At 41.4% G+C, this 54,921-nt stretch carries 61 protein-coding genes, 1 tRNA gene and 1 pseudogene (1 of these 63 running past the window's edge); 22 read left to right on the top strand and 41 right to left on the bottom strand.

The window, feature by feature from the left end; genetic code table 11:
* Nucleotides 1-140: 140 nt before the first annotated feature.
* From iscX to BKK48_RS02995, 20 genes are all read right to left on the bottom strand, one after another.
* Complete coding sequence (gene iscX, locus BKK48_RS03090) at nucleotides 141-335, bottom strand: Fe-S cluster assembly protein IscX (RefSeq protein WP_077426729.1); 195 nt, start codon at nucleotides 333-335, stop codon at nucleotides 141-143.
* Entirely contained in the window at nucleotides 335-676 is a 342-nt protein-coding gene (fdx, locus tag BKK48_RS03085; protein ID WP_077426728.1) for an ISC system 2Fe-2S type ferredoxin, read from the bottom strand. Before fdx ends, iscX begins: the two co-directional genes overlap by 1 nt.
* A gap of 85 nt (nucleotides 677-761) precedes the next feature.
* The gene (hscA, locus tag BKK48_RS03080; RefSeq protein WP_077426727.1) at nucleotides 762-2,621 is read right to left on the bottom strand and encodes a Fe-S protein assembly chaperone HscA; all 1,860 of its coding nucleotides are present in this window, start codon (nucleotides 2,619-2,621) and stop codon (nucleotides 762-764) included.
* Nucleotides 2,622-2,646: 25 nt separating this feature from the next.
* Complete coding sequence (locus BKK48_RS03075; protein ID WP_077426726.1) at nucleotides 2,647-3,333, bottom strand: DUF2625 domain-containing protein; 687 nt, start codon at nucleotides 3,331-3,333, stop codon at nucleotides 2,647-2,649.
* A gap of 47 nt (nucleotides 3,334-3,380) precedes the next feature.
* A complete protein-coding gene (hscB, locus tag BKK48_RS03070; protein ID WP_077426725.1) occupies nucleotides 3,381-3,899 on the bottom strand; it encodes a Fe-S protein assembly co-chaperone HscB in 519 nt (172 codons plus the stop codon).
* Nucleotides 3,900-3,914: 15 nt separating this feature from the next.
* Nucleotides 3,915-4,238, bottom strand: coding sequence for an iron-sulfur cluster assembly protein IscA (gene iscA, locus BKK48_RS03065; protein WP_077426724.1), 324 nt, complete (start codon nucleotides 4,236-4,238; stop codon nucleotides 3,915-3,917).
* A gap of 53 nt (nucleotides 4,239-4,291) precedes the next feature.
* Nucleotides 4,292-4,675 carry a Fe-S cluster assembly scaffold IscU gene (gene iscU, locus BKK48_RS03060; protein ID WP_077415449.1) on the bottom strand — a complete coding sequence of 128 codons (384 nt, stop codon included), beginning with the start codon at nucleotides 4,673-4,675 and terminating at the stop codon, nucleotides 4,292-4,294.
* Nucleotides 4,676-4,739: 64 nt separating this feature from the next.
* Nucleotides 4,740-5,954, bottom strand: coding sequence for an IscS subfamily cysteine desulfurase (locus BKK48_RS03055; protein ID WP_077426723.1), 1,215 nt, complete (start codon nucleotides 5,952-5,954; stop codon nucleotides 4,740-4,742).
* Between the two features lie 60 nt (nucleotides 5,955-6,014).
* The gene (gene iscR, locus BKK48_RS03050; RefSeq protein WP_077426722.1) at nucleotides 6,015-6,470 is read right to left on the bottom strand and encodes a Fe-S cluster assembly transcriptional regulator IscR; all 456 of its coding nucleotides are present in this window, start codon (nucleotides 6,468-6,470) and stop codon (nucleotides 6,015-6,017) included.
* A gap of 48 nt (nucleotides 6,471-6,518) precedes the next feature.
* On the bottom strand, nucleotides 6,519-7,241 hold the full coding sequence (gene trmJ / locus BKK48_RS03045) for a tRNA (cytosine(32)/uridine(32)-2'-O)-methyltransferase TrmJ (RefSeq protein WP_077426721.1): 723 nt from the start codon (nucleotides 7,239-7,241) through the stop codon (nucleotides 6,519-6,521).
* A gap of 169 nt (nucleotides 7,242-7,410) precedes the next feature.
* Nucleotides 7,411-7,486 (bottom strand) — tRNA-Lys (locus tag BKK48_RS03040).
* Nucleotides 7,487-7,657: 171 nt separating this feature from the next.
* Nucleotides 7,658-8,125: a peptidoglycan-associated lipoprotein Pal gene (gene pal / locus BKK48_RS03035; RefSeq protein WP_077421477.1), complete on the bottom strand. Its 468-nt coding sequence runs from the start codon at nucleotides 8,123-8,125 to the stop codon at nucleotides 7,658-7,660.
* Nucleotides 8,126-8,147: 22 nt separating this feature from the next.
* Nucleotides 8,148-9,431: a Tol-Pal system beta propeller repeat protein TolB gene (gene tolB, locus BKK48_RS03030; RefSeq protein WP_077426720.1), complete on the bottom strand. Its 1,284-nt coding sequence runs from the start codon at nucleotides 9,429-9,431 to the stop codon at nucleotides 8,148-8,150.
* 42 nt (nucleotides 9,432-9,473) lie between these two features.
* Nucleotides 9,474-10,598 carry a cell envelope integrity protein TolA gene (tolA, locus tag BKK48_RS03025; protein ID WP_077426719.1) on the bottom strand — a complete coding sequence of 375 codons (1,125 nt, stop codon included), beginning with the start codon at nucleotides 10,596-10,598 and terminating at the stop codon, nucleotides 9,474-9,476.
* A 15-nt stretch (nucleotides 10,599-10,613) separates the two neighbouring features.
* Nucleotides 10,614-11,033, bottom strand: a complete 420-nt coding sequence (tolR, locus tag BKK48_RS03020; RefSeq protein ID WP_077415961.1) for a colicin uptake protein TolR — start codon at nucleotides 11,031-11,033, stop codon at nucleotides 10,614-10,616.
* A gap of 71 nt (nucleotides 11,034-11,104) precedes the next feature.
* Nucleotides 11,105-11,797, bottom strand: a complete 693-nt coding sequence (gene tolQ / locus BKK48_RS03015; protein WP_077426718.1) for a protein TolQ — start codon at nucleotides 11,795-11,797, stop codon at nucleotides 11,105-11,107.
* 3 nt (nucleotides 11,798-11,800) lie between these two features.
* Nucleotides 11,801-12,223, bottom strand: a complete 423-nt coding sequence (gene ybgC / locus BKK48_RS03010; RefSeq protein WP_077426717.1) for a tol-pal system-associated acyl-CoA thioesterase — start codon at nucleotides 12,221-12,223, stop codon at nucleotides 11,801-11,803.
* Between the two features lie 91 nt (nucleotides 12,224-12,314).
* Nucleotides 12,315-12,599, bottom strand: a complete 285-nt coding sequence (gene ybgE, locus BKK48_RS03005; RefSeq protein ID WP_077426716.1) for a cyd operon protein YbgE — start codon at nucleotides 12,597-12,599, stop codon at nucleotides 12,315-12,317.
* A gap of 110 nt (nucleotides 12,600-12,709) precedes the next feature.
* Nucleotides 12,710-13,846, bottom strand: coding sequence for a cytochrome d ubiquinol oxidase subunit II (gene cydB / locus BKK48_RS03000; RefSeq protein WP_077426715.1), 1,137 nt, complete (start codon nucleotides 13,844-13,846; stop codon nucleotides 12,710-12,712).
* A 14-nt stretch (nucleotides 13,847-13,860) separates the two neighbouring features.
* Complete coding sequence (locus BKK48_RS02995) at nucleotides 13,861-15,426, bottom strand: cytochrome ubiquinol oxidase subunit I (RefSeq protein WP_077426714.1); 1,566 nt, start codon at nucleotides 15,424-15,426, stop codon at nucleotides 13,861-13,863.
* Nucleotides 15,427-15,951: 525 nt separating this feature from the next.
* Here BKK48_RS02995 and BKK48_RS02990 point away from each other — a divergent pair.
* On the top strand, nucleotides 15,952-17,283 hold the full coding sequence (locus tag BKK48_RS02990; RefSeq protein ID WP_077426732.1) for an anaerobic C4-dicarboxylate transporter: 1,332 nt from the start codon (nucleotides 15,952-15,954) through the stop codon (nucleotides 17,281-17,283).
* 532 nt (nucleotides 17,284-17,815) lie between these two features.
* Here BKK48_RS02990 and crp read toward each other — a convergent pair.
* From crp to coaBC, 5 genes are read right to left on the bottom strand one after another with little or no spacing between them, the layout of a single operon-like run.
* The gene (gene crp / locus BKK48_RS02985; protein WP_077426713.1) at nucleotides 17,816-18,487 is read right to left on the bottom strand and encodes a cAMP-activated global transcriptional regulator CRP; all 672 of its coding nucleotides are present in this window, start codon (nucleotides 18,485-18,487) and stop codon (nucleotides 17,816-17,818) included.
* Between the two features lie 18 nt (nucleotides 18,488-18,505).
* Entirely contained in the window at nucleotides 18,506-18,724 is a 219-nt protein-coding gene (locus tag BKK48_RS02980) for a YheU family protein (protein WP_077426712.1), read from the bottom strand.
* Between the two features lie 21 nt (nucleotides 18,725-18,745).
* Nucleotides 18,746-19,402 carry a nucleoid occlusion factor SlmA gene (gene slmA, locus BKK48_RS02975; RefSeq protein ID WP_077426711.1) on the bottom strand — a complete coding sequence of 219 codons (657 nt, stop codon included), beginning with the start codon at nucleotides 19,400-19,402 and terminating at the stop codon, nucleotides 18,746-18,748.
* A 3-nt stretch (nucleotides 19,403-19,405) separates the two neighbouring features.
* Entirely contained in the window at nucleotides 19,406-19,861 is a 456-nt protein-coding gene (dut, locus tag BKK48_RS02970; RefSeq protein ID WP_077426710.1) for a dUTP diphosphatase, read from the bottom strand.
* A 43-nt stretch (nucleotides 19,862-19,904) separates the two neighbouring features.
* A complete protein-coding gene (coaBC, locus tag BKK48_RS02965) occupies nucleotides 19,905-21,125 on the bottom strand; it encodes a bifunctional phosphopantothenoylcysteine decarboxylase/phosphopantothenate--cysteine ligase CoaBC (RefSeq protein WP_077426709.1) in 1,221 nt (406 codons plus the stop codon).
* A 210-nt stretch (nucleotides 21,126-21,335) separates the two neighbouring features.
* Between coaBC and radC the strand changes: the two genes are divergently transcribed.
* The 13 genes from radC to BKK48_RS02900 all read left to right on the top strand — a co-directional run bounded on the left by radC (nucleotide 21,336) and on the right by BKK48_RS02900 (nucleotide 34,235).
* A complete protein-coding gene (gene radC / locus BKK48_RS02960) occupies nucleotides 21,336-21,986 on the top strand; it encodes a RadC family protein (RefSeq protein ID WP_167366157.1) in 651 nt (216 codons plus the stop codon).
* A 208-nt stretch (nucleotides 21,987-22,194) separates the two neighbouring features.
* Nucleotides 22,195-22,431: a 50S ribosomal protein L28 gene (rpmB, locus tag BKK48_RS02955; protein WP_077426707.1), complete on the top strand. Its 237-nt coding sequence runs from the start codon at nucleotides 22,195-22,197 to the stop codon at nucleotides 22,429-22,431.
* Between the two features lie 11 nt (nucleotides 22,432-22,442).
* Nucleotides 22,443-22,613, top strand: a complete 171-nt coding sequence (gene rpmG, locus BKK48_RS02950; RefSeq protein ID WP_005613503.1) for a 50S ribosomal protein L33 — start codon at nucleotides 22,443-22,445, stop codon at nucleotides 22,611-22,613.
* Between the two features lie 71 nt (nucleotides 22,614-22,684).
* A complete protein-coding gene (gene mutM, locus BKK48_RS02945; protein WP_077426706.1) occupies nucleotides 22,685-23,500 on the top strand; it encodes a DNA-formamidopyrimidine glycosylase in 816 nt (271 codons plus the stop codon).
* A 266-nt stretch (nucleotides 23,501-23,766) separates the two neighbouring features.
* A complete protein-coding gene (locus tag BKK48_RS02940) occupies nucleotides 23,767-25,308 on the top strand; it encodes a glycosyltransferase family protein (protein ID WP_077426705.1) in 1,542 nt (513 codons plus the stop codon).
* Nucleotides 25,309-25,562: 254 nt separating this feature from the next.
* Nucleotides 25,563-27,086 carry an ammonia-forming nitrite reductase cytochrome c552 subunit gene (nrfA, locus tag BKK48_RS02935; RefSeq protein ID WP_208604177.1) on the top strand — a complete coding sequence of 508 codons (1,524 nt, stop codon included), beginning with the start codon at nucleotides 25,563-25,565 and terminating at the stop codon, nucleotides 27,084-27,086.
* Between the two features lie 65 nt (nucleotides 27,087-27,151).
* Nucleotides 27,152-27,808, top strand: a complete 657-nt coding sequence (gene nrfB, locus BKK48_RS02930; protein ID WP_077426703.1) for a cytochrome c nitrite reductase pentaheme subunit — start codon at nucleotides 27,152-27,154, stop codon at nucleotides 27,806-27,808.
* Nucleotides 27,805-28,482 (top strand): cytochrome c nitrite reductase Fe-S protein, encoded by a 678-nt coding sequence (gene nrfC / locus BKK48_RS02925; protein ID WP_077426702.1) that lies wholly within the window; start codon nucleotides 27,805-27,807, stop codon nucleotides 28,480-28,482. Before nrfB ends, nrfC begins: the two co-directional genes overlap by 4 nt.
* Nucleotides 28,479-29,444, top strand: coding sequence for a cytochrome c nitrite reductase subunit NrfD (gene nrfD, locus BKK48_RS02920; RefSeq protein ID WP_077426701.1), 966 nt, complete (start codon nucleotides 28,479-28,481; stop codon nucleotides 29,442-29,444). The genes nrfC and nrfD overlap by 4 nt, the downstream gene beginning before the upstream one ends.
* A gap of 84 nt (nucleotides 29,445-29,528) precedes the next feature.
* Nucleotides 29,529-31,439: a heme lyase NrfEFG subunit NrfE gene (nrfE, locus tag BKK48_RS02915; RefSeq protein ID WP_077426700.1), complete on the top strand. Its 1,911-nt coding sequence runs from the start codon at nucleotides 29,529-29,531 to the stop codon at nucleotides 31,437-31,439.
* Nucleotides 31,436-31,966 carry a DsbE family thiol:disulfide interchange protein gene (locus BKK48_RS02910; protein WP_077426699.1) on the top strand — a complete coding sequence of 177 codons (531 nt, stop codon included), beginning with the start codon at nucleotides 31,436-31,438 and terminating at the stop codon, nucleotides 31,964-31,966. The genes nrfE and BKK48_RS02910 overlap by 4 nt, the downstream gene beginning before the upstream one ends.
* Entirely contained in the window at nucleotides 31,963-33,030 is a 1,068-nt protein-coding gene (gene nrfF / locus BKK48_RS02905) for a heme lyase NrfEFG subunit NrfF (protein WP_077426698.1), read from the top strand. Before BKK48_RS02910 ends, nrfF begins: the two co-directional genes overlap by 4 nt.
* A complete protein-coding gene (locus BKK48_RS02900; protein WP_077426697.1) occupies nucleotides 33,027-34,235 on the top strand; it encodes a BaiN/RdsA family NAD(P)/FAD-dependent oxidoreductase in 1,209 nt (402 codons plus the stop codon). The genes nrfF and BKK48_RS02900 overlap by 4 nt, the downstream gene beginning before the upstream one ends.
* 163 nt (nucleotides 34,236-34,398) lie before the next feature.
* Here BKK48_RS02900 and era read toward each other — a convergent pair whose 3' ends face one another.
* From era to grcA, 5 genes are all read right to left on the bottom strand, one after another.
* On the bottom strand, nucleotides 34,399-35,307 hold the full coding sequence (gene era / locus BKK48_RS02895; protein ID WP_077426696.1) for a GTPase Era: 909 nt from the start codon (nucleotides 35,305-35,307) through the stop codon (nucleotides 34,399-34,401).
* The gene (rnc, locus tag BKK48_RS02890; protein ID WP_077420423.1) at nucleotides 35,304-35,987 is read right to left on the bottom strand and encodes a ribonuclease III; all 684 of its coding nucleotides are present in this window, start codon (nucleotides 35,985-35,987) and stop codon (nucleotides 35,304-35,306) included. The genes era and rnc overlap by 4 nt, the downstream gene beginning before the upstream one ends.
* Before the next feature lies 1 nt (nucleotide 35,988).
* Nucleotides 35,989-37,038, bottom strand: a complete 1,050-nt coding sequence (gene lepB / locus BKK48_RS02885; RefSeq protein WP_077426695.1) for a signal peptidase I — start codon at nucleotides 37,036-37,038, stop codon at nucleotides 35,989-35,991.
* A gap of 8 nt (nucleotides 37,039-37,046) precedes the next feature.
* On the bottom strand, nucleotides 37,047-38,843 hold the full coding sequence (gene lepA / locus BKK48_RS02880) for a translation elongation factor 4 (protein WP_077426694.1): 1,797 nt from the start codon (nucleotides 38,841-38,843) through the stop codon (nucleotides 37,047-37,049).
* Nucleotides 38,844-39,005: 162 nt separating this feature from the next.
* Nucleotides 39,006-39,389, bottom strand: a complete 384-nt coding sequence (grcA, locus tag BKK48_RS02875) for an autonomous glycyl radical cofactor GrcA (protein WP_018357171.1) — start codon at nucleotides 39,387-39,389, stop codon at nucleotides 39,006-39,008.
* A 268-nt stretch (nucleotides 39,390-39,657) separates the two neighbouring features.
* On the opposite strand from grcA, the gene ung reads away from it, so the two are divergent.
* A complete protein-coding gene (ung, locus tag BKK48_RS02870) occupies nucleotides 39,658-40,317 on the top strand; it encodes a uracil-DNA glycosylase (protein WP_077426693.1) in 660 nt (219 codons plus the stop codon).
* Between the two features lie 24 nt (nucleotides 40,318-40,341).
* On the opposite strand, the gene BKK48_RS02865 is transcribed toward ung, so the two are convergent.
* The 9 genes and pseudogenes from BKK48_RS02865 to ampD all read right to left on the bottom strand — a co-directional run bounded on the left by BKK48_RS02865 (nucleotide 40,342) and on the right by ampD (nucleotide 46,824).
* Nucleotides 40,342-40,719, bottom strand: coding sequence for a hypothetical protein (locus BKK48_RS02865; RefSeq protein WP_077426692.1), 378 nt, complete (start codon nucleotides 40,717-40,719; stop codon nucleotides 40,342-40,344).
* Nucleotides 40,720-40,769: 50 nt separating this feature from the next.
* On the bottom strand, nucleotides 40,770-41,144 hold the full coding sequence (locus BKK48_RS02860) for a nuclear transport factor 2 family protein (RefSeq protein WP_077426691.1): 375 nt from the start codon (nucleotides 41,142-41,144) through the stop codon (nucleotides 40,770-40,772).
* A 96-nt stretch (nucleotides 41,145-41,240) separates the two neighbouring features.
* Nucleotides 41,241-42,059 (bottom strand): 4,5-DOPA-extradiol-dioxygenase, encoded by an 819-nt coding sequence (ygiD, locus tag BKK48_RS02855; protein ID WP_077426690.1) that lies wholly within the window; start codon nucleotides 42,057-42,059, stop codon nucleotides 41,241-41,243.
* A gap of 134 nt (nucleotides 42,060-42,193) precedes the next feature.
* On the bottom strand, nucleotides 42,194-42,688 hold the full coding sequence (gene tadA / locus BKK48_RS02850) for a tRNA adenosine(34) deaminase TadA (RefSeq protein ID WP_341860647.1): 495 nt from the start codon (nucleotides 42,686-42,688) through the stop codon (nucleotides 42,194-42,196).
* A 9-nt stretch (nucleotides 42,689-42,697) separates the two neighbouring features.
* Nucleotides 42,698-43,549 (bottom strand): thymidylate synthase, encoded by an 852-nt coding sequence (locus BKK48_RS02845; protein WP_077426688.1) that lies wholly within the window; start codon nucleotides 43,547-43,549, stop codon nucleotides 42,698-42,700.
* A gap of 9 nt (nucleotides 43,550-43,558) precedes the next feature.
* Nucleotides 43,559-44,362 carry a prolipoprotein diacylglyceryl transferase gene (lgt, locus tag BKK48_RS02840; RefSeq protein WP_077426687.1) on the bottom strand — a complete coding sequence of 268 codons (804 nt, stop codon included), beginning with the start codon at nucleotides 44,360-44,362 and terminating at the stop codon, nucleotides 43,559-43,561.
* Between the two features lie 8 nt (nucleotides 44,363-44,370).
* Nucleotides 44,371-45,168 carry a sulfite exporter TauE/SafE family protein gene (locus BKK48_RS02835; protein ID WP_077426686.1) on the bottom strand — a complete coding sequence of 266 codons (798 nt, stop codon included), beginning with the start codon at nucleotides 45,166-45,168 and terminating at the stop codon, nucleotides 44,371-44,373.
* Nucleotides 45,169-45,278: 110 nt separating this feature from the next.
* Nucleotides 45,279-45,747: pseudogene (gene rppH, locus BKK48_RS02830) on the bottom strand (RNA pyrophosphohydrolase); the annotation flags it as partial.
* Nucleotides 45,748-46,254: 507 nt separating this feature from the next.
* Complete coding sequence (ampD, locus tag BKK48_RS02820) at nucleotides 46,255-46,824, bottom strand: 1,6-anhydro-N-acetylmuramyl-L-alanine amidase AmpD (RefSeq protein ID WP_077426683.1); 570 nt, start codon at nucleotides 46,822-46,824, stop codon at nucleotides 46,255-46,257.
* Nucleotides 46,825-46,946: 122 nt separating this feature from the next.
* Between ampD and BKK48_RS02815 the strand changes: the two genes are divergently transcribed.
* From BKK48_RS02815 to BKK48_RS02785, 7 genes are read left to right on the top strand one after another with little or no spacing between them, the layout of a single operon-like run.
* Nucleotides 46,947-47,384, top strand: a complete 438-nt coding sequence (locus BKK48_RS02815; protein WP_077426682.1) for a prepilin-type N-terminal cleavage/methylation domain-containing protein — start codon at nucleotides 46,947-46,949, stop codon at nucleotides 47,382-47,384.
* Entirely contained in the window at nucleotides 47,381-48,775 is a 1,395-nt protein-coding gene (locus BKK48_RS02810) for a GspE/PulE family protein (protein ID WP_077426681.1), read from the top strand. Before BKK48_RS02815 ends, BKK48_RS02810 begins: the two co-directional genes overlap by 4 nt.
* 1 nt (nucleotide 48,776) lies before the next feature.
* Nucleotides 48,777-49,994 carry a type II secretion system F family protein gene (locus tag BKK48_RS02805; RefSeq protein WP_077426680.1) on the top strand — a complete coding sequence of 406 codons (1,218 nt, stop codon included), beginning with the start codon at nucleotides 48,777-48,779 and terminating at the stop codon, nucleotides 49,992-49,994.
* The gene (locus tag BKK48_RS02800; RefSeq protein ID WP_077426679.1) at nucleotides 49,991-50,680 is read left to right on the top strand and encodes a prepilin peptidase; all 690 of its coding nucleotides are present in this window, start codon (nucleotides 49,991-49,993) and stop codon (nucleotides 50,678-50,680) included. Before BKK48_RS02805 ends, BKK48_RS02800 begins: the two co-directional genes overlap by 4 nt.
* 9 nt (nucleotides 50,681-50,689) lie before the next feature.
* On the top strand, nucleotides 50,690-51,334 hold the full coding sequence (coaE, locus tag BKK48_RS02795; RefSeq protein ID WP_077426678.1) for a dephospho-CoA kinase: 645 nt from the start codon (nucleotides 50,690-50,692) through the stop codon (nucleotides 51,332-51,334).
* Nucleotides 51,315-51,521 carry a DNA gyrase inhibitor YacG gene (gene yacG, locus BKK48_RS02790; protein ID WP_077426677.1) on the top strand — a complete coding sequence of 69 codons (207 nt, stop codon included), beginning with the start codon at nucleotides 51,315-51,317 and terminating at the stop codon, nucleotides 51,519-51,521. Before coaE ends, yacG begins: the two co-directional genes overlap by 20 nt.
* On the top strand, nucleotides 51,518-51,778 hold the full coding sequence (locus tag BKK48_RS02785) for a GNAT family N-acetyltransferase (protein WP_077426676.1): 261 nt from the start codon (nucleotides 51,518-51,520) through the stop codon (nucleotides 51,776-51,778). Before yacG ends, BKK48_RS02785 begins: the two co-directional genes overlap by 4 nt.
* 43 nt (nucleotides 51,779-51,821) lie before the next feature.
* Here the strand turns inward: BKK48_RS02785 and pyrG are convergent, their stop codons facing one another.
* Entirely contained in the window at nucleotides 51,822-53,456 is a 1,635-nt protein-coding gene (gene pyrG / locus BKK48_RS02780; protein WP_077426675.1) for a glutamine hydrolyzing CTP synthase, read from the bottom strand.
* 224 nt (nucleotides 53,457-53,680) lie between these two features.
* Nucleotides 53,681-54,921: the 3' portion of an L-fucose:H+ symporter permease gene (gene fucP / locus BKK48_RS02775; RefSeq protein ID WP_077426674.1), read on the bottom strand. Its footprint extends 49 nt past the window's final position; only the last 1,241 of its 1,290 coding nucleotides appear in the window; the start codon falls outside the window, past its right edge — the gene reads right to left on this strand; the stop codon is at nucleotides 53,681-53,683.

The following is a 54,921-nucleotide window of genomic DNA, read 5'->3' as shown; positions in this document are numbered from 1 at the left end:
ATCAAAAAAGTGGGTTAAATCCTTGTACTATAAGACATCAACCCATTTTTTCCCCACACTTTTGTCCATTAAGCCTAAAAAGAGAGCAAGGATACTGAAAGAAAAGAGGTGATAAAAAACGCACATTAACGTGCGTTTTTTTATTCGTATTCCTCTAGCCATTTTAACAAAATGGCTTCAAGAATTGCCTCATTGGATTTTTGTGGATCATCATCAAAGCCTTCGAGTTCACAAATCCATTGATGGAGATCGGTAAAACGTACGGTTTTAGGATCAAGATCAGGATTGCGATCATATAATTCTTCTGCAATCTGTTGTGAGTCTGTCCATTTCATTAGTGTGCCGCCTCATTCGCATGATTAAGGTTATATTTTGGAATTTCCACCACTAAATCTTCTTCTCCCACAATACATTGGCAAGAAAGGCGGCTGTCTATTTCCAAACCCCAAGCTTTATCGAGCATATCCTCTTCTTGATCGCTGGTTTCATTTAAAGAATCAAACCCTTCACGAATAATCACATGGCAAGTTGTGCAAGCACAAGAACAATCACAAGCATGGTGAATTTCGACCCCGGCATTGTGCGCCACTTCTAATAAGTTATCGCCGGCAGCTGCATCAACGACCATACCTTCCGGGCAAAACTCTTCATTTGGTAAAAAAATTACTTTTGGCATAATACTTTCCTTAAATCACAATGATTAAATGAGTTAGGTTAAATCATATCGCTGAAAACTCAGCTCAATTTAACCGCACTTTTCTTTACAATTTTTCCATATCCGATACATTCTTACCGGTTAAGGCTTGGTGAATACTCGCATTCATTCGTCTTGCCGCAAATGCTTGCGTAGCCGCATCTAAGGTTTTAATACCTTGAGCAATAGCCTGACGATCGCTTCCCTCTTTCAGGGCAATCAATTGTTTCAACACCGCCTCAATATGATGAAATTCTTCCGTGCTGAGCAATGTTGAACCATCCGCTTGTAAGGCGACAATCACACTCTCTATCACACGATCGGCTTCCACCCGTTGCTCTGCCAACTCTCGGGCCTGTAAATCTTCTTCAGCATGGTCAAAAGAGGATTTAATCATAGCGGTGACTTCTTCATCGGTTAAACCATAAGAAGGTTTAATTTGAATGGAGGCCTGCACTTTAGTGGATTTTTCCATCGCAGTGACACTTAATAGACCATCGGCATCCACTTGATAAGTCACTCGAATATGGGCAGCACCGGCGGCCATTGGCGGAATACCACGCAGAGTAAAACGCCCAAGTGAACGGCAATCTTCCACTAATTCACGTTCACCTTGTACAACATGTACGGTCATTGCGGTTTGACCGTCTTTAAACGTGGTAAATTCTTGTGCTCGGGCGACAGGAATGGTGGTGTTGCGTGGAATGATTTTTTCCACCAATCCGCCCATGGTTTCAATACCCAGTGAGAGTGGTACAACATCAAGTAGCAACATATTCGCATCGGTTTTATTACCCACTAAAATATCTGCTTGAATTGCCGCCCCCAGTGCCACCACTTTATCCGGATCTATGGAAGTTAATGGTGTTTTACCAAAAAACTCGCCAACTTGCTCACGCACATAAGGCACCCGTGTTGAGCCACCCACCATCACCACTTGTTGAACCTCATCAGCATCGACATTGGCATCTTTTAAGGCTCGGCGACAAGCAAGTAATGAACGTTTTACAAGAGGATGAATTAATTCATTAAATTGCTCACGGGTGATGCTAATAGAAAAATCTTGCCAAGAAATGACCGCACTTTCCGAGTTGCTCAACGCAACTTTTGCTTGCCCTGCAAGGGTGAGCAGTTCACGTTGTTGATGAACATTCTGTGGTTGGAATTGTGTTTGTTTTACCACCCAATCAGCAATGCAATGGTCGAAATCATCACCGCCTAAAGCCGTATCACCACCGGTTGCGAGCACTTCAAATACGCCTTTAGATAAACGCAGGATAGAAATATCAAAGGTTCCACCGCCTAAATCATAAACCGCAATAATACCTTCTTGACCGCTATCTAAACCGTACGCCACAGCAGCGGCTGTCGGCTCATTTAATAAGCGTAATACATTCAATCCCGCTAAACGGGCCGCATCTTTTGTGCTTTGGCGTTGAGCATCATCAAAATAGGCGGGAACGGTAATCACAACCCCGGATAATTCTGCCCCTAGTCGCTGTTCTGCGATATGGTTCAAATGCGCCAAAATATCGGCAGATACTTCCACAGGGCTTTTTTTCCCTTGGTTTGTGAGGATAAGCGGCAAGCCATTTTCACTCGCTACAAAATCATAAGGCATAGCTGGATAACGAGCCTGAACATCCGCTAGACTTCGACCAATTAAGCGCTTGGCAGAAATGATCGTATTTTTAGGATCACTTGAGGCTTGCGCAAAGGCTTCTCGCCCCACTTGTTTTCCATTTTTTCCATAATACACCACGGAAGGAACAAGGCTGCGATCTTGCTCATCATTTAAAATCACCGCCTGACCGCTTCTCACAGCCGCAATTAAGGAATTGGTTGTCCCTAAATCAATCCCTACCGCTAAACGATGTTGATGAGGGGCTGCTGTTTGTCCGGGTTCTGAAATTTGTAATAATGCCATAATCTTTCTTTTCTATTTCAATCAGTTATGCCACAGAATAAGCCATTTCAAATTTATCTTTTTCTGCGAAACAGGTGTGATAGTGGGTTTCAATATTCACTTCACGTTTTTGGCGTTGATCTATTGCCATCACTTTATCTTCATTTAAGTCCGGGGTGAAGACAAAGACTTGGTTACCATCAAGTTGTTTCACGGCTTCTTGCCAATTTTGCCAAAATAAACCTTGGTAGAAAGCCTCCAAATCACCATTTAATGCCCAAGCTAAGAATTCGGTGTAAGTAAAATTCAAATCATGCCAAGCCAAATCTTTGGGTGAAAAATAATAGATTTTCCCGAGATTTTTTCCTAAAGACCCGCCATTTAACGCAAAATAGCCACCGATCACATCATCTGCGACCAACAAATATTGCGGTTTTTCCCCAGATTCTTTGAAAGACTTACTAAAATTCCAATCCATTAATCCTCGTGGCAATTGAAAACTCCCCGAGCCTAAAATCCGCAACCAACCATGATGAATGAGCATGCCGCCTGTTTCATAAATCACCGCCCCCATTGGAGAGGAAGTGGGCATTTGCATCGTAAAAAGTTCACGTTCGGCACTGGAGTGGTCTTTTTGAATAATTTGACAATGATTACGAGCCTGTTCAATCCATTTTGAAAGGGTGGGCCAAGCAGATGTTTCTGGGGAGATTAATTGTTCAAGCGTTTGCATAATCGGATTACATCATTAAAAGTGCGGTCAATTCTCACCGAACTTTATCATTCAAAAAAGCGTTCTTCGACACGCTCAATTTCTTCTGTGAGTTTGCGTGTAAAGCGTAATTTATCACAAAGTTGTATGGTTTGCTCCCATTGTTGGGCTTCGATACTCTGAGAAAGTGCAGTCAATAACTGATGGGTTTCTTGCCGGATTTCGCCGGCTAAGGCCTCCAAGGCCTGTTCGTCTTTTTGATTTTCTACGCTTTCTAATTGTTCACGCCACTGTAACTGCTGCATTAAAAACGCCACATCTTGCGTGCTCTTTTGCTCAATATCTTTCTGTTCACACAAGTTGAGTGCAACAATAGCTTCTGCCCGAAGAATCGGATCTTTTAACGTTTTTAAGGCATCATTCACTTCTGTTGATTTCTGCATCGCCATTCTCTGATCTAGCGCACTGGCGGACACAAAATTATCCGGATGCAGCGCTTTTTGTAATTCCAGATAACGGGCATTTAATGCTTGGCTATCCAACTGAAAATCAACAGGTAAACCAAAAATTTCGAAGGGATTTAACATGCTTTCAACTCAACATTAAACGTGGAAACTTTCACCACAGCCACAGGATTCTTTCATATTTGGATTGTTATATTTAAAGCCTTCGTTCAGCCCTTCTTTGACATAGTCCAATTCAATGCCGTTGAGATAGACCAAACTTTTCGGATCGACAATCACCTTCACGCCGTGTTGTTCAAAGACCTGATCTTCCTCATTTAACACATCGACAAATTCTAGAACATAAGCCAATCCGGAACAGCCCGATGTTTTTACACCTAAACGCAATCCAATGCCTTTCCCACGGTTATCTAAAAAAGCTTTAACACGTTGAGCCGCTTTTTCTGTTAATGTAATGCTCATTCTTCCCCCAAGAAATCAGTAAAAGTGCGGTCGAAAACAACCGCACTTTTTATTTATTCACCTTGTTTTGCTTTATAATCGGCAATCGCTGCTTTTATCGCATCCTCGGCTAAAATCGAGCAGTGAACCTTCACCGGTGGCAATTCTAATTCTTCCGCAATTTGGCTGTTTTTAATCGCCCCTGCTTCTTCTAAAGATTTGCCTTTAACCCATTCGGTAATCAATGAGCTTGATGCAATCGCAGAACCACAACCGTAGGTTTTGAATTTTGCATCTTCAATAATGCCGTTGTCATTAACTTTAATTTGTAACTGCATGACATCACCACAAGCCGGCGCCCCGACCATTCCGGTACCTACGGAACTGTCTTTTTTATCCATTGAGCCCACATTGCGTGGATTTTCATAATGATCGATTACTTTTTCACTATAAGCCATTTTAACTTTCCTTTTTTAAATTCTGATAAAGACTGTTTCATCAATTCGAGAAGTTGATGAAAGATTAATGGGCAGACCACTCAATCGTATTAAGATCGATACCCTCTTTAAACATATCCCATAATGGGGATAGCTCACGTAATTTTTCAACCGCATTTTTGACTAAATTAACGGTGTAATCAATTTCCTCTTCAGTAGTATAACGACCTAAAGTAAAACGAATTGAACTGTGTGCTAATTCATCATTTAAACCTAATGCTCTCAATACATAAGAAGGCTCAAGACTGGCAGAAGTACAAGCGGAACCCGATGATACGGCAATGTCACGCAATGCCATCATCAATGATTCCCCTTCAACATAGTTAAAACTGATGTTTAAGTTATTATCAAGACGATGTGCCATCGAACCATTAACATAGGTTTCTTCAATATCTTTCAAACCGTTATATAAACGATCGCGGAGTGCTTTCAAACGTGGCATTTCTGTTGCCATTTCTTCTTTTGCGATACGATAAGCTTCACCCATACCCACAATTTGGTGAACCGGTAATGTGCCGGAACGCATACCACGTTCATGACCGCCACCATGAATAATCGCTTCTAAACGTACACGAGGTTTACGGCGAACATATAACGCCCCGATACCTTTTGGTCCATAAAGTTTATGGCTGGACATTGACATTAAATCCACCGGTAATTCGGCAAGATTGATCGGAAGCTTGCCGACACTTTGTGTTGCATCAACATGGAAAAGGGTTTTATTTTCACGGCAAAGCTCACCAATCGCTTTAATATCTTGGATCACACCAATTTCATTATTGGCATGCATAATGGAAACTAAAATCGTATCCGGACGAAGGGCGGCTTTGAATTTCGCTAAATCAATCAAACCATCCGCTTCCGGTGATAAATAAGTCACCTCAAAACCTTCACGTTCCAATTGACGACAAGTATCTAATACGGCCTTATGCTCGGTTTTGCAAGTAATAATATGTTTCCCTTTGGTTTGATAAAAGTGGGCTACACCTTTAATTGCCAAGTTATCCGCTTCTGTTGCGCCAGAGGTAAACACAATTTCACGAGAATCCGCACCAATTAAATCAGCAATTTGATTACGCGCAATATCCACCGCTTCTTCGGCTTGCCAACCAAATTTATGTGAGCGAGAAGCCGGATTTCCGAAAGTGCCCTCGATGGTTAGAAATTCCATCATTTTCTTAGCCACTCTTTCATCAACCGGACAGGTCGCTGCATAATCCAAATAAATAGGTAATTTCATTTTCACTCCTAAAAAATCACGCTAAAATTGACCGCACTTTAAGGGGCGGCGACTTTCCCTTTATGAATTCATTAATATTAAATTTTCAACATGATGGTGAGATTGAGCTTCAGCATTATGCTTATTCATCAACTCAGCCAAAGTGATCTCATTTAAAAAACTTTCAATGCGATAACTTAATTCTTCCCAAAGGGTATGAGTTAAACATTTACTACCATTTTGGCAATTTCCACCACCTAAACATTTTGTTACATGTATGTTTTCATTGACTGCAGAAATAATCATACCGACAGAAATTTGCTCACTTGGTAATCCTAATTGATACCCCCCACCCGGTCCTCGGACACTTTTTACTAATCCCCCACGGCGTAATTTCGCAAAAAGTTGTTCGAGATAAGATAACGAAATATTCTGACGTTCAGAAATATCAGCAAGACTTATTGGACCGGACTCCGCATTCAATGCAATATCCAGCACGGCTGTCACGGCATAACGCCCTTTTGAGGTCAGTTTCATAAGGTTTCCTTAAAATTGCACCAATACTTACATATCCCACTAAAACAATCAACTATCTTTTTGGGTTAAATTCAGTCGTTTCTCTACACAACTGATCATACCTCGTAAAATATTGAGTTCATTTCGCTCTACATGAAGACGATTGTATAAGCGTCTTAACTTTGGCATCACACCCTGATTTTGAATAAATCCGAGAGATTGATACAACTGTTCAGTGTGTTTAAAAAAATACTCCATTTCCTGTGAAGTCGCATACTGCTCTTCAGAGCTAGCGGAAATCATTGACGAATTTGTTATTAAACCGGCCATTCGCAATTCATAACTGACAAGCTGAACCGCCATGGCTAAATTTAATGAAGAATAATCCGGGTTGGCTGGGATCGTTAAATGATAGTGACATTTTAGTAGTTCATCATTATGTAACCCTACCCGCTCTCGTCCAAAAACAATCGCCACTTTCCCTTGATGCGATATCGCTTTTTCCGCACATTCTCTTGGTTCGATCAATGTGCTCTGTAAATGGCGTAAACGTGCACTAGTTCCTATCACTAAAGAACAATCAGCGATTGCTTCATCAAAAGTCCCCACAATATTGGCATTTTTGACAATATCATCTGCCCCAGCTGCGAGTGCAATAGACTGTTCATCAACAGATTTTGGCGAAACAAGATAGAGTTGGGAAAGCCCCATGGTTTTCATCGCCCTTGCAGAGGAACCGATATTGCCACTATGTGAAGTTTCAACAAGAACAATTCGAATATGATCCAGCATCACAGGCTATTCTCTGATTAAGATTTGTGAATATTCTAACATAATAACCTTTAATTTAAGTCAGGAATTTTCTTATCCTAATAATAAAGATAACTTATCAATGCTAGAAACAAAAGGAAGGGAAGCGTTAAATGAGAGTATAAAGAAAAAATAGGGAGTTACGATAAAATGGTGGGTCGTGAAGGATTCGAACCTTCGACCAACGGATTAAAAGTCCGCTGCTCTACCGACTGAGCTAACGACCCATATCGCTCAAAAAACTTCGCATATAGTACTGATTTTATTTATCAACGCAAGGAAATTCTTTGATTTCTTTTGTTAGTTGAATGAATAATCAACAATTTTTAAATTGGCTAATAGAAAAGTTAAAAGGCAGAGAATTATTCTCTGCCTTTTCTAAATCATATCTCTAAAAATTAGTAGGCTAATACTGCACGACGGTTTTTAGAGTATGCTGCTTCATCATGACCTAAAACAGCTGGTTTTTCTTCACCATAAGAAACAGTTGAAACTTTGCTACCTTCTACGCCTTTACCTGCTAAGAAAGATTTAACCGCATCTGCACGGCGTTGACCTAAAGCGATGTTATACTCTGGTGTACCACGTTCGTCAGTGTTACCTTCAACAACTACTTTTGATGATGGCATTGCATTTAAGTATGCTGCGTGCGCATCTAAGATTTGAACGTATTCACCTTCGATGTTGTATTTGTCAAAACCGAAATAAACGGTGTTGTAACGTTGTTGAAGATCTTCAACAGAATAACCACCAAAAGTTTGACCGTTGTTTGCACCGTTACCTGCAGCATCATTGCTGGAAGAGCTACAAGCTGCTAATGCCGCAACAGATGCTGCAACTAATAATGATTTAACAAATTTGCTCATTAGATTTCTCCTAATTACATTTTTATTTAGTTAAGTATGGCGACCAAGCAGGAAATTTCACTTGGCCATTACTTCCTGGAAGACTCGCTTTAAAGCGACCATCTGCAGAAACCAATTGTAGCACCTTTCCTAACCCTTGTGTAGAACTATAAATAATCATAATACCGTTCGGGGAAATACTTGGGCTTTCTCCGAGGAAAGAGGTACTTAACACTTCAGAAGCGCCAGTCGTGAGATCTTGTTTAACAACATTGTTGTTACCATTGATCATCACGAGGGTTTTACCATCACCACTGATTTGTGCACTTCCTCTTCCCCCAACAGGTGTCGCACCACCACCATTTGCACTCATACGATACACCTGAGGTGAGCCACTTCTGTCTGAAGTAAATAAAATAGAGCTGCCATCCGGCGACCATGAAGGCTCAGTATTATTCCCTGCACCACGAGTTAATTGCGTTGGCGCCCCACCATTTGAACTCATTACATAAATATTTAATGTACCATCTTGTGATGAGGCAAAGGCTAAACGAGAACCATCCGGTGAAAAGGCTGGCGCACCATTATGACCCGGAAATGAAGCCACCACTTTACGAGCACCGGATCCGAGATCTTGCACCACTAATTGTGATTTTTTATTTTCAAAAGAAACATAAGCCAAACGTTTACCGTCCGGTGACCAGGCCGGCGACATAATAGGTTGCGAACTCCGATTCACAACAAATTGATTATAGCCATCATAGTCTGCCACACGCACCTCATAAGGCTGTGAACCTCCATTTTTTTGCACCACATAAGCGATACGGGTTCTGAATGCCCCTCTAATTCCGGTTAATTTTTCAAACACTTCATCACTCACTGTGTGTGCACCATAGCGTAACCATTTATTGGTGACCGTATAGCTATTTTGCGCAAGCACTGCACCCGGTGTACCCGAAGCGCCCACCGTATCAACTAATTGATAAGAAATGTTATATCCACTTCCTGTTGCCGTTACCTGACCTACCACAACCGCATCAATCCCTAATGCAGTCCAGGCTTCAGGGTTCACTTCTGAGGCTGAGGTTGGTTTTTGTGGCATTTGTGCCACGGCAATAGGGTTAAATTTTCCACTATTGCGTAAATCATCGGCAACAATCTTACCAATATCTTCCGGTGCTGAACCGGCAAATGGCACAACCGCAATAGGGCGAGCGCCGTCAACACCTTCATCAATAACAATGCGTACTTCATCTTCTGCTACCGCATGACCTGCAATAACAAAAACCATGGCAAATACGCTTATGAGTTTTTTCATTAATTTCATTTTGTTACCTTTAAGTAAACTAAATTAACATGCTAAAACCAATTATTTAATATCAAAATCAATAATCGGTGCTTTATATTTATTGTACACCGCATCAGATGGGGCAGCAGGCACTTTCTTCGTTCTTGCTACTGCACTTAATGCTGCTGTACAAATATCTTCCGGCCCTGATACTTTCTGATAACCTAAGATCGTACCATCTCGACCAAGTTGAATTTTTATGCGACAAACCTTACCGGCAAAGCTTGGATCTTTTAAGAAACGACGCTGAATTTCCCGTTTAATGACACCGGCATATTGATCACCCACTTTGCCACCGTCACCGGCGCCTAATCCAGCACCGCTTCCTTGAGAACCGCCTTTATTGGCATTTCCCCCTTTCTGAGCGCTACCACCGCCGATATTGCCACCATTCATAAAATCATCCAAAGCGGCTTGATCTGCTTTACGTCTTGCAGCCGCTTTTGCTTCTGCCTCTGCTTTCGCCTTCGCAGCCGCCGCTTTTGCCTCCGCCTCGGCTTTCGCCTTCGCAGCCGCCTTCGCTTTGGCCTCAGCTTCTGCTTTCGCTTTTTCCTTCGCCTTTTCTTCGGCCTGTTTTTTCGCTTTTTCCGCGGCCTCAGCGGCTTTCGCCTTCGCCTCTTCTTCTGCTTGTTTTGCTGCTGCCGCTAAACGTTTTGCTTCAGCCTCTGCTTTTAATTTTGCCGCTTCAGCAGCTTGCTTGGCTTTTGCCTCTTCTGCTTTTTGTTTCTCTAAAGCTTGCTGGCGGGCCATTTCCTGCTGTTTTTGTTTTTCGATCTCTTGTTGCTGACGCTCAAGCGCCTTTTGACGTTGGATTTCTTGCTGGCGTTTGAGTTCTTGCTGCTTGGCTATCTCTTGTTGATTAACTTCTTCAGCCTCAACGGGTGGTTTTTCTTCCACAACAGGTTCAGGCTTTTTCTGCTTATCCGCTTGTCCTTTTTTCTGTTGCTGAATTCGTCCCCACTCTTGTGCTGCATTGCCGGTATCCACCATCACAGCACCTATCGCATTGCCTTCTCCTTCGCCACCGCCCATAATTTCAACCGTTTGAAATAAAGAGCTCCAAATTAACAGCCCAAACAAGGCAAGGTGCATAAGAATCGAAATGACAAACGCACTCGCTCCTTTTTTTTGTCGATTATTCTGCACGTTTTACCTACTCTACTAAATTGGGTTTGTCATTAAACCAACGGATTTAATACCGGCTAAATGAAGCAAATTTAATGCTTTAATGACTTCTTCATAAGGCACTTCTTTTGCTCCTCCCACCAAAAACATCGTGTTGTTATCTTTATCAAATTCTTGCTTTGATAACTGGGTCACCATTTCTTCCGTTAAGCCTTCCTGACGCTCCCCGCCAATAGAAAGCGTATACTGCCCCACACCGGAAACTTCCAAAATAACGGGGGTTTTATCTTCATTTGACACATTTTGGCTTTGCACGGAATCCGGCAATTCAACCTGTACGCTCTGGCTAATAATTGGTGCCGTTGCCATAAAAATCAGCACGAGAACCAGTAATACATCCAAAAACGGAACAATATTAATTTCAGATTTAATTTCTTTGCGTGAACGACGAGTCATATTTTCCTCTAAAACTTCACTAAAAATGACCGCACTTTTCTTAAAGTGCGGTTGATTTCCTCGTTATTTTCTTAATGGGAATGAGGCGCTTTACCAAAGGCTTGACGATGTAGAATCGTCGTGAACTCATCAATAAAGTTACCATAATTTTGTTCAATCGCATTAACTCGTAGGCTTAAGCGGTTATACGCCATCACCGCAGGAATAGCGGCAAACAAGCCGATTGCTGTGGCAATCAATGCTTCTGCAATACCCGGTGCAACCATTTGTAATGTTGCTTGTTTTGCGCCACTCAATGCCATGAAAGCATGCATAATTCCCCATACTGTACCGAATAAACCAATATAAGGACTTACCGAAGCAACGGTTGCCAAAAACGGAACTCGGCTTTCAAGGGTTTCAATCTCACGGTTCATGGCAAGATTCATCGCTCGAGTGGTACCCTTAATAATGGCTTCAGGCGCATCAGCATTCACTTGTTTTAAACGTGAAAACTCTTTAAAACCCACAAAGAAAATCTGTTCGCTTCCTGTTAGGACATCACGGCGATTTGATAACCCTTCATATAATTTATTCAAATCCTCACCGGACCAGAAACGATCTTCAAAGGTATTGGCTTCTTTTAATGCATTCGTCAATACACGGCTACGTTGAATGATAATTGCCCAAGAAATGATTGAAAATAAAATTAAAATGACAATAACAAGTTGTACGACAATACTTGCTTTTAGAAAAAGATCTAAAAAATTGAGTTCTGCAGTCATTACCTACTCCGAGAAGGTTATATCGTTTGAAAAGGCGGATTTTATTTCCCTTGGAATTGCCGCCGGTTTCATTTTACCAAGATCAACATAGGCTACCTTCACGGTAGCCTTTGAGAGTATTATTGTTTCCCGCATCAGCCGTTGCTCAAAAAGGAGAGTCGCCCCTTTAATTGCGGTCAGTTCCGTTTCAACAATAAGATAATCATCGAGTTTTGCCGGAACACAATAATCAATCGCCATCGATTTGACAACAAAGGCGTGCTGTTGTTCCTGCATTAATACTTGTTGAGAAAAATTTTGTTTTCTTAAATATTCCGTTCTTGCCCGTTCAAAAAAATGCAGATAACGTGCATGGTAAACCACCCCACCCGCATCTGTATCTTCATAATAAACTCGCACAGGGAAACGAAAGATTTTTGAATTCACCTTTATTTTCCTTAATTCAACAATTTAGGGCTGTGTATTTTAGAGTCAGTTTTTACTCTTCGCAAGTACTTTCAAATCAGCAAAATCTAATTTACGAATAATGTAAAACTATTGATACGAGAAATGCCAAATAGCCAAAATAAGGAAAAAATACGACTTTCCAAAAAGTGCGGTTAATTTCAAAGCCCATTCCATGGATCCATGCGCAAACCACACCCCAGAGAATAAAAAGCACTAACAGTGGATTTGTTGTTCTTAATTGAGTGGAAAAAAAATTGAAATTAAACAACAGGGCAAGGGTTAATACCGCCGCCAAGATAAATGAAAGGGTTCTTAACGAACCCTTATTAACATATTGATAGAGAAACTGAATCATTATTCGTCAAATTGCCCTAAATTTTCTTTGTTTTTGGTAACTTTTACGCTTGCAAAAATTGCCGCTAAAATACCCACTACCCAAATTACATATAACATCTCATATCTCCTTTAGTATAATGAGTTTGTGTTTTCTTCCACAAAGCGTTCATCCAAACGACCAAACATTTTGAAGTATGACCAAATGGTGTAAGCCAAGGAAATCACCACAAAGACTAGTGCCAAGAAAAGCATCCAAGTGAGCGTTAATTCGCTAGATGTAGCATCCCACATTAACAAGCTTTGCTCCGGATGTGAGCTTGAAGGCATCACAAATGGGAACATGGATACCGCAGCTGTGATAATCACACCCGCCATTGTTAATGAGGAGAATAAAAATGCGAAGCCACAACGGTTTGCTTTAGAGAACGCCACATTTAATAAGGCACTCACCACAGCTAAGGCCGGGAAGATCCATAAAATCGGCATTTCATTGAAGTTTCTAAACCACGCACCGGTTTCAACCGCCACTTCTTTACCCATCGGAGAGGAAGGTGCAAAGTGATCAATCGTGCTGGTCACGACATAACCATCTTTGAAGTATAACCATACACCGGCGAGGATAAAGGCGATTAAGGTGACAAAAGCACCGATTTGACTAATCGAACGCACACGATCTCTGAGTTCAGCAGTGGTTTTCATCTGCAACCAGTTTGCACCGTGAGTCATGAGCATTGCAAGGCTAATCACACCGCATAATAAGGCAAATGGATTTAACAAAGCAAAGAATGACCCTGTATAAGTGACTTGTGCAATTTCATTAAATTCAAATGGTACACCTTGTAGTAAGTTACCAAATGCGACACCGAACACTAATGCAGGCACTAAACCGCCGGCGAACAAGCCCCAGTCCCATACCGCACGCCATGTCGGGTTATCAATTTTTGCACGATATTCAAAACCGAGTGGACGGAAGAATAATGCGGCTAATACCAACACTAATGCAATATAAAAGCCGGAGAATGATACCGCATAAACAATTGGCCATGCCGCAAACACAGCACCACCAGCGGTTAATAACCAAACTTGGTTACCATCCCAGTGCGGGGCAATTGAGTTAATCATAATACGGCGTTCCACTTCTTTTTTACCAGCTACAGGTAAAAGTGCGGTCACCCCCATATCAAATCCATCAGTAACAGAGAAACCGATCAGCAATACAATGACTAACACCCACCAAATAAAACGTAGAAATTCATAATCAATCATAATTCGTCTCCTGCTTATTTAGATGATTGTTCAAAATAGTATTTGCCGGTTTTCAATGCACTCGGACCTAAACGTGCATATTTAAACATTAAATACATCTCAACAACAATAAACGCTAAGTAAAGTGCACAGATTAAACCAATAGAGAACCAAAGATCACCCACACCTAAATTTGAAGCAGATACGCCAACCGGTAATACTTCATAGATTGCCCATGGTTGACGACCGTATTCGGCTAAGAACCAACCACATTCAATAGCAATCCAAGGTAAAGGCAAGCCCCATACCAATGCTCTTAGTAATAATGGGCTTTGTGTCACTTTATTACGTAGATTTTGAACAAACGCACCAAATGCTAACAAGGCAAGTAAACCACCCACAGCTAACATGGCACGGAATGCCCAGAAGTTAGGACCAACATTTGGAATGGTATCACGAGCCGCTTGTTTGATTTGTTCTTCTGTCGCATCAACCACTTTATCGGTATAGCGTTTTAGCAATAAACCAAAACCAAGGTCTTTTTTCACTTCTTCGAATTTTGCTTTCGTTTCAGGATTCACTTGACCTGATGCTTTTTTCTCTGCTTTTAATTGAGTGAAAAGATCATAAGCGATAATACCAGTGCGAACGCGTTGCTCATTTAACGCTTGGAGTTCTTTTAACCCGGTGATTTCTTTATCAAAAGAACGGGTTGCCACAATACCGCCAATCATTGGTACGCTGATTTCAAAATCATTTTTCATTTCGGCAGTATTCGGAATAGCGGCAATATGAAATGATGCAGGCGCCGGTTGGGTTTCAAACTCCGCTTCCATTGCGGCTAATTTTACCGGTTGGGCTTTACCAATGTCATAACCTGACTCATCACCTAGAATTAATACGGAAAGAGAAGCAATAAAACCAAAAGTGGCGGCAATTGAGAAAGAGCGTTTTGCAAATCCAAGATCACGACCTTTTAATAGATAGTATGCACTGATTCCTAATACAAAGAATGAACCTGTGACATAACCGGCAGAAAGGGTATGTAAGAATTTACTTTGCGCAACCGGATTTAACCATAAATCCATGAAGCTGGTCATTTCCATACGCACAGTTTCAAAATTGAATTCTGATGCCACCGGATTTTGCATCCAGCCGTTTGCCACCAAAATCCACATGGCAGAAAGGTTTGAACCAAATGCCACACAGTATGTTGCCAGCAAATGTTTACCTTTAGATAAACGATCCCAGCCAAAGAAGAATAAACCCACAAAGGTTGATTCTAAGAAGAATGCAAGTAATGCTTCAATCGCCAATGGCGCACCGAAAATATCACCTACATAGTGTGAATAATAGGACCAGTTAGTACCAAATTGGAATTCCATGATGATACCGGTAGTCACCCCAAGGGCAAAGTTAATACCAAATAACTTACCCCAGAATTTTGTCATATCTTTATAGACTTCTTTGCCTGTTACAACATAGGTGGTTTCCATAATTACTAATACGAAAGCCAAACCTAATGTTAAAGGGACAAAAATGAAGTGATATAACGCAGTTAAGGCAAACTGCAAGCGAGAAAGTTCAACAACGTCTAACATCTCAACCTCTTGTAAAAATTACAAGTCATTCACTATGATTAATAAAGGTCACCCTTAAATAACCACCCCACGCTTAATTCCGCTCACAAGCGGATTAAACAAATACTGAATATCCACACAACAAATCCTTTTGCTCATTTCAACAAAACAATAGGTTATAAGGCAGATAACTCAAGATAGGCCGTTATTCTACTACTAATCATAAGGATAAAAAACATTAAAAACGTTATCTCGATCACATTTTTGATACAAACGAGAAAATAACTCTTATCAAGTAGAGTTATGTAAATTGATCCATGTCAATTTCTCATTTTTTCTAGTAAAAACCGATTGTTTAGCGAAAACAATATCCGACCTCCTTTAAGCCCTTAAGAGAGATAATGTGGTTTTTCTTAGTCTTATTTGCCCATTCATTGCATTAGATCAATTTTCAACGAAAATCTTTCTCTAAAAAAGTGATCGACACTAGCCTTATGCCTAAAAAGGAGTATGATTGGCGCAGTTTTTAACTTTATTGAGGTATTTATGCTTTATTTAGAATTTTTATTCTTACTCTTAATGCTTTATGTGGGAAGTCGCTTTGGCGGTATAGGATTAGGCGTGGTATCCGGGATTGGATTGGCTATTGAAGTCTTTATCTTCCGTATGCCGGTGGGAAAAGCCCCTGTTGATGTGATGCTCATCATCCTTGCGGTTGTCACCTGTGCCTCTATATTAGAAGCGGCCGGCGGCTTGAAGTTTATGCTGCAAATCGCAGAGCGTATTCTGCGCAGAAACCCAAAACGGGTGACTTTACTTGGCCCTTTAGTAGTGTATTTTTTGACCTTTATGCTCGGTACTGGTCATTCTGTTTATACCATTATGCCAATTATCGGCGATGTGGCCTTAAAAAATAAAATTCGTCCTGAACGTCCAATGGCAGCCTCTTCAGTTGCTTCTCAACTTGCGATCACCTCTAGCCCGCTTTCGGCTGCTGTGGTGTTCTACCTCGGAAAGATCACTGCAATGCCGGGCTTTGAGCATATTAGCTTGTTAGATATTATCTGTGTGACCGTACCGGCAACCCTTGCAGGAACCATTGCACTTTCCTTATATAGTATGCGTCGCGGCAAAGAATTAGAGCAAGATCCTGAATATCAACGCCGTTTAGAAGACCCTGTATGGCGGGATCGTATTTTAAATACCACAAGCACAACCTTAAACGAAGCCCTTCCTCAAGGCGCAAAAAAATCCGTTTACCTTTTCTTATTGGCTTTGGTTGTGATTGTTGCGATCGCAATGATTCCGGAAATTCGAACCATCGGCACAGGGAAAGCGATTTCAATGTCACTTGTCATTCAAATGATGATGCTTTGTTTCGGTGGGATTATTTTACTTGCCACCAAAACCAATCCACAAATTGTGCCAAATGGCGTTGTCTTTAAATCCGGTATGGTAGCTGCTATTGCCATTTATGGTATCGCTTGGATGAGTGATACCTACTTTCAATATGCAATGCCGGAATTTAAAGCCGCTATCACCGATATGGTGCAAACCTATCCTTGGACATTCGCCTTAGCCTTATTTGCGGTGTCAGTGGTGATTAACAGCCAAGCAGCAACAGCGGTGATGTTACTTCCTGTGGGTATTGGTTTGGGTATTCCTGCCCCGATCTTGGTGGGATTAATGCCGGCTACTTACGCTTATTTCTTTATCCCGAATTACCCATCGGATATTGCCACTGTAAACTTTGATGTGACAGGTACCACAAAAATTGGTAAATATTATTTCAACCATAGTTTTATGATGCCGGGTTTAATCGGTGTCACCGTGGCTTGCCTTGTTGGCGTGAGTGTGGCGGAATTGATAATCCGCTAATTTCCCCTTTCTCTAAAAAAGCACCTTCGGGTGCTTTTTTATTCCAATTTTTATTGAGGCTTCCCTCAAAAGTGCGGTCAGAAAATGGAGAGTTTTATATCAATCATTGAAAATGTGGTCAAAACAGGGAGAGAATGATAACAAAACAAATCAACGGAAATTCGCTCATACGATGAATTTATTTGAATAAAATCAGAAAAAATGAGAAAGGTATTGAAGTGATTGGGGTGGTGAACTAAGCAGAATTGGTCTTAACAGCAAGTGGCTTACTGCACGCATCCCTGCGGGATTTCTACCTAGCCCACCATTGGAGGTGTTCTAGTCTGTGCGACATCAAACAATATAAGAGGTTTTTCAACCAATTAAAGCCACTTTTCAGGAGACCAATCCTGTCTTCCTACATACCGTGCAGGAATTGTGCGTATCATAGATCCCTTTAGCGTCATTGTCAATTTAATGTATCGTTATTTGAAGATTAAATATGCAAATAATTTTACAGACAAAAAAACCACCTTTCGGTGGTTTTTAATGACTATCTCACGCCATAAACAACAATGGTTTTACCATGGGCGTGAATAAGATTTTGGTCTTCCAGCATTTTGATTATGCGTCCTACCGTTTCACGAGAACAGCCCACCATTTGACCAATTTCCTGACGAGTAATTTTGATCTGCATCCCATCAGGATGGGTCATCGCTTCTGGTTGTTTAGCAAGACTAATCAATGTTTGCGCAATACGTCCGGCCACATCTAAAAAGGCAAGATTACTGACTTGACGGGAGGTATTTTGCACACGGCGAGCTAACTGAGCCGTTAAAAACATCAGTATTTCAGGATTAATTTGAATTAACTGACGGTATTTTTTATAAGAAATTTCAGCAATTTCACAAGGTGTCTTGGTTTTCACCCATGCTGAACGTTTTGAACCTTCATCAAATAGCCCCACCTCACCAAAAAACTCACCGGCACTGAGATAAGTCAAAATCATCTCTTTGCCCTCATCGTCTTTTGCTGAAACCATTACGGTTCCTTTAATCACATAATAAAGTGTGGTGGCATCTTCACCGGCATGAATCAATGTGGACTTCGCCGGATATTTATGTAAATGGCAATGTGTCAAAAACCAATCTAAAGCGGGATCCCTTGCCGAACGATCTTCAGGGGGTTGTTCCACTTCAACATCTGCATCGATATAATCTGACATATTGACTCCTTATCAGCTCTATTTCAAAAATTCCATTTTATCTTTTATGTCAATGGATTCGTGCAATTCCGACCAAACAATTACCGCACGTCCATTGCAGATTTTTGTTAATAATTGCGCCTTTTTTTGTTCGAGGGAAACCTCTTCAACACCGTAATCCGTTCCCTCCCGCAATACTACGCTTTCAATAATATTATCAAGAGTTGTCGGTTCTAAGTCTTGCCACGGAATAATCATATATTTCCTCTCGAAAGTCAATCAAGCAAACAGCGGCTCAATAAAGCGCCATTGCTGTTCGAAAGATTGATTTGAGGTGGAGCGAAAGTTAGTGCGCACGTAACGCATAAATTGCCCCTCACATAAGGTAACCAAATGTGCGGCAATCACACGCACATCCACCGCAAACCCTTTTCCTTCACGCAATTTGCGCATTTGTAAAATATTCACAAACTGCATTTCAAGACGATCAAAAAACTGGGCGACACGCAGTTGTAATTGAGGATCTTCAAACATTAAAGCATGACCGGTTAAAATGCGGGTTAATCCCGGATTTTTGCGGGCAAAATCCAAAATCATCTGCAAAATGTCATGAACACGGTTCATGGTGTTCGTTTCGTTGCGAATGGAGGCATTAATTCTGCTCAGTAAATTATTTTCGATATTTTCAATCAACGCCTCAAACATCTTGGTTTTGCTTGGAAAATAACGATAAAGCGCCGCCTCAGACACGCCCACCTCTTGGGCTAAACGTGCGGTGGTCATTCTCTCCATTCCACGCTCGGAATGAAGCATATGGGTCAACACAGTCAGCACTTGCTGACGGCGTTCTTTCACTGTACGTTTTTCGATTTTAGGTGCTTTCACTTCCGGTGCTATTTCCTCCACACCGGATAAAGATAATTGCTCTTCTACCATAAATTATTGTTTACCCGAATGACCAAAACCGCCTGCACCACGTTCTGTTTCTGCAAATTCATTCACAATATTAAATTCTGCTTGCACCACCGGCACAAACACCAATTGTGCAATGCGATCCCCTACTTCTACTTTAAAAGGCTCAGTGCCACGATTCCACATTGACACCATCAAAGGGCCTTGATAATCGGAATCAATCAACCCCACCAAATTACCCAATACAATGCCATGTTTATGCCCTAAGCCTGAGCGGGGTAAAATCACCGCAGCAAGATTAGGATCGGCAATATAAATGGATAAACCGGTTGGAATAAGTTTTGTTTCTCCCGGCTGAATTTCAAATGCCTCATCAGTCAATGCGCGTAAATCTAACCCGGCAGCCCCCTCTGTGGCATAAGTCGGTAAAGGAAACGCTTCACCAATCCGTTGATCTAAAATTTTCACATCAATTTTTTTCATTTAATACTCCGTTTGAAACTGTTATTAGCCCCAATAAGGTGACTCAAAGTGCGGTCAAAAATGACGATGTTTTTCTATATTGTTCAATAATTTCATCGACAAGGTCGGCCGCCAACTCTTTTTTGGATTTTAACGCCAGTATTTTACTTCCGCCTTTCCAAAAAAGTTGCAATGCATTTTCCTCAGCATTAAAGACCTGCCCGTTCGACACATCATTCGCACAAATCATATCGAGGTTTTTGCGTTGAAGTTTATCTTTTGCATAATCAGCAACATGTTGCGTTTCTGCGGCAAACCCTACGGTGAAAGGGCGTTTTTCCTCTAAATGCCCCACATCCGCAATAATATCGGGATTTTTAATGAGTTTGAGCTGCATTTCAGCTTCTGATTTTTTGATCTTCTGCTCACCCACCTTTGCCACACGATAATCCGCCACAGCGGCACAACCGATAAAAATGTGATTTTTAACCGCACTTTCAAGAGCGATATGCCACATTTCTTGGGCAGAAATCACATTAATTCGATTAACATTTTTTGGGCTAATAAGATTAACCGGACCACTAATGAGCGTCACATTAGCGCCTCGTTTTGCAAAGGCTTCTGCAAGAGCAAAGCCCATTTTGCCAGAGCTGTAATTGGAAATATAGCGCACAGGGTCAATAGGCTCACGGGTTGGACCTGCTGTAATCGCCACATTGAGCCCCTGTAAATCTTGATCCTGATAAAAGAAATCCGAAAGTGCGGTCAAAATTTCCTCCGGTTCAGACATCCGCCCTGCTCCCACATCACCACAAGCTTGGAAACCACTATTCGGCCCAATTAATACCACGCCTCTCTCTTGAAGTGCAGTCAAATTTTGTTGAGTGATTTGTTGTGCAAACATTTGTTGATTCATTGCCGGAGCAAGAAAAATGGGCGAAGAAGTTGCCAAACATAGGGTAGAGAGCAAATCATTAGCCATGCCTACGCTAAAACGAGCAATAAAATCCGCACTTGCCGGTGCAATCACAATCGCCTGCGCCCATTTTGCCAGTTCAATATGCCCCATGGCCAATTCTGCTTGTGGATCTAACAAAGATTGTGACACGGCATGACCGGAAATTGCCTGTAAAGTAAGCGGGGTGACAAATTCCTCAGCCGCCGGTGTTAATACCACACGAACCTCGGCCTCGGCTTTACGCAATAAACGAATAAATTCAATCGTTTTATAAGCGGCGATACCACCGGTTATCCCCACAACAATACGTTTTCCGCTTAAATTCATTGTTTCTCCAGACTAAATAAGTTTGTTAGTACTTAACCACAACCTTGGCATTTTACTTCAATTTAACAAAATAAAAAATTTTATTTTTACGAACCTTTCCGCAGTTCTTCCCTTGATTTATCGCTTAATATTCAAAGTGCGGTCAACATTCACCGAGATTTTACTCACATAAAAGAAAACTAAGAGAAAACGATGGAAGCCACTGAACTGATGCCGCGTGAAAAATTACTAAAATATGGTGCAACCCAACTGACCGATCACGAACTTCTCGCTATTTTTTTACGCACCGGTGTCAAAGGTTGTCCCGTGATGACGCTTTCAGAACAGGTGCTCCAACATTTTGGTTCACTTCGCACTTTACTTTCGGCCAACCAACAGGCTTTTTGTTCGGTAAAAGGTTTGGGCATTACCCAATTTATTCAACTCCAAGCGACCACCGAAATGACAAAACGTTATCTCAAACAAGAAATGTTAAACTCTCCCGTTTTTCACGAACCGGAAATCGTTAAACTCTATTTACGCACCGAATTACAACAGGAAGAACGGGAGGTTTTTATGGTGTTATTTTTAGACAATCAGCATCGACTTATTAAAAAAGAGCGGTTATTTTTAGGAACGATTAATGTTTCAAACGTATATCCTCGAGAAATTATAAAAGAAGCCCTTTATTGCAATGCTGCTGCACTGATTTTGGCACATAATCACCCTTCGGGCATCGCCGAACCCAGCTATGCGGATCAAATCATTACACAAAAAATTTGTGATTCGGCAGAATTAATGGAAATTCGAATTCTTGATCATTTTATTGTGGGAAAAAATGATTGCTATTCCTTTGCAGAACATCGTCTGCTTTCAATTTGATATTTAAAGTGAGAGTTTTTACGCCTCACGCCAAGGAAAATCGCATTTATGCTTGAGAAATAAAAATAAAGTCAGTATAATCTGCGACCTTTAATATAGTAAGCGGGTCGGATCAGCGCGACCTGACGAGGTAACGAGCTTGGTTTCAGCCAAGTTTAAACAATCCGAACCGTAAGCTCGAGCTTATATTTAATTATTGGAGATTATTATGTCTAGAGTTTGTCAAGTAACAGGCAAGCGTCCGGCTGTGGGTAACAATCGCTCACACGCAATGAATGCGACACGTCGTCGTTTTCTTCCAAACCTTCATACTCACCGTTTTTGGGTGGAAAGTGAAAAACGTTTCGTAGCCTTACGTTTAACTGCGAAAGGTATGCGTATTATTGATAAAAAAGGCATTGATGCAGTGTTAGCTGAAATCCGTGCTCGTGGCGAAAAAATCTAAGGAGCTAAAACATGGCAGCGAAAGGCGCTCGTGAAAAAATCCGTTTAGTTTCTACTGCAGAGACCGGTCATTTCTATACTACTGATAAAAACAAACGTAATATGCCTGAAAAAATGGAAATCAAAAAATTTGATCCAGTAGTGCGTAAACACGTTATCTATAAAGAAGCAAAAATCAAATAATTTTGCTGATTTGAAAAAGCCCGAGATAACTCGGGTTTTTTTGTACACAAAATCTATACACGATCTCAACTATGCCCGAATTACCTGAAGTCGAAACCGCCCTACGAGGTGTCAGCCCTTATCTAAAAGGCTTTATGATTGAAAAAATTGTCGTTCGCCAGCCACAATTACGTTGGTCGGTTTCTCCTGAGCTGATGGCATTAGAGAACGTCAATCTTCTCAAGCTTACCCGCCGTGCAAAATACCTTATTCTTCATACGGAGCAAGGCTATATCATCGGGCATTTAGGTATGTCCGGCTCTGTGAGAATTGTGCCGCACAACAGCCCCATTGATAAACACGATCATGTGGATATCGTCATGAATAACGGGAAGTTATTACGCTATAACGATCCCCGTCGTTTTGGCGCTTGGTTGTGGACGGAAAATCTTGAGGAATTTCATCTCTTTTTAAAACTTGGCCCAGAACCTCTTTCCGAAGAATTTAACGCCGAATATCTCTTTAAAAAATCTCGCAAAAAACTGACCGCACTTAAAACCTTCCTGATGGATAATGCCGTTGTGGTCGGTGTGGGGAATATTTACGCCAATGAAACACTATTTTTATGTGGTTTACATCCCCTCAAAGTCGCCGCCAATCTCACCCGAAAACAATGCGAACTTATCGTTGATACAATCAAAAACGTCCTTACCAAAGCCATTGAACAAGGCGGAACGACCCTCAAAGACTTCTTACAACCCGATGGCCGCCTCGGCTATTTTGCGCAAGAATTATTGGTTTATGGCAACAAAGGCAAACCTTGTCCAAAATGTGGAACAAAAATTGAAAGTCTTATCATCGGGCAACGCAATAGCTATATTTGCCCACAATGCCAAAAGAAAAAGTAAAATTAAGCTCGCTTAAAATAGAATTTCAATGTGTAGTTCTTCACAACCAAGCAATTCTCTTAACAGGATATTTTTCCAATCTTAATTAGGAGCAAAAAACTGCTTCACTGTATGTGTTTTACCTTAAGCTCTTTGTTCTTATCTCAACTTGAGTTTTTTTCATTTAAATTTAGAATACCCCATTGCTGTAGAGGATAATTCTTACAATCTCTTAGCAGGAGTCATTCAAATTCAATTTATCAAACCGAATCAGGAATAACAAAATAATGAAACAAGGTCTTGCGCTTAAGCTTTGTTCCGATTTAATGATGGTTAATTTTAATCAAGAATTTCTTGAAAAGTTACAAGTTCTCGTTTGGAATCGTGAATTAGGAACAAAAGATAAACTTCACCATACAAAAGAATCTACTTTTTCAGCTATTTTTATTGATGCAGATCTTTCTTATTCTAAAGAAAATTTGTTGTGTTGGATAAGGGTATTGAAAAATGATGGTTGGCTGTTAATGGAAAGCATTGCTGAAAGAACACCAGAGATGTTGAAAGCACTTTTTCCTGATCTTTTAACAGTACATGAACAACCCAATCCCAATATTTGGGTCTTCAGTAAAAATGTTATCAATACCGCTGAAATCCACACAAAGATAATACAAGCACTTAATGAAAAGGCTCCAATCTCTCACCTTCTTCCGCTATTGGACAAAATGGAATATGCCTCACCACATTCCGTTTTGTCTCATTTTATCCGAAGTAAATTATTTCATAATGTACCCTTTGTTAGCCATGAAAGTTGGCAACGCTTGTCCGACAGAACCCTCTCTCGGGGAATGAACATCTATACAGCCTTAAATACGTTGTCCAATGGAAATTATCAAATAGGCTTTCAACAACGAGAAAGCGTTTTAGGCCATGCTCATCTACGTCGAACCCCAACACCTCCATCGGAAAAATTTTATGAGAAACGTTGGAAAGGTGAAGATTTAGCAGGAAAAACGATCGTAGTTTGGACTGAGTTTGGTTTAGGCGATGAAATTATGTTTGCTCAATTGGCCTATTATTTTAAAACCCAAAGAGCAACAGTGAAATGGATAGTGCAAAACCCGATTGTTTCTCTTATTTCCTCCCACCCCGATATTGATTGGCTGATTGATTCCACCAAATTGAAAGATCAATCCATCGATCAATCAAAGCTCATCGGAGAATTTGATTATTGGGTTTATCCACACGAAATTTTAGCTTATGTAAGCACACCTTTTCTACATTTACCTAAACGCTTACCTTATCTTTTTGCAGATCCCGATATGCAGAAAAATACTACACATTTATTTCCAGATACGGGAAATTTAAAAGTCGGTATTGTTTGGCGTGGTGACCCAACTCACGAAAATGATGCCTACCGTTCTATTCATCATTTAGGCCATATTGAAACCCTATTTCAAATGGAAGGGATCGATTGGTATTGCGTTCAAAAAGCCTGTAATGAACAGGAAGTACGTTTACTGGAAAAATACAATATTCCCAATGTAGCGAAAAGTGCAAAGGATTTTGCTGAAACGGCAGCAATGTTGCCTCACCTTGATTGTCTCGTTTCCGTTGATACTTCCGTGGTTCACGTTGCCGGTGCAATGGGCATTCCGAGTTTATTGATGTTGCCTTATATTGGAGATTGGCGTTGGGGATTGGTTGAATCAAGTAATCTTTGGTATCCAAGCGTTCAACTTTTCCGTTGTTCGACACCATTGCCAGTTTGGGATACAGTGATTGAAGAAATAAAGCAAGTATTAACCGAACGCAAAAGTTGGAAACGATAAAAAAATTAACCGCACTTTTGATAATCCCAAGTGCGGTTAAATTTTCCTCTTCACCCCTACCTCTTTAGGTGTATTTTTGTTTTTTCTTTTGATCTAAAGCAACTTTTTCATCAATAGCCCTAGAAAATCACCATACTTTTGTTATTGTTATTCTCGAACTGAACTATCTTTATTGAGTAAGATCAATAAGTTATCGATAATAGTTTGCATTTGAATTACTTTATTCTTCCCCACTTTTTTATGGAGTGTTTATCGTGAATACATTAAGAAAAAGTCTTATTTTGGCTGCCTCTTTCGCTGCCCTAGGCGCTTATAATTCGGCAATGGCTGAAATGGTTTATAAACCGGTTGAGCAACCCGTTGAGGCTCCGAACCCAAATTTAAAAATTGAAGCGGTGAATGAAAAATTCGCAGAAAAATATCCAAAACAGTTCCAGTCTTGGAAAGCGACAGAAAAAGGCGATAAATTAATTTATGCCGATGAAGAAGATCCTCGTTTAATCGTGCTTTGGGGCGGATATGCTTTCTCCAAAGAATATAACGCACCACGAGGCCATGCTTACGCCATTAAAGATGTGCGCGATATTTTGCGTACCGGCGCACCAAAAACTGCGAATGACGGTCCTCAACCAATGGCATGTTGGACGTGTAAAGGGCCTGATGTACCTCGTTTAATCGCAGAATGGGGGGAAGAAGGTTACTTTAATGCCAAATGGGCAAAAGGTGGGCCTGAAGTCGTGAACTCTATCGGTTGTGCAGACTGTCACGATACCACCTCTAAAGAGTTTGCAGAGGGAAAACCGGCATTGCGTATTGCACGTCCACATGTTTTGCGTGCTTTAGATCATCTTAATAATGCCTTACAAGCCAAAGCAAAAGCAGAAGGAAAATCACAAGCAGAGTTGAGTTTTAACACGGCGGCACGCACAGAACAACGTGCGGAAATCTGTGCAAACTGTCACGTTGAATACTATTTTGCCGGTGATATCAAACAGGTGACCTTCCCATGGAACAATGGGCAAACTGTTGATGATATTGAGAAATACTACGATGACATTGGTTTCAGCGATTGGACACACTCCCTTTCTAAAGCGCCAATGTTAAAAGCACAACACCCTGACTTTGAAATTTGGTCTTTAGGGATGCACGGTAAAAATGGGGTAACCTGTGTAGACTGCCATATGCCAAAAGTACAGGATGCCGATGGCACTGTTTATACGGATCACCAAATCCAAAACCCATTTGATGCCTTTGATTCCACTTGTGCAAACTGCCATGATCAAAGTAAAGAAAAATTAAAAGAGATCGTTGCTTCCCGTAAAAAAGACGTGAAAGATGTGATGGGTCGTTTAGAAGATCAAGTAGTGAGAGCACACTTTGAAGCCAAAGCGGCTTGGGATGCCGGTGCAACCAAAGAAGAAATGGAAGCGGCATTAATGGATATCCGTCACGCACAATGGCGTTGGGATTACGCAGCAGCAAGTCATGGTGGTCATATGCATGCACCTGATGTGATGCTTCGTGTATTAGGCTCCGGTTTAGATAAAGCGGCAGATGCACGCACGAAACTCGCTGCAATCCTAACCAAACACGGCGTAAAAACACCGGTTGAAGTACCTGATATCTCTACAGCAGAAAAAGCCTGGAAAGTGATGGGTATTGATATCGAAAAAGAACGTCAAGCCAAAGAAGAGTTCTTAAAAACAGTTGTACCTCAATGGGAAAAAGAAGCGAAAGCCAACGGCAAATTAGCTGAAGACAGCGCAACAAAACAATAAGAAACCTTACCGCACTTTTCGGGTAAAAGTGCGGTTGTTTTCCATCATAAATTTGAGGTTCCAAAATGAATTTAACGTCTTTTCTTCGCAATATGGCAAAAGCGGCTGCATTTCTTCTCTTTGCGGCAGCAACGCCAATGATTGCTCATGCACAAGCGGATTCAACACTCAGTTATGAGCCGCAATTAGACAATCAACGTGATCCAAACCAATATTGTGCAAAATGCCATAAATTTGACAAAGTAGATAAAAACCAAACCTTAGATCAATCCGGGGGAGAGTTACACTTTGGAAAATTCCATGGTACACACTTAAACCAAAAAAATCCGAACAACGGCAAACCAATCACCTGTGTAAGCTGTCACGGTAATATTACTGAAAACCACCGTCGTGGGGCGAAAGATGTCATGCGTTTTGAGGGGGATATTTTTGGTGAGAAAAAACCAATGTATTCCGTACAAGAACAAAACCAAATCTGTTTTGCTTGTCACCAACCGGATAAACTGCGTGAAAAATTATGGGCACACGATGTTCATGCGATGAAATTGCCTTGTGCAAGTTGCCACACCCTGCATCCAAAAGAAGACGCAATGAAAGGTATTCAGCCAAAACAGCGTGTTAAACTTTGTGTCGACTGTCACGGTGAACAACAAAAACGCCAATCTGAAAAAGAAAAATTGTCAGAACAAGAAAAATCAACCGAACAAAAGGATAAACAATGACAACTTGCTCACGCCGAAACTTTGTTTCCGGCATGGGGGCGGTGATCCTTATGACGGGAACCTCTTTAACTTCTTTAGCAAAAGAAGACAAGGCGGATAAAACCAAACGTTATGCGATGATACATGATGAAACGGCTTGCATTGGCTGTACTGCCTGTATGGATGCCTGTCGTGATGTCAATCAAGTACCGCAAGGCGTATCTCGTTTAGAGATTTTGCGTAGCGAACCTTATGGCGAATTTCCAAATCAGGAATATGAGTTTTTCCGTCAATCTTGCCAACATTGTAGCAACGCACCTTGTGTGGCCGTTTGTCCGACCGGGGCTTCATTTATTGACAGTGAAACAGGCATTGTTGATGTACATAAAGATTTATGTGTCGGCTGCCAATATTGTATTGCAGTCTGCCCATATCGTGTGCGTTTTATCCACCCTGTGCATAAAACTGCCGATAAGTGTAATTTCTGTCGGGATACCAATTTAGCCAACGGTAAACAACCGGCTTGTGTGGAAGCTTGTCCGACAAAAGCCCTCACCTTTGGCGATATGAACGATCCGAATAGTGAAGTGGCGCGTAAAGTCAAAGAAAAACTGGTTTATCGCACCAAAGTGGAATTAGGTACACAACCCAATCTTTACCATATTCCATTCCAACATGGGGAGCCTAGAAGATGACGTTAGATTATCCAGTTCCGTTCCACACCCCAAATTTAGTGTGGGATTCAACCATTGCGATCTATTTGTTTTTACTTGGGATCTCATCCGGTGCGGTACAACTCGCCATTGCATTCAAACGCAGTAATAAATTGGAAAATCCAAGCCAAAACTGGATTATTCGAGCTGGGGTTATTTTAGGCTCGGTACCCACATTAATCGGTTTAACCCTATTAATTTTTCACTTGGCACGCCCTTGGACATTCTGGAAATTGATGTTCAATTATCAATTTAATTCTGTCATGTCCATGGGGGTCATGCTGTTCCAAGTGTATATGTTGTTTTTGGTCTTATGGGCGGTGGTGATCTTCAAAAATGAGATAGAAGCACTCATTCAGCGTTTTATGCCAAAACTCCGCTTTGTGATGAAATTCATTGGTTTTGCCGAACGTTTAATGAGCCCGGTAGAGGTGATTTTATTCGTATTAGCGGCGGTTTTAGGGGCCTATACCGGTTTTCTACTTTCTGCGTTAATCAGCTATCCAATGTTAAATAATCCGGTATTGCCGGCATTATTCTTAGCATCAGGTACCTCATCCGGTATTGCGGCAACTTTCTTAATCATTCTTATCGCAGGCAAATTGAAAGGGGATTCTCACGAATCTCACTTTATCCACAAATTTGAAGTGCCGATTATGGTAACCGAACTCGGCTTATTAGTGTGCTTCTTTGTAGGATTATATTTTGGTGGCGGGCAAAAAACCTTGGCGTTATACAATGCCCTTTCGGGATTCTGGGGAGCCGTATTCTGGATTGGTGTTTTCTTTATCGGTATTTTGATCCCATTAATCGCCAATATGTTTGCCTCTGACCGATTCAAATATAACCGCAGCTTTATTATTTGGGTATCGATTTTCGACCTGATCGGGGTACTCTGTTTACGCTACTTTATTTTGTATGCGGGACAATTAACCGTAGCATAAGCAAAGGTTGTTTTATCAAGAAAGGCGTATTACTATGCGCCTTTCTTTTTTGAAATCATACACATTAATCACTAAAAATTTATTATGCTTCCAGAACTTGGCTTTCTCTCTCTTTTAATTGCCACCCTCAGTGCATTATTTCTTGCATTGTTGCCACAGGTGGGGCTATTTAAAAAAAATACTACCTTAATCAATTCGGCTTGGTGGTTAAGCTATGTTTTCACTATTTCCACCACAATCTCTCTTGCCATTCTCGCTTATTCTTTTGCCATCGATGATTTCACCCTAGAATACGTTGCAGCCCATTCCAATTCCCAACTGCCTACCTTTTTCAAAGTTGCCGCAACTTGGGGAGGACATGAAGGATCAATGTTATTCTGGTTGTTTTCATTGAGTTTATGGTTGACTGCTTTTGCTTTTTTTAACCGAAAAAATGACCGCACTTTTTCCGCTCAAAGCCTCGCTTTACTAGGGTTAATTTGCTTTGGTTTTGCGTTATTTATTTTGTTTTATTCCAATCCCTTTGGACGAATTTTCCCCGCACCGATGGAGGGCCGAGATCTCAACCCGATGTTGCAAGATATTGGGCTAATTTTCCACCCGCCATTACTTTACATTGGCTATGTGGGCTTTGCGGTGAATTTTGCCATGAGCCTAAGTGCCCTCATTTATCATCAACCTGTGCAACAAATCGCCAATAAAATGCGAAGTTGGGTCTTAGTATCATGGTTATTTTTAACCCTTGGCATCGTACTGGGTGCATGGTGGGCCTATTATGAATTAGGCTGGGGCGGCTGGTGGTTCTGGGATCCGGTAGAAAACGCCTCGCTTATGCCATGGTTGCTCGGGCTTGCTTTACTACACAGTTTAGTCATCGCTGAAAAACAAGGGGGATTTCCTTATTGGACAACCTTATTTTCTCTTCTCACCTTTGCTTTCAGCGTACTCGGCACCTTTATTGTTCGCTCAGGTGCACTCACCTCCGTCCACGCCTTTGCTGTTGATAACACCCGAGGCTATGCGTTACTGCTCATTTTCTTTTTACTCTCCTTATTGGCTTTTGGATTATTCGCACTACGTTCAAATCATACACCAGAAAGTGCAGTCAAATTTCAGCTTGTTTCAAAAGCCGGTGGGATGTTATTACTCAATATTTTATTAACCATTGCTACGGTTTCCACCTTTTTAGGCACTTTCTACCCCATGTTATTTCAAGCGATGAACTGGGGGTCTATTTCAGTAGGCAGCCCCTATTTCAATAGCATTTTCTTACCTATTTTAACGATTATGCTCGTGGCAATGGTGGTTTCTCTCTCATTACGTTGGGCAAAATTTGACAAAACCTTTTTTCTACGCCGTTTATTATTGATTGTCCCAGCCGGAGGCATTGGTTTATTGATGATTTGGCAACAAATTCATCATAACGAAGCACTTCGTTTCCACGGTTTTGCTTTCCTTTTATTAACCCTTGCCATCTGGCTTTTCTTTGCGACCTTATGGCAAAATTGGCGAAAAATCCACCTCTCACAATTGGGAATGATTTTTGCCCATTGCGGTGTGGCGATTGCCACCATGGGGGCGGTGATGAGTAGCTATTTTGGCAGTGAAATCGGTGTTCGCCTTGCACCACAACAAAGCCAAAAACTCGGTCAATACGAATTTTATTACCGCCAATTTTCGAACGAAATCGGCCCTAATTTCACCACCGAAGTGGCATTTTTTGACGTGACAGAAAAAGGGAAACCTTACGCCACCATCATCCCGGAACGCCGTTATTATGATGTTCGCACAATGACGATGAGTGAAGTCGGTTTAAGTGGCGGCTTCTTTGGCGATCTCTATATCGTCATGGGCGATCCTCTAGGGAAAGGGGAATTTACCTTCCGTCTGCATTACAAACCGCTTATTCGTTGGCTTTGGGCAGGCGGAGTTTTAATGGCATTAGGAGCACTTTGTAGCACATTGGGTGTACGCCGAAAACAGGAAAGATCATGAAGAAAAAACTCCTCTTTTTTACCCCGCTATTCATGCTTTTAGGGGTATGTATCTTATTAATTGCCGGGCTAAACCAAGATCCGAAAAAGCTTGCCTCTGCACTCATTGATAAACCCGTGCCGGAGTTTTATCAAGCAAACTTATTAGCGCCGAATCAAACCCTCAGCCTAAAAGATTTCCCTAAAACCCCCTTTTTATTAAATGTATGGGGCAGTTGGTGTGGTTATTGCAAAGAAGAACATCCGTTATTAATGGAGATCGCCAAAACGCTTCCTATCATCGGCATTGATTATCGGGATAATCCACAAAAGGGACGAGAAATGCTCAAAAAAATGGGTAATCCTTTCCTTTTGACGATAGATGACAGCCAAGGGGAACTGGCTATGAAACTCGGTGTAGACGGCGCGCCGGAAACCTATTTAGTGGATGCTAACGGTATTATTCGTTATCGTCATTCCGGATTACTTGATCGAGAAACCTGGAAAAATGTCTTTCTTCCTAAAATTCAAGAATTAATGAAAAAATGAAAATCTTTTTAACCGCACTTTTATTCTGCTTTAGCTTGTTTACCCAAGCCGAAATGGTGGATACTTATCAATTCAAAAGCTCGGCAGACCGCACCCGTGCAGTAGAGCTAGCGAAATCGCTACGTTGCCCGCAATGTCAAAATCAAAACTTGGTGGAATCCAATTCCCCTATCGCCTACGATCTGCGTATTGAAGTGTATAACATGGTCAACGAAGGAAAAACCAATCAGCAAATTATTGATACGATGACGGCTCGTTTCGGCGATTTTGTCAATTATAAGCCCCCTTTTCAATGGAATACGGCATTATTATGGTTATTACCCATTGGATTATTCCTGCTCGCAGCAGGGTTGATTTGGTCTTCTCAGCAAAAAACAGCGCAGCTCAAAGAGCATTCATCCTCTTCTCCATTAAATTCGACATTAAAAGCGGTTGAACAAAACGAACCCACTACGCTTGCCACCCAAAAGTCTAGTGGAAAAATCACCCTCAGTATTTTGGCGTTACTCGTTGCTATTCCCCTTGGCTATTATTTATCCCTCGATCGTTTTTCACGCCTACAAGAGGGCGAGCAAGCGATGATTGCTCAGCATAACAAGCAAATTGAAATGGCCGATTTTCACAAAAAAGAAGATGTTATCGGCAAAATTCAAGATAAATTGCGGGCTGATCCGAATAATACCGAGGATTGGATTCAACTGGGTGAGGCTTATGTGCAAAATAATGAATTTGATCACGCCCTCATCGCCTATGCCAATGCGGAAAAATTATCGGGCAGTCAACCCAATATTTTAGGCTTAAAAGCGACCGCACTTTATTATCAAGCAGGGCAACAGATAACGCCTGAAGCACAGCAACTTTTAAGCCAAGCCCTCACTCAAAACCCCAAAGAAATTGCCAGTCTTTCTTTGCTCGCTACCCTTTCCCTTGAAGCACGCAACTATACGCAAGCAAAAGATTATTTACAGCAATTGTTAGATACCGGCAATGCCGCCGTAGATCGCCGAATGGTCATTCAACGAATGAAAATGTTGGAGTTTTTAGACCGAGGGCAAGCCCAGTGAAACATTATTCCGAAACCCTGATTATCGGGGCCGGGGCTGCCGGTTTATTTTGTGCCGCACAATTAGGCAAACAGGAAAAAGAGGTTACCATTTTAGATAAAGGTAAAAAAATCGGACGAAAAATCTTAATGTCCGGCGGTGGTTTTTGTAATTTTACCAACCTTGATGTGACACCCAACCACTATCTCTCGCAAAACCCACATTTTGTCAAATCCGCCCTCGCCCGTTATACCAACTGGGATTTCATTTCGCTCGTGGCGGAATACGGCATTGCCTATCACGAAAAAGAACTCGGACAACTTTTTTGTGATGAAGGGGCAGATAAAATCGTTGGGATGTTGGCGACAGAATGTGAAAAATATCAAGTCAATCTTCATCTACGCAGTGAAATATCGCAGGTTGAACGGGTTGAACATGATGAAAAGGTGCGATTTAAGGTCACTGCCAATGCGATACAATGGCAATGTAAAAACTTGGTCATTGCCACCGGTGGGCTTTCCATGCCGGGGCTTGGTGTCACGCCTTTCGGTTATCAAATCGCTGAACAATTTAATATTCCGGTAGTTCCCCCTCGGGCTAGCCTTGTGCCTTTTACTTATCGAGAAACCGATAAATTTTTGACCGCACTTTCAGGCATTAGCCTACCGGTTACGGTAATGGCAAATTGCGGAAAATCCTTTCATAATCAGTTGCTTTTCACTCATCGGGGAATTTCCGGCCCTGCTGTATTGCAAATTTCGAATTATTGGCAGCCTAATGAAAGCGTGGAAATTGATTTACTGCCGACACACAATATTGAAGAAGAAATCCAACACATCAAACAGCGCACCCCAAAACTGATGCTAAAAACCCTACTCAGCCGCTTGTTACCGAAAAAATTAGTCGAACTATGGTGGGAACAAAAGCTCATTGAAGATGAAAACATCGCCAATCTCAGCAAAGTGCGGTTAAAAAATTTGGCGGATTTAATTCACCACTGGCAATTTACCCCCAATGGTACAGAGGGCTATCGCACCGCAGAAGTCACCTTGGGCGGTGTCGATACCCGCTATCTTTCTTCCAAAACCATGGAAAGCCAACAAGTACAAGGCTTATATTTTATTGGTGAAGTATTAGATGTAACCGGCTGGCTTGGCGGTTATAATTTTCAGTGGGCATGGAGTTCGGCTTATGCTTGTGCGCTAGGAATAAGGGAAAAAATGTAGGGACACACTGCGTGTGTCCGAATTTTAACCTATTGAAATAATTTGATTTTATAACGGACACACGCAGTGTGTCCCTACAAATAACGCCTAAATCATATTTCAGTCACTGCGATATAATACCGGCTTTCTACCTCATAAAACTTACGGAAAAACAACCGCTCTTTTATTCATCCATATAGCCTAAACTGCGTAATGCACGTTCATCATCTGCCCAACCGGATTTCACTTTCACCCATAATTCAAGATGCACTTTGTTATCAAATAAACGCTCCATATCTGCACGGGCTTCCATACCGATCCTTTTGATTTTTTGCCCTTGTGTACCAATCACCATTTTCTTTTGACCTTCACGTTCCACCAAAATCAATCCGTTAATTTCATAAGTGCCACGTTCATTGACTTTAAATTGTTCAATTTCTACGGTAACCGAATAAGGCAATTCCTCACCGGTAAAACGCATCAATTTCTCACGGATAATCTCCGAAGCCATAAAACGCTGTGAACGATCCGTTACATAATCTTCAGGAAAATGATGTACGCCTTCACGCAAAGCTGAACGTACAATTTTTTCCAATTGGTGAACATTATTTCCCCGTTGGGCGGAAATCGGCACAATATGGGCGAAATCAAATTTTTCGCTTAATTCGGTGATAAAGGGCAATAAATCATCTTTATTTTTGATGTTGTCCACTTTGTTAATTGCCAATACCACCGGGGCTTTCGCATTGCGAAGTTTGTTTAACACCATTTCATCATCGGCATTCCAATGGGTTCCGTCCACCACAAAAATGATGAGATCCACATCGCCAATCGCACTGCTTGCTGCTCGGTTCATTAAACGGTTAATGGCACGTTTTTCTTCAATGTGCAAGCCCGGGGTATCCACATAAATTTCTTGGTAAGCCCCTTCGGTTTTGATCCCCACAATGCGGTGGCGGGTGGTTTGCGCTTTGCGTGATGTAATTGAGATTTTTTGCCCTAAAATTTTATTTAAGAGCGTGGATTTCCCAACATTCGGGCGGCCTACAATGGCAATAAAACCGCAATAGGTTTTGTCAAATTGTGCTGTCATTTGATATCCAATTCTTTTAATACTTGTTCTGCTGCCGCCTGTTCTGCTTTACGGCGGCTTGAGCCTTTCGCCACAAAAGTGCGGTCAATTTTATCGATATTTTTCACTTTACATTCCACAGTGAAAGTCTGGCAATGAGGTTCCCCTTGAATGTTAATCACCTCATAGCTTGGCAATGCCAGCCCTTTACTTTGTAAATACTCCTGCAGGCGGGTTTTGGCATCTTTTTGATTATCGCCGGGTTTGATTTCGGCTAACAACCTTTGATACCAAGTTCGAACCACTTGGGTGGTGAGAATAATGCCCTGATCCAACGACATCGCCCCAATAATCGCCTCCACGCAGTCTGCAAGAATAGATTCACGACGAAAACCACCGCTTTTCAACTCACCGGAACCAAGAGAAAGATATTCCCCCAGTTCAAACTGACGGGCTAACATCGCGAGCGTTTTTTCTCTTACCAAGGTTGCCCGCATACGGCTTAGTTCGCCTTCGTTACAATGGGGGAATTGATGATACAACGCCTCCGCAATAGTGAAATTGAGGATAGCATCGCCAAGAAACTCTAAGCGTTCATTGTGTTTTGTAGCGGCACTACGATGGGTGAGCGCCAATTTTAAAAGCGAAATATCCTTAAATTGATACCCGATTTTTTGCTCTAATCTCGCTAAATGATTCATCTTATTTAATTGCCGTAAAGAAACGTTCGAAACGCAAGCCTGTCGGCCATTCATTCGGTTCTTTTTCTAAGCTCATCCAAATGTAAGTGGCTTTCCCCACGATATTTTTTTCCGGTACAAATCCCCAAAAACGGCTGTCATCACTGTGATCACGGTTATCCCCCATAACAAAATATTGCCCTTCCGGCACAACCCATTCCGCTGTAGGGTTGCCTTCTTGTGGGAAAAATTCCGGACCGGAATAACGGCGATAAGGGCTGATTAACACCTTATGTACCACATCGCCTTGCTCGGTCAATTCCAATTCATTTGGAAATGCCGGATTGGTAGGATTTTGGTGATATTCAAAGGTTTTGCTTTCACAGTTTATTTCACAAGGTTTCCCTTCTTTACCGTACACAATTTTCAAGGTTTTTTGATCCATATCGAAAATCACACGATCGCCACCTTGCCCGACAATACGTTTAATATAATCCACCGCAGACATATTCTCTTTTGAACTTAAGGCTAAATTTTCCGCATAAGCGGCTCGGGTTGCACCAAGCCCTGTACGAAGTAAAGCCTGTTCCGGTGCTTTAAAAACGATGACATCACCACGTTGCGGTTTTTCCCCTTCAATGATCGTATTTTGGAAAATCGGATCTTTAACCCCATAGGCATATTTATTGACAACGAGAAAATCCCCGACACGCAATGTGGATTCCATTGAACCGGAAGGAATTTGGAAAGGTTCAAACAAAAAAGAACGCACCAGGAAAACCACCGCTAATACCGGAAATAAAGAAGATAAAAATTCTGAACCTTCCGAAATGGGTTCGATTTTTGCTTTTTCTTCATCGCTGAGCGCTTGACCGGAACGTTGCTCCATTCGGGCGATTTGACGCTGACGCTTAGGGGCGACAACAAAACGGTGATAACACCATAACACACCCGAAAGTGCGGTCAAAATCAGCAATAAAATGCTAAATGTATTAGGCAATTGGAAATAATCCAACGCTTTCCAAATACCAAATCCTACCGCTAAAAAAATCACAAAAAATAAATTAGACATATTGTTCCTTATTTATCCTTACCCACATGTAAAATAGCAAGAAACGCTTCTTGCGGCACTTCTACATTCCCTAAAGATTTCATTCGTTTCTTACCTTCTTTTTGTTTCTGTAAAAGTTTTTTCTTACGGCTCACATCACCACCATAGCATTTTGCCAACACGTTTTTACGCAATTGTTTCACCGTTGAACGGGCAATAATGTGGTTACCAATTGCCGCTTGAATCGCAATATCAAACTGCTGACGAGGGATCAATTCACGCATTTTTTCCACTAATTCACGTCCACGATACTGAGCGTTATCTTTATGCACAATTAACGCAAGAGCATCTACACGCTCACCGTTAATCATAATATCCACACGCACCATATCTGCCGCTTGGAAACGTTTGAAGCCGTAATCTAAGGACGCATAACCCCGTGAGGTGGATTTTAAGCGATCGAAGAAATCCAACACCACTTCCCCCATTGGAATTTCGTAGGTCAGCGCAATTTGATTGCCGTGATACACCATATTGGTTTGTACCCCACGCTTTTCCACACAAAGCGTAATTACGTTGCCTAAATATTCTTGTGGCACCAACATATTACATTCTGCAATGGGTTCACGAATTTCAGAAATATTATTCAGTGGCGGCAACTTAGAGGGGCTATCCACATAAACCACTTCGCCATTTGTCATCTCTACTTCATAAATTACCGTCGGTGCGGTGGTGATCAGATCTAAATCGTATTCCCGCTCTAAACGTTCTTGAATGATCTCCATATGAAGTAGCCCCAAGAAACCACAACGGAAACCAAAACCCAGTGCCGTTGAATTTTCCGGCTCATAGAATAATGAAGCATCATTGAGGCTTAATTTACCAAGCGCATCACGAAAGGCTTCATAATCATCCGAGCTGACAGGGAATAACCCCGCATAAACTTGTGGTTTGACTTTCTTAAAGCCCGGTAAAACCTCCGTTGCCGGATGATGTTGATGAGTTAAAGTATCCCCCACCGGTGCCCCTAAAATATCTTTAATGGCACAAACCAACCAGCCTACTTCGCCACAGTTCAATACCGTGGTATCCACTTGTTTCGGTGTGAAAATACCAAGGCGATCTACGTTATAAGCCTGCCCGGTGGACATCACTTTAATTTTATCGCCTTTGCGTAGTGTGCCGTTTTTAATCCGCACAAGGGAAACCACGCCCAAATAATTATCGAACCAAGAATCAATGATTAAGGCTTGTAATGGTGCCTCAGGATCGCCTTCAGGGGCAGGAATCTTTGCCACAATTTCTTCTAATACATCTTCAATGCCTTGTCCGGTTTTTGCCGAGCAACGCACCGCTTCCATGGCATCAATGCCTACAATATCTTCAATTTCTTCCGCTACACGTTCAGGATCTGCTGCCGGCAGGTCGATTTTGTTTAAAATCGGCACCACTTCGAGATCCATTTCAATGGCAGTGTAACAGTTGGCAAGGGTTTGCGCTTCTACCCCTTGACCGGCATCCACCACCAACAATGCCCCTTCACAGGCGGCTAAAGAACGTGATACTTCATAGGAAAAATCCACATGTCCCGGTGTATCAATAAAGTTTAATTGATAGGTTTCGCCATTTTTAGCTTTGTAATTTAAGGTTACGCTTTGGGCTTTAATCGTAATGCCACGCTCACGTTCAAGATCCATCGAATCCAAGACTTGTGCTTCCATTTCACGATCGGAAAGCCCGCCACAGGTTTGAATTAAACGGTCGGAAAGGGTGGATTTACCATGGTCGATATGGGCAATAATAGAAAAGTTACGAATATTCTTCATAAAAATGTTGGTTTTCTCAAAAAATCATTAAATTTAACTGGCGGATTTTACCCGAAAAGCATAAAAATCGCTAGGAAAGAAAGGAAAGTGCGGTAGATTTTTTCTGAGTTTTAGAAAAACAAAACCCCGATAACATCGGGGTTTCTCTTATTCAATTTGAGATTATAAGCTTTCGGTGAAAGTACGGGTAATCACATCACGTTGCTGTTCCGGAGTAAGTGAGTTAAAACGCACTGCATAACCGGAAACACGGATCGTTAATTGTGGATATTTATCCGGGTTGTTTACCGCATCTTCTAAGGTTTCACGACGTAATACGTTCACGTTTAAGTGTTGACCGCCTTCTACTTTGACAGTTGGTGCGACGTTTACCGGTAGTTCACGATATTCGATTTGGCCTAATTCACTTACTGCAACCACTTGATCTTCCTCGAAACCGCCTTTTGCACATAAACAACGAGCTTCGTTCGTGTCGCTGTCTAATAACCAAAATGAGTTAAGCAAATTGTCATTCGCTGCTTGAGTAATTTGAATACCTTTAATCATAATCGCCTCCTAATTGGCTTCTGTATAATCATAAAAACTGTGCAAATTTTATCAAAATTTTTGAAGACTTCAAATTCTTTTGATAGAGAACAAGTTATTTTTTTATAAGCATTTTTTGATTTTTGATATAAATCAAAATATTTATTAAACCATCACTAAATAGGCTATTTTTGTTAACAAAAATATGACATTTTAAAATCAATCTCACCTACCTAGACTATCACATTTCATTTATAATGCGGGCAATCAATACTTACTGGGATTTATGATGAAAACCTGGACTGATGTGATCGGTAAAGAAAAAGAACAACCTTATTTTCAACAGGCATTAAAACAAGTTCACCTAGCCAGACAAAGGGGAAAAACCATTTATCCTCCGCAAGAAGAGGTATTTAATGCTTTCAAATACACCGCATTTGAAGAGGTTAAAGTCGTGATCTTAGGGCAAGATCCTTATCATGGCCCGAACCAAGCCCATGGTCTTGCCTTTTCCGTGAAACCGGAAGTGGCTATTCCCCCTTCTCTATTGAATATCTATAAAGAATTAAATCAAGATATTCCCGGTTTCCAAATTCCCGCTAATGGCTACTTAGTGAAGTGGGCAGAACAAGGGGTGTTATTACTCAATACGGTTTTGACTGTTGAACGGGGGCTTGCCCACTCCCATGCTAATTTAGGTTGGGAAACCTTTACCGACCGTGTCATCGCCGCACTCAACGAACAGCGTGAGAATTTGGTTTTCTTACTTTGGGGAAGCCATGCGCAGAAAAAAGGCAGTATGATTGATCGCACCCGTCATGCGGTTTTCACTGCTCCTCACCCCTCTCCCCTTTCTGCACACCGAGGTTTTTTCGGATGCCGACATTTTTCCAAAACCAATGAATATTTAAGAGAAAAAGGTATGTCTGAGATTGACTGGCAACTTTAAAGTGCGGTCGTTTTTTAATGAGTTTTAAATTTCTTTCGTCAAACGTTCAAATTCGCTAATGTTCATTGGGGTTTGACTTTTGATTAATAAAATTTTGTCAATACGCCGCACTAATTGCAACGTACAATCGGAAAAACGCAAAATAGTATCGGTCCAATCCAAATAATTATATTTGGTTTCCAGTAAATCTCTACGATTAGAAAATTGAGGGATTAAGTAAAAATAATGGTGAAGTGCCTGATGGTAGTCAGAGAAAGCTACTTCTTCAAGATAAAACCTGTTTTCTTGTATTTCGATATACTCAGAACGCAAGCGCTTACCTCGTTTTAAGAGACGAACAGGACGTTTGCCGATAAGATAAAAAATAATCGTTGTAAAACAAAGAACAAAAAGAAACCACATATTAATTGGATAAAAATGCCGTCTGAAATGGTGTTCAGACGGCGATAAGATTATTTCACTGGAAACATGGCATGACCGTTTACCGCTTTCTCTGCCGGTACTTCTTCCTGCATCACATCCCAATGCTCGACCACTTTGCCGTTTTCCAAACGGAAAATATCCACGGCTAACATCGTTTTCCCTGCCCAGTTATTGTAACGACCATGAACCATAACATAATCACCGTCTTCCATGATAATACCTTGTTCATAGCTCATCGCTTGTGCATCGGGCGATTGAATAAAACCACGCAAAACATCCAAACCGTTCGGCATAGCGGGATTGTGTTGGATCATATCCCCCGCCCAATAGGCTTCAGCTTTTACCACATCCTTTTGGTTAAACACGACATCCAAGTAATCACTAATGATTTTGGCATTAGACATAAAATTTCCTCTTAATAAATGTAAAACAACTTATCGTCGGACTAACCGAACCGTGCGCAAAGTAGCATGATGCCTATAACTTGTAAAGCCACTATCTCATCGTCTATGATGTGAATTTAATGCACTATTTCCAAGTAAAACCGATGTCATACTCACAGAGCCTCCTACTAGCACATCATTGAAAATCACCACATCATCACCATCTTCACGCAATGCCATGACATAAAGTAAAGGTAAATAATGTTCAGGTGTAGGTACTGATAGGCTAGCTGGTTCACCGAATTGGTCGAAATTCACTAAAGCATCAAGGTTGTTTTCCACCACCGCTTGGTTAATTTGATCACGGAATGTTAAGGCCCAATCATATGCCGCACCGATAGTATTCATATGTTCATAGCTCATCACGGCAAGATTATGCACAATATCGCCACTTCCTAAAATAAGCACACCTTCCTCACGCAAAGGGGCTAATTTTTTGGCTAAATTAAAATGCCATTGTGCCGATTTACTACGATCCAAACTTAGCTGAACAACAGGCACATCCGCTTGAGGATAAAGATGCATTAACACCGCCCAAGCCCCATGATCAAAACCCCGATTTGGGTTGATATGTAATTCCTCATCTTGTAATAATGCTTGCACTCTCGCCACTAATTCCGCACTCCCCGGAGCCGGATAATCCACCTGACTTAATTCTTCAGGAAAACCATAGAAATCATAAATCATCGGGGGATTTTCACTTCCCATGATTTCTAGCCCTTGACTAAACCAATGTGCCGAAATACACAAAATAGCTTTCGGCTTCTCAAAAGACGCCGCTACTTGTGCGAAATTTTGGTTAAAAGGGTTATTCGGCTCAATTGCATTCATTGGGTTGCCATGTCCGACAAATAGTGCAGGCATTTTTTTGCTCATATTTCCCCCTAAAATAGGTCAGGTTTAAATAGACAAAATTATGATGGCAGTCAAACAGAAAATAAAGAGAGAAATTGGAATAGGTGTTTTTACTTTTAGTTAATAATGGGAGGGAAGATGGCTTTTTTAGAAAACTATGGATTGTTTTTTATCTTTTCTGCTTTTTTCTCCACCCGTCTTCTACGGAAAAAAGCACTTAATTTTTCACCGCACTCTTGCGCCAGTACGCCGCCGGTGATTTCTACACTGTGGTTCATTTGATAATCATCAAAAAAGTGGAAACGAGAACCCACCGCACCGGTTTTATAATCTGGCGCACCAAACACCAAGCGTTGAATTCGGCTGTGTAAAATCGCCCCGGCACACATAGTGCAGGGTTCGAGCGTCACATAAAGGGTGGTATTCAGCAGACGATAATTTTGCGCCTTTTTTGCCGCATGGCGTAATGCGACGATTTCCGCATGGGCAGTCGGGTCGTTTTCAATAATGGAGAGATTCCAACCTTCCCCGAGAATATTCCCTTCGCTGTCCACCAGCACCGCCCCCACGGGAATTTCACCTAAGGCTTCGGCTTTATCCGCCAAGCTCAGGGCATGGCGCATAAATTTCTCATCAAAATCCGACCGCACTTTTTTACCTTATACAGAGAAAGGATATTTAATCGCTTCGTGGGATTGATAACCAATCACTTTGAAATCATCCATGGTGACCCAAGTCTCCAAATCTTCGAGGGTTTTAATATCAGGATTAATCTCCAATTTTGGCAGAGGGAAAGGCGCACGTTTTAATTGCACATCACGCATGAGCGCCAGTTGATCTTCATAAATATGCGCATTAATAATTTTGTGAAACGCTTTGCCTGCTTTCTTTCCGGTGATTTGTGCCATTAAGGCTAAGAAGGTAAACACTTGAATTTGGTTAAAATTCAACCCGAGTGGGACATCACAAGAGCGCTGATAGCTGGTAAGATGCAAGGTATCGCCCACAAGGGAGAAGGTGTGCGTGTGCATACAAGGACGCAAACAGCCTAAATCAATTTCCCCCGGGTTGAAAAATGTCATGATCTCGCCCCGATCATCAATTCCTCGAGTGAGATTGTTCACAATTTTGCGAAGTTGATCTACTGTTTCACCGTTTGGTTTACGCCAGGCTCTCCCCTGAACCCCATAAACACGGCCCATATCATCAGTGCCTTTACGATGAGGATTAGCAAGCCATGCGGCATTTTCATTGGCATTGGCATCCCAAGTTTTGGTACCGAGCTTGCGAAAATCCGCCGCATTATCATAACCGCGAAGATAACCTAAAAACTCCGCAATAGCGGCTTTCCAATAGCTTTTTCTGGTAGTAATGAGGGGAAATTGGTTATTCGCCACATCATATTCTAAATCCGCATTAATCACTGTTAAGCAACGTTTTCCCGTGCGTTCGTTGGCAATCCATTCGCCTTCATCAATAATACGCTGACAGAGTTCGAGATATTGTTTCATAAAAACGCCTTAATTTTTCACCGCACTTTTGCGCATGTAAGCCCAGCCCATAATCAATGCGCCACCGATAATCATCGGTAAACTCAAGGCTTGACCACGGGTCATTATACCAAGGAAAGCCTCCACTTCCGGCTCTCGTACATATTCCACGATAAAGCGGAACAGACCATAGCCTATCAAAAATAAACCGGCAACCGATCCCATCGGACGTGGCTTTTTGATAAAGAGATTGAGCATAGCAAAAAGCACAAAACCTTCTAAAAAGGCTTCGTAAAGTTGCGAAGGGTGACGGGGTAATAACAGCGGATCATTAGGGAAAATCATCGCCCAAGGCACATTGGTTTCACGCCCCCAAAGTTCAAGGTTAATAAAGTTACCAATACGTCCTAATCCTAAACCAAAGGGAATTAAAGGGGCGACAAAATCCGCTGTTTGCCAGAAATGGCGTTTTTGTGAATAAGAGGTCCAAATCATGGCGACAATCACGCCAATCAATCCCCCATGGAAAGACATTCCCCCTTCCCAAACACGGAACAAATAAAGCGGATCTTGTAAGAAATGATCAAAATTATAGAAGAACACATCACCAATACGCCCCCCTAAAAACACGCCCATAAAACCATTGAAAAGCAGGCTATCTACCTGATCAACCGTCCAACCGCTATTCGGACGATTTGCTCGGCGAACCCCCAACCAACGGGCAAAAATAAAGCCCAATAGATACATCAAGCCATACCAACGCAGACCGATGTTGCTATCACCAAAAGTAAAAATGCTGGGATCAAAATAGGGAAGGTGTAAATATTGATGCATAATTTTCCTTATTTAAGAAACATATTAACCGCAATCACAATGAGTAATAATGCAAAGCCTTTTTTCAGCGTAGGAACAGGCAATTTGGCAGTGGCGTTTGCGCCTAATTTGGAAGTAAAAAATGAGGTGGCCGTAATACAAAAAACTGCCGGTAAGTAAACATAGCCGAGGGAATAATTCGGCATGGCGCTATTTCCCCAACCACTGACTATAAAACTTAACATGCCGGATACGCCAAGCAGCATGCCACAGAAAGCAGAAGATCCAATGGCTTTTTTGATATCAATACCCCGTGAATTTAAGAAAGGTACAATAAAACCGCCCCCACCAATTCCGGCAACACTTGATGCCATACCAATTAAAATACCACCGATAATCGAAGAGCCTGTTGTCAGTGTTTTTGTCGATTCAACCGGCTGAGGTTTAATGGAAACCACCATTTTGATCGCTAAATACACCACAAGGCAGGCAAATAGTTTTGAGGTAATATCACGATCTAATTTGCCGATAAATAAACCGGAGATAAAGACGGTTATCATAATCACAGGCGCTAAAATTTTTACCGCATCCCACACAATATTACCTAATTGGTGATGGCGTTGTGCGGAAGAAAAACCAGTGATCACAATAGTAGCAAAAGAGGTGCCCAGTGCGGTGGACATCAGCAAAGGTTCCGGTACACCCACCATCGGCAATAAATAAACCAATGCAGGCACAACAATTAAACCGCCGCCAATGCCAAATAACCCTGCAAGAAAGCCGACAACACTGCCGACTAACAAACTAATGATAATAAAAGTTAACATCACCTATCCCCTTTTGTGAAACGGGCGTTTTGAAGGTTTCGATTTATCCGAAGGAATAAATTTAGACTCGCGTGTTTTCAACGCCTCAATAGGCTTATCTTTCTCACGGGAAAACAAAAAGGAAGCAAATTCTTTCATCGCACGCCGATAAACTTCTTTTTTAAATGCCACCACTTGTCGGACAGGATACCAAAAACTGACCCAACGCCAACCATCAAACTCCGGCAATTTGGTACTTTTCATATTGATTGTTTTTTCATCGGCAATCAGTTGTAATAAAAACCAACGTTGTTTTTGTCCGATACACATGGGCTTAGAATCATAACGGAGCAAACGTTTGGGTAATTTATAACGTAGCCAATGCTTCGAAACATATAAAATTCGAACATCTTTCGGCTGTAATCCCACTTCTTCGTATAACTCTCGATACATCGCTTGTTCGGCAGTTTCATTCTCATTAATGCCGCCTTGTGGAAATTGCCAAGAATTTTGTCCGCAACGTTTTGCCCAAAGTACCTGATTTTTATGATTACAAATCACAATTCCCACATTTGGACGGTAGCCATCAAAATCGACCACGCTTGTTCTACCTTAGTTAAATTTTTATAAAAATAATCTGCGGATTGTTTCATAAATTGGCGTTTTTATCAACCAAAGGGCGATGGATGATACGGTTTCAGCAAAGATCCTGTGGATAAAACTGTGGCTAAAGCTGTCATCAACCTCAATAAAATTGTGTAGAAATCATTTAAACGCCTTTTTATTCCTCATTTCAGTCAATATTGATAATTTTTTCAGCCTATACGATCTTTACCAAAAGAAATCGTACTTAATTTCAACAAAGCTTGATCAAAAAAAACTCATTATTAAAAGAAAGCCACAAAAAATACCAAGCTCTTATCCCTCTTGTGAGTTATTCAGTATTTCTGTGGATAACATTGTGGCTGGCAAAATGAATCCTATTGGATAACTTCTCACCCGCCCATTCAATCCAATCAGCATTTAAAAAAAACAATTTATAATTCAATAAGTTATAAAAAATTCTGCGTTATTCTTATAATGTGAATAATGGGAAAAATGGGCTGTTTATTTTTTAGACTGAACAGTAATGCTATCTAAATAACGCGCCCAATCAAAATATTGACCGGGATCGATTTTCCGCCCGGGTGAGATATCCGCATGCCCGACAATACGTTTTCGCGTAATCTTTGGATAAGCTGCCATAATGCATTTTGTCAACACTTGTAAGGACTGATACTGAGCTTCAGTAAAAGGTTGTTCATTACTGCCTTCAAGTTCAATTCCAATGGAAAAATCATTGCATCTTTCCCGCCCCTCAAAACAGGAAACACCTGCATGCCATGCCCGATCATTGAAATTGACATACTGGGTAATCACGCCCTGACGGTCGATCAAACAATGGGCAGAAACCCGCATTTGGTGAATTTCTTCAAAATAGGGGTGAAGTATGGGATCTAATTTACCTTGAAAAAAATCATCAATATAGCCTCCGCCAAACTGTTCCGGCGGCAAACTGATATAGTGAATCACCAATAAAGAAATATCTTCCGCATCTAAACGTTCATCAAAATGAGGTGAAGAAACCTTGCGGCAATTTACCAGCCAACCTTTCTCAATACACTGCTGTTTTTTCATGATTGTTCCCTATTTTTACGATCTCTATCGCAGAAAAAGTGCGGTCAATTTTACAAAGTTTTTTTCCTTTTACACAATGGGCTCACCCATTTCGTTTAACGCCTATTTATCAAGGAAAACCAATGAAACCAATCTCCCAGCCAAAACTAAAAAGAGGATTTACACTTATCGAATTAATGATTGTGATTACCATCATCGCAATTCTTGCGACGATCGCTATTCCCTCTTATCAAAATTATACTAAAAAGGCGGCTATGTCCGAATTATTGCAAGCCTCTGCACCCTTTAAATCGGATGTTGAGCTTTGTGTTTATGGTACGGGAGCGACAACAAATTGTAGCGGAGGCGCAAATGGTGTCAGTGCGGATATCACCACCGCAAAAGGTTATATTAAAAGCATTAATACCAATGGCGGGGTCATTAGTGTTATCGGCAATGGAACATTAGACGGGGTAGCCTATACCCTCACAGCAAGTGGCGACAATACAAGAGGCATCACTTGGACAACGGATTGTACCGGTGATGCGGCATTATTTCCTGCCGGATTTTGCACAAGATGACAGACTATGCTTTACTTCATGCCCACCGAGCAACCGCAAAAAATGGCGAGGTTTTCCTGATCCCACCCGATTTATGGGAACGTAATCAACAGCAACAGACTCTCTTTTTACGTTATTTTGCTTTACCGCTAAAAGAAGAACCCCACCAGTTATGGCTTGCTGTTGATTCCTTTTCCAATCTTTGTGCCTGTGAAACTCTAGCTTTTCTTAGCGGAAAATTGGTCGAGCCTGTACTGCTTGAAACGGCTCATCTTAAAGATCTGCTACAACAACTTGCTCCACAATCCATGCAAGTGGAAGAACAAGTCAGTTTCTATCATCCCCAAGAACAAGAAAAAACCGAAAAAAACGATGATGAACCGATTATCCAATTATTAAATCATATTTTTGAATTAGCCCTGCAAAAAAATGCCTCAGATATTCATTTGGAAACGCAGCAGAACCATTTTCTCGTGAGATTTAGGATTGACGGTCTGCTACAACCTCAAGCGCCCCTGAGTAAAAATTTAGCCAATCGGATGATTTCCCGTTTAAAACTCTTGGCGAAACTGGATATCAGTGAAACCCGCTTGCCACAAGACGGACGTTTTCAATTTAAAACGACCTTTTCCGATATGCTTGATTTTCGCCTGTCTACCCTACCGACCCACTGGGGAGAAAAAGTCGTACTTCGGGTACAACAAAATAAACCGGTACAATTTAGCTTTGCCGAATTAGGTATGACCACATCACAGCAACAGGCCTTTCAACAAGCACTTCGCCAACCACAGGGATTGATTTTGGTCACCGGCCCAACCGGAAGCGGAAAAAGTATTTCCCTTTACACCGCACTTCAATGGCTCAACACACCGGATAAACACATTATGACGGCAGAAGATCCCATTGAAATTGAATTAGAAGGTATTATCCAAAGCCAAATAAACCCTCAAATCGGGTTGGATTTTAGTCGTTTACTACGGTCATTTTTACGACAAGACCCCGATATTATTATGCTGGGTGAAATTCGAGATGAAGAAAGTGCCGCCATGGCGCTGCGGGCAGCACAAACCGGACATTTAGTTCTCTCAACTTTACACACCAATGATGCCCCTTCGGCCCTTTCACGCTTGCAACAACTGGGGATAGGGCAACATGAAATTGAAAGTACCTTATTGTTAGTCATTGCACAGCGGCTTGTGCGAAAACGTTGCCAAAAGTGCGGTCAATTTTCTCAACATTCTTGCGATTGCCATCAAGGTTATCTGGGAAGAATCGGTGTTTATCAATTCTTATCCCGGCAACAAAACCGCTATCAAACCGATTTTGCGCATCTTCTGCAAAGTGGATTGGAAAAAGTGAAACAAGGGATTACCGATAAAGCAGAAATTTATCGTGTTTTAGGCAGGGAATAATATGGCAAAAAAACTTTTTTATTTCCAAGGACAAAATGCCTTAAAACAAATGCAAAAAGGCTCTATTGTTGCCGAATCCTTTCAGCAGGCTCAATTTCAATTGATAAATCGAGGACTAAGCAACCTTAAATTACAACGCAATTGGCAACTCAATTACCAACCGAAGAAAGCAGAAATTAGCAACTTATTGAACCAACTGGCGACTTTATTGCAATCGGCAATTCCACTTAAAAACAGCTTACAAATTTTACAGCAAAATTGTACACAGCTCGCCTTAAATATTTGGTTAGAAAACCTTATACATCACCTTGAGGCCGGTTTGTCTTTTTCCCAAGGTATTGAACAGCAAGGCAAATATCTCACTCAACAGGAAATTCAACTCATTCAAGTGGGTGAAATGACAGGCAAACTCGCTATGGTTTGTGGCAAAATTGCCAGCCACCGTCAAGCCGCCCTCACATTGCAACGAAAGTTACAAAAAATTATGTTTTACCCAGCGATGGTATTAGGCATTGCTTTATTGATTAGCTTCTCCCTTTTACTTTTTATCGTGCCTCAATTTGCCGAAATGTATCAAAGCAATGATAGTGAGCTACCTGTATTAACCGCTGCATTGCTCGCCGCATCCGATTTTCTCAAAGATAAGGCTTATATTCTGCTTGTATTTGCTCTCATCTCTGCCCTAATGTATCCCTTAACTTTAAAACATTCCCTGTGGTTTCAACGGCAAAAATCCCGCTTCATTTCTGCCATGCCAGTTTTTGGGCGTATTCAACAACTTTCCCGTTTAGTGAATTTTACGCAAAGTTTACAGATGATGTTGCAAGCCGGCATACCGCTAAATCAAGCCTTAAACAGTTTTCTGTCCTCTACACACACTTGGCAAACCCAGCAAATGACAACAGATCACCTTCTCGATACCGAAGTGCGTTCTATTTTACACTGGATCTCGCAAGGTTATCGCTTTTCAGACAGTGTCAGTAGCCATCTTTTTCCTCTAGAAGCCCAGCAAATGCTCCAAATTGGTGAGAAAAGTGGAAAATTGGCATTGATGTTGCAACATATTGCGGAAAATTATCAAGGAAAACTTAATCATCACATTGATCTTCTCTCTCAAATGCTAGAGCCTTTAATGATGGTGATTATTGGCAGCCTTATCGGCGTGATGATGATGGGTATGTACTTACCCATTTTTAATATGGGATCAGTCGTACAATGATGTTATTTTCTGCCTTTTTACTCGGTGGGATAGTCGGCATCCTATTATGGCTTTATGTTGCAAATTTTATTGAGCGCTTACAAAGGGATATTTACCATACTTACCTTGAATTATTCCCTCAATGCCCCCCACTATTTCGTCCCCATCTTGCCGCAATTCAAAGGAAAAAGTGCGGTCATATTTTGAGGTATTTTTTCTGTTGCGGCATGGTCTTCGCCGCTTTAATCAACCTCACAGATAATCCCTTTTTGGCTTTATGGTTGGGCAGTTCTGTGATTTTACTTTGGGCTATCGCCTATCTGGATTGGCAATACCAACTCATTTCCCCAACCCCTTGCCTATGGCTAACCACCCTCGGGCTAATGGGGGCAACTCAATCCTTTTCATTTTTAACACTGGAAGAAAGCCTGCAAAGTGCGGTCGTTTTTTTCCTTGTTTTTTATGGGATTTATTGGGGAGCAAAATGGCTCTATAAAAAAGAAGCCTTCGGACAAGGGGACTATTGGCTTGCGCTAGGGATTGGCAGCTACTTGCCTTTGGAACATCTACCGTATTTTCTGCTCATAGCCTGTTTACTCGGCATAGTATTTGCGCTCATTTGTCAAAAAAGAAACACGTTTTTACCTTTTGCACCTTTTCTCTGTGTTTCAACTTTTGTAGTATGGCTATTTAATTATTCTTTATAAGGAATTGTCATGACGTATGTTGTAGGTCTCACTGGGGGCATTGGCAGCGGTAAAACCACCATTGCCAATTTATTTGCCGAACTCGGTGTGCCGATTGTCGATGCAGATCTTGTCGCCCGTGAAATCGTGGCAAAGGGAAGCCCTTTACTGAAACAAATTGTCGAACATTTTGGCAATAACGTTTTATTGGAAAATGGTGAACTCAACCGCTCCGCCTTGCGTCAACGGGTGTTTTCTAATGAAGAGGAAAAAAATTGGTTGAACAATTTGTTACATCCCGCCATTCGAGAAGCAATGTTAAAACAGCTTTCTGCTCAAACTTCGCCCTATACCCTGTTTGTTGTCCCACTGCTGATTGAAAATAACCTGACTGAGCTTTGTCAGCGAATACTTGTGGTTGATGTCACCCCACAAACCCAACTTGCTCGAGCAGCGAACAGGGATCAAAATAATCTTGAGCAAATTCAACGTATTATGAACGCACAAGTGAGCCGGGAAGAGCGGTTAAAATGGGCGACGGATATCATTAACAATGACAAAGATCTCGCTGAAAATCTACCGCACTTAAAACAAAAAGTGCTAGAATTACACCGTTTTTATTTACAACAAGCACAAGCATCCCATGTCAGAAGAAATGTCCGAAGAAATCCTTGAAGTACCTTGTCCAATTTGTCGCAAACCGGTTCCTTGGCACGCCCAAAGCCCATTTCGTCCTTTTTGTAGTAAGCGTTGTCAACTTATTGATCTCGGCGAATGGGCATCGGAAGAAAAAGCTATTCCAAGTGATACTGCTGATTTTGCCACCGATCCTAATTTCAGCGAAGAATGGAGCAAAAAATGAAAATCCAGCATCAGGAAGTAAATCAACAAGGTGAATTTTTTATTCTCAATGAACAAGGCGAAAAAATTGCCAAACTCACTTATTTTTACGAAACAGAAAACAAAATTAACGCCAATCACACTTTCGTATCCAACCAACTGCGAGGCCAAGGCATCGCCAATAAACTTTATCAAGCCTTAGTCGGGTTTATCACAGAAAAACAATTGGATCTCCATCCGACTTGTAGCTATATCGAAAAAAAATGGGTGAGAAAATAATTCTTCGCCCATTATTATCACTGAGTATTATTCAATCTAGTTTTTAAACCGATTTTTTATGATTATCGTAAGCCGCTTTTACAAAGCCTGCAAAGAGCGGATGTCCATCACGCGGTGTTGAGGTAAATTCCGGATGGAATTGACAGGCGACAAACCAAGGATGATTTGGTACTTCAATGATTTCCACTAATTTTTTATCCGCAGATAAACCGGTGACTTTCAATCCCGCTTTTTCAATTTGTGGCAGTAAAACATTATTCACCTCATAGCGGTGACGATGACGCTCTTCAATGGTTTCAGCGCCATATAACTCGCGTGCACGGCTTCCCTCGACCAAATGACATTGCTGCGCCCCCAAACGCATAGTGCCACCCAGATCAGATTGATCGGAACGGACTTCCGTATTACCGTCAGCATCTTGCCATTCCGTAATGAGTGCCACCACCGGCTGTTCGCAATGACGATCAAACTCGGAAGAATTGGCTTGGGCTAACCCTGCCACATTGCGGGCATATTCAATTAACGCTGTTTGCATCCCTAAACAAATCCCTAAATAAGGCACATTGTTCTCACGGGCATATTGTGCGGTACGAATTTTTCCTTCCACACCACGATAACCAAAACCACCCGGTACAAGGATCCCATCTACCCCTTGAAGCACCTCTACCCCTTTGGTTTCTACATCTTGCGAATCAATATATTTGATATTCACCGCTAAGCGGTTAGTTAATCCGGCGTGTTTCAATGCCTCATTGACCGATTTATAAGCATCTGGTAATTCCGTATATTTGCCCACCATACCAATGGTCACTTCCCCCACCGGATTGGCTTGTTTATAAAGCACTTGTTCCCATTCGGAAAGATCTGCCTCTTGGCAATTTAATCGAAAACGATCACAAACAAACTCATCCAAGCCTTGCGATTTCAATAATGCCGGAATTTGATAGATAGAATTCACATCTTTTAATGAAATTACCGCACGTTCCGGCACATTACAAAACAGTGCAATTTTCGCCCGTTCATTTGGCGGAATCATTCTATCAGAACGACAAATCAACACATCAGGCTGAATACCAATGGAAAGTAATTCTTTAACCGAATGTTGGGTCGGCTTGGTTTTAACTTCACCGGCTGTTGGAATGTAAGGCACAAGCGTTAAATGCATAAATAGCGTATGTTCACGCCCCACTTGCACCGCAAGCTGACGCAGGGCCTCCAAGAACGGTAAAGACTCAATATCCCCTACGGTTCCGCCCACTTCCACGATCACCACATCATGGCCTTGCGCCCCGGCAATCACACGATCTTTAATCTCATTAGTAATATGCGGAATCACTTGAATGGTTGCACCAAGGTAATCACCACGGCGTTCTTTGCGTAATACTTCCGAATAAATTTTACCGGTGGTGAAATTATTCCGTTTCGTCATTTTTGTACGAATGAAACGCTCATAATGACCTAAATCCAAATCGGTTTCCGCACCGTCTTGTGTTACAAACACTTCACCGTGTTGAGTCGGGCTCATCGTCCCCGGATCCACATTGATATAGGGATCAAGTTTCATAATCGTAACGTTTAAACCGCGTGCTTCTAAAATTGCCGCCAATGATGCCGCTGCAATACCTTTACCGAGCGATGAAACCACACCGCCTGTGACGAAAATATAATTTGTAGCCATAGGAAACCTATTTTTGTTGGGATAGAAATGATGATAGCTAATCATCTTACGAGACATTTCACAAAAGTGCGGTCAAAAATTGAAGAAGATTAGCTACTAAAGACGGGACGGTAGTTTACCTTATTTATGGCGTTAACTCAACGGGAATAGCGGAATTAAAAGCAAAGCTTATCCACCAAATTTATAAAAAAATGACCGCACTTTAAAGCGCGGCCATTTTACCTCTATTTAAGAATTTTCCATGTTCTAAACCCGTAGATAGCAATAACGACGAAGCATATTAAAGGCAAGATGAAAGAGAAGTTCACTGCAGGGAGTCCCATGACTTCACCCTGATCAATAATCATCCCTTGCAATGGTGGCATTAACGCCCCACCGACAATCGCCATAACCAAACCTGCCGCACCAATAGTCGATTCTTCTTTTAACCCATTAAGTGCAATACCATAAATGGTTGGGAACATCAGTGACATAAAACCGGAGGTTAAAATTAAACAATACAATCCTCCCACCCCATCAATGAAAATGACGCCAAGAATGCTAAAGAAACCGCCGATAGCAAAGAGCATTAACATAAATTCAGATTTGAGATATTTCATAAGACTGGTACTAATAAAACGGCTAGCGATAAAAATTCCCATCGCAATGATGTTGAAATTTTGACCTTCTGCCTTAGTAAACCCTAAACGTTCTGCATATTGAACAATAAACGTCCAACACATAATTTGCACGCCAACGTAAAATACTTGTGCAATCACGCCCTCACGATATTTAGGTATCTGTATTAAACGACTGACTGCTTCTTTAAACGAAATACGATTATTGCCTTCTTCCACTCGTACTTTCGGCATTTTGTAAAGACCAATAATAATCAGTACTGCAACCACCACAAAGCCTAATACAATATAGGGATCACGAATTTCCGCTAAATCATGAGTACGAATCCCCATTTTTTCCGCTTCAGATAACGTATTGAAAATGAGATTACCTGATGCATCACGCTTATCTGACTCCAAATTGGTTAATACCAACTGAGAGGCCACAAACATCCCTGTGATAGAACCCAAAGGGTTAAAAGACTGAGCAAAATTCAAGCGACGTGTGGCAGTTTGTGGATCACCCATTGCAAGAATATAAGGGTTTGCCGTGGTTTCTAAAAAAGCCAAACCAAAGGTTAAAATATAAAGTGAAATTAAGAAAAAATTAAATTCTTCATATTTTGCTGCCGGCCAGAATAAAAAAGCGCCGATAGCATAAAGAATAAGACCAAGCATAATGCCTGCTTTATAACTATATCGGCTAGCAAAAATCGCCGCAGGAATCGCCATCGTCCCATAACCACCGTAAAATGCAAATTGCACTAAGGCCGCTTCGGAGGCGGGTATTTCCATCACTGTTTGGAATACCGCCACCATTGGATTGGTAATATCATTGGCAAATCCCCATAACGCAAATAAGCTCGTGA

Source organism: Rodentibacter heidelbergensis (assembly GCF_002000125.1).
In the GTDB taxonomy this organism is placed as follows: Bacteria; Pseudomonadota; Gammaproteobacteria; order Enterobacterales; family Pasteurellaceae; genus Rodentibacter; species Rodentibacter heidelbergensis.
Note: the sequence above shows the minus strand (reverse complement) of the source record. Positions and strands in the feature narration are given on the sequence as shown.

Excerpts from the sequence above, each read along its gene's own strand:
- BKK48_RS02940 (WP_077426705.1), top strand. The coding sequence starts at position 23,767 with ATGAAACAAGGTCTTGCGCTTAAGCTTTGTTCCGATTTAATGATGGTT.
- tolQ (WP_077426718.1), bottom strand. The coding sequence starts at position 11,797 with ATGACTGCAGAACTCAATTTTTTAGATCTTTTTCTAAAAGCAAGTATT.
- BKK48_RS02860 (WP_077426691.1), bottom strand. The coding sequence starts at position 41,144 with ATGTCTAATGCCAAAATCATTAGTGATTACTTGGATGTCGTGTTTAAC.
- rpmB (WP_077426707.1), top strand. The coding sequence starts at position 22,195 with ATGTCTAGAGTTTGTCAAGTAACAGGCAAGCGTCCGGCTGTGGGTAAC.
- BKK48_RS02815 (WP_077426682.1), top strand. The coding sequence starts at position 46,947 with ATGAAACCAATCTCCCAGCCAAAACTAAAAAGAGGATTTACACTTATC.
- lepB (WP_077426695.1), bottom strand. The coding sequence starts at position 37,038 with ATGTCTAATTTATTTTTTGTGATTTTTTTAGCGGTAGGATTTGGTATT.
- pyrG (WP_077426675.1), bottom strand. The coding sequence starts at position 53,456 with ATGGCTACAAATTATATTTTCGTCACAGGCGGTGTGGTTTCATCGCTC.
- BKK48_RS02835 (WP_077426686.1), bottom strand. The coding sequence starts at position 45,168 with ATGTTAACTTTTATTATCATTAGTTTGTTAGTCGGCAGTGTTGTCGGC.
- tolR (WP_077415961.1), bottom strand. The coding sequence starts at position 11,033 with ATGACTCGTCGTTCACGCAAAGAAATTAAATCTGAAATTAATATTGTT.
- nrfB (WP_077426703.1), top strand. The coding sequence starts at position 27,152 with ATGAATTTAACGTCTTTTCTTCGCAATATGGCAAAAGCGGCTGCATTT.
- fdx (WP_077426728.1), bottom strand. The coding sequence starts at position 676 with ATGCCAAAAGTAATTTTTTTACCAAATGAAGAGTTTTGCCCGGAAGGT.
- iscA (WP_077426724.1), bottom strand. The coding sequence starts at position 4,238 with ATGAGCATTACATTAACAGAAAAAGCGGCTCAACGTGTTAAAGCTTTT.
- tolB (WP_077426720.1), bottom strand. The coding sequence starts at position 9,431 with ATGAAATTAATGAAAAAACTCATAAGCGTATTTGCCATGGTTTTTGTT.
- BKK48_RS02910 (WP_077426699.1), top strand. The coding sequence starts at position 31,436 with ATGAAGAAAAAACTCCTCTTTTTTACCCCGCTATTCATGCTTTTAGGG.
- rpmG (WP_005613503.1), top strand. The coding sequence starts at position 22,443 with ATGGCAGCGAAAGGCGCTCGTGAAAAAATCCGTTTAGTTTCTACTGCA.
- crp (WP_077426713.1), bottom strand. The coding sequence starts at position 18,487 with ATGTCAGATTATATCGATGCAGATGTTGAAGTGGAACAACCCCCTGAA.
- ybgE (WP_077426716.1), bottom strand. The coding sequence starts at position 12,599 with ATGATTCAGTTTCTCTATCAATATGTTAATAAGGGTTCGTTAAGAACC.
- iscX (WP_077426729.1), bottom strand. The coding sequence starts at position 335 with ATGAAATGGACAGACTCACAACAGATTGCAGAAGAATTATATGATCGC.
- ung (WP_077426693.1), top strand. The coding sequence starts at position 39,658 with ATGAAAACCTGGACTGATGTGATCGGTAAAGAAAAAGAACAACCTTAT.
- lgt (WP_077426687.1), bottom strand. The coding sequence starts at position 44,362 with ATGCATCAATATTTACACCTTCCCTATTTTGATCCCAGCATTTTTACT.
- coaE (WP_077426678.1), top strand. The coding sequence starts at position 50,690 with ATGACGTATGTTGTAGGTCTCACTGGGGGCATTGGCAGCGGTAAAACC.
- BKK48_RS02990 (WP_077426732.1), top strand. The coding sequence starts at position 15,952 with ATGCTTTATTTAGAATTTTTATTCTTACTCTTAATGCTTTATGTGGGA.
- radC (WP_167366157.1), top strand. The coding sequence starts at position 21,336 with ATGCCGCGTGAAAAATTACTAAAATATGGTGCAACCCAACTGACCGAT.
- BKK48_RS02785 (WP_077426676.1), top strand. The coding sequence starts at position 51,518 with ATGAAAATCCAGCATCAGGAAGTAAATCAACAAGGTGAATTTTTTATT.
- iscR (WP_077426722.1), bottom strand. The coding sequence starts at position 6,470 with ATGAAACTGACCTCAAAAGGGCGTTATGCCGTGACAGCCGTGCTGGAT.
- ygiD (WP_077426690.1), bottom strand. The coding sequence starts at position 42,059 with ATGAGCAAAAAAATGCCTGCACTATTTGTCGGACATGGCAACCCAATG.
- nrfF (WP_077426698.1), top strand. The coding sequence starts at position 31,963 with ATGAAAATCTTTTTAACCGCACTTTTATTCTGCTTTAGCTTGTTTACC.
- nrfC (WP_077426702.1), top strand. The coding sequence starts at position 27,805 with ATGACAACTTGCTCACGCCGAAACTTTGTTTCCGGCATGGGGGCGGTG.
- BKK48_RS02995 (WP_077426714.1), bottom strand. The coding sequence starts at position 15,426 with ATGTTAGACGTTGTTGAACTTTCTCGCTTGCAGTTTGCCTTAACTGCG.
- BKK48_RS02845 (WP_077426688.1), bottom strand. The coding sequence starts at position 43,549 with ATGAAACAATATCTCGAACTCTGTCAGCGTATTATTGATGAAGGCGAA.
- slmA (WP_077426711.1), bottom strand. The coding sequence starts at position 19,402 with ATGGTAGAAGAGCAATTATCTTTATCCGGTGTGGAGGAAATAGCACCG.
- lepA (WP_077426694.1), bottom strand. The coding sequence starts at position 38,843 with ATGAAGAATATTCGTAACTTTTCTATTATTGCCCATATCGACCATGGT.
- trmJ (WP_077426721.1), bottom strand. The coding sequence starts at position 7,241 with ATGCTGGATCATATTCGAATTGTTCTTGTTGAAACTTCACATAGTGGC.
- mutM (WP_077426706.1), top strand. The coding sequence starts at position 22,685 with ATGCCCGAATTACCTGAAGTCGAAACCGCCCTACGAGGTGTCAGCCCT.
- coaBC (WP_077426709.1), bottom strand. The coding sequence starts at position 21,125 with ATGAATTTAAGCGGAAAACGTATTGTTGTGGGGATAACCGGTGGTATC.
- BKK48_RS02810 (WP_077426681.1), top strand. The coding sequence starts at position 47,381 with ATGACAGACTATGCTTTACTTCATGCCCACCGAGCAACCGCAAAAAAT.
- rnc (WP_077420423.1), bottom strand. The coding sequence starts at position 35,987 with ATGAATCATTTAGCGAGATTAGAGCAAAAAATCGGGTATCAATTTAAG.
- pal (WP_077421477.1), bottom strand. The coding sequence starts at position 8,125 with ATGAGCAAATTTGTTAAATCATTATTAGTTGCAGCATCTGTTGCGGCA.
- hscB (WP_077426725.1), bottom strand. The coding sequence starts at position 3,899 with ATGTTAAATCCCTTCGAAATTTTTGGTTTACCTGTTGATTTTCAGTTG.
- hscA (WP_077426727.1), bottom strand. The coding sequence starts at position 2,621 with ATGGCATTATTACAAATTTCAGAACCCGGACAAACAGCAGCCCCTCAT.
- BKK48_RS03075 (WP_077426726.1), bottom strand. The coding sequence starts at position 3,333 with ATGCAAACGCTTGAACAATTAATCTCCCCAGAAACATCTGCTTGGCCC.
- BKK48_RS02980 (WP_077426712.1), bottom strand. The coding sequence starts at position 18,724 with ATGATTATTCCGTGGCAAGACTTAGAACCGACAACTCTTGATAATATT.
- cydB (WP_077426715.1), bottom strand. The coding sequence starts at position 13,846 with ATGATTGATTATGAATTTCTACGTTTTATTTGGTGGGTGTTAGTCATT.
- BKK48_RS02800 (WP_077426679.1), top strand. The coding sequence starts at position 49,991 with ATGATGTTATTTTCTGCCTTTTTACTCGGTGGGATAGTCGGCATCCTA.
- nrfD (WP_077426701.1), top strand. The coding sequence starts at position 28,479 with ATGACGTTAGATTATCCAGTTCCGTTCCACACCCCAAATTTAGTGTGG.
- iscU (WP_077415449.1), bottom strand. The coding sequence starts at position 4,675 with ATGGCTTATAGTGAAAAAGTAATCGATCATTATGAAAATCCACGCAAT.
- yacG (WP_077426677.1), top strand. The coding sequence starts at position 51,315 with ATGTCCGAAGAAATCCTTGAAGTACCTTGTCCAATTTGTCGCAAACCG.
- nrfE (WP_077426700.1), top strand. The coding sequence starts at position 29,529 with ATGCTTCCAGAACTTGGCTTTCTCTCTCTTTTAATTGCCACCCTCAGT.
- ampD (WP_077426683.1), bottom strand. The coding sequence starts at position 46,824 with ATGAAAAAACAGCAGTGTATTGAGAAAGGTTGGCTGGTAAATTGCCGC.
- BKK48_RS03055 (WP_077426723.1), bottom strand. The coding sequence starts at position 5,954 with ATGAAATTACCTATTTATTTGGATTATGCAGCGACCTGTCCGGTTGAT.
- era (WP_077426696.1), bottom strand. The coding sequence starts at position 35,307 with ATGACAGCACAATTTGACAAAACCTATTGCGGTTTTATTGCCATTGTA.
- dut (WP_077426710.1), bottom strand. The coding sequence starts at position 19,861 with ATGAAAAAAATTGATGTGAAAATTTTAGATCAACGGATTGGTGAAGCG.
- BKK48_RS02865 (WP_077426692.1), bottom strand. The coding sequence starts at position 40,719 with ATGTGGTTTCTTTTTGTTCTTTGTTTTACAACGATTATTTTTTATCTT.
- BKK48_RS02805 (WP_077426680.1), top strand. The coding sequence starts at position 48,777 with ATGGCAAAAAAACTTTTTTATTTCCAAGGACAAAATGCCTTAAAACAA.
- grcA (WP_018357171.1), bottom strand. The coding sequence starts at position 39,389 with ATGATTAAAGGTATTCAAATTACTCAAGCAGCGAATGACAATTTGCTT.